The 54,139-nt window shown below is 57.2% G+C and carries 62 protein-coding genes and 1 tRNA gene (1 of these 63 cut by a window edge); 27 read left to right on the plus strand and 36 right to left on the minus strand.

What is annotated here, in order from left to right; translation table 11 throughout:
• Together AC2FI8_RS16675 and AC2FI8_RS16680 are read left to right on the plus strand one after the other, a co-directional pair.
• Nucleotides 1-157: integrase core domain-containing protein (locus tag AC2FI8_RS16675; protein WP_496780323.1), on the plus strand; the 157-nt coding region annotated here is incomplete at its 5' end.
• A 235-nt stretch (nt 158-392) separates the two neighbouring features.
• Nucleotides 393-980 carry a hypothetical protein gene (locus tag AC2FI8_RS16680; protein ID WP_496780224.1) on the plus strand — a complete coding sequence of 196 codons (588 nt, stop codon included), beginning with the start codon at nt 393-395 and terminating at the stop codon, nt 978-980.
• 246 nt (nt 981-1,226) lie between these two features.
• Here AC2FI8_RS16680 and AC2FI8_RS16685 read toward each other — a convergent pair.
• Nucleotides 1,227-1,302, minus strand: a tRNA-Thr gene (locus AC2FI8_RS16685).
• Nucleotides 1,303-1,486: 184 nt separating this feature from the next.
• On the opposite strand from AC2FI8_RS16685, the gene AC2FI8_RS16690 reads away from it, so the two are divergent.
• On the plus strand, nt 1,487-2,362 hold the full coding sequence (locus AC2FI8_RS16690; protein WP_496780226.1) for a hypothetical protein: 876 nt from the start codon (nt 1,487-1,489) through the stop codon (nt 2,360-2,362).
• A gap of 13 nt (nt 2,363-2,375) precedes the next feature.
• Here the strand turns inward: AC2FI8_RS16690 and AC2FI8_RS16695 are convergent, their stop codons facing one another.
• Nucleotides 2,376-2,642 (minus strand): DUF2312 domain-containing protein, encoded by a 267-nt coding sequence (locus tag AC2FI8_RS16695; protein WP_058272185.1) that lies wholly within the window; start codon nt 2,640-2,642, stop codon nt 2,376-2,378.
• Between the two features lie 160 nt (nt 2,643-2,802).
• On the opposite strand from AC2FI8_RS16695, the gene AC2FI8_RS16700 reads away from it, so the two are divergent.
• On the plus strand, nt 2,803-3,021 hold the full coding sequence (locus tag AC2FI8_RS16700; RefSeq protein ID WP_058272186.1) for a hypothetical protein: 219 nt from the start codon (nt 2,803-2,805) through the stop codon (nt 3,019-3,021).
• Nucleotides 3,022-3,030: 9 nt separating this feature from the next.
• On the opposite strand, the gene AC2FI8_RS16705 is transcribed toward AC2FI8_RS16700, so the two are convergent.
• Entirely contained in the window at nt 3,031-3,246 is a 216-nt protein-coding gene (locus AC2FI8_RS16705; protein ID WP_496726068.1) for a hypothetical protein, read from the minus strand.
• 245 nt (nt 3,247-3,491) lie between these two features.
• Between AC2FI8_RS16705 and AC2FI8_RS16710 the strand changes: the two genes are divergently transcribed.
• Genes AC2FI8_RS16710 through AC2FI8_RS16725 form a run of 4 tightly spaced genes read left to right on the plus strand, consistent with a single transcriptional unit; the run spans nt 3,492 to nt 5,682 of the window.
• Nucleotides 3,492-4,355 carry an MBL fold metallo-hydrolase gene (locus tag AC2FI8_RS16710; protein ID WP_496780228.1) on the plus strand — a complete coding sequence of 288 codons (864 nt, stop codon included), beginning with the start codon at nt 3,492-3,494 and terminating at the stop codon, nt 4,353-4,355.
• 32 nt (nt 4,356-4,387) lie between these two features.
• Nucleotides 4,388-4,810, plus strand: a complete 423-nt coding sequence (locus AC2FI8_RS16715; RefSeq protein WP_496768240.1) for a YeeE/YedE family protein — start codon at nt 4,388-4,390, stop codon at nt 4,808-4,810.
• The gene (locus AC2FI8_RS16720; RefSeq protein WP_496768238.1) at nt 4,810-5,241 is read left to right on the plus strand and encodes a DUF6691 family protein; all 432 of its coding nucleotides are present in this window, start codon (nt 4,810-4,812) and stop codon (nt 5,239-5,241) included. Before AC2FI8_RS16715 ends, AC2FI8_RS16720 begins: the two co-directional genes overlap by 1 nt.
• 9 nt (nt 5,242-5,250) lie before the next feature.
• On the plus strand, nt 5,251-5,682 hold the full coding sequence (locus tag AC2FI8_RS16725; RefSeq protein ID WP_108861797.1) for a protein tyrosine phosphatase family protein: 432 nt from the start codon (nt 5,251-5,253) through the stop codon (nt 5,680-5,682).
• A gap of 18 nt (nt 5,683-5,700) precedes the next feature.
• Here the strand turns inward: AC2FI8_RS16725 and AC2FI8_RS16730 are convergent, their stop codons facing one another.
• The 5 genes from AC2FI8_RS16730 to AC2FI8_RS16750 form a co-directional block, all read right to left on the minus strand.
• On the minus strand, nt 5,701-6,807 hold the full coding sequence (locus AC2FI8_RS16730; protein WP_496780230.1) for a FliM/FliN family flagellar motor C-terminal domain-containing protein: 1,107 nt from the start codon (nt 6,805-6,807) through the stop codon (nt 5,701-5,703).
• A 77-nt stretch (nt 6,808-6,884) separates the two neighbouring features.
• Complete coding sequence (locus tag AC2FI8_RS16735) at nt 6,885-9,563, minus strand: ATP-binding protein (RefSeq protein ID WP_496780232.1); 2,679 nt, start codon at nt 9,561-9,563, stop codon at nt 6,885-6,887.
• Nucleotides 9,563-9,865, minus strand: coding sequence for a hypothetical protein (locus AC2FI8_RS16740; RefSeq protein ID WP_496780233.1), 303 nt, complete (start codon nt 9,863-9,865; stop codon nt 9,563-9,565). The genes AC2FI8_RS16735 and AC2FI8_RS16740 overlap by 1 nt, the downstream gene beginning before the upstream one ends.
• Entirely contained in the window at nt 9,862-10,242 is a 381-nt protein-coding gene (locus AC2FI8_RS16745; RefSeq protein ID WP_113788253.1) for a response regulator transcription factor, read from the minus strand. Before AC2FI8_RS16745 ends, AC2FI8_RS16740 begins: the two co-directional genes overlap by 4 nt.
• A 76-nt stretch (nt 10,243-10,318) precedes the next feature.
• Nucleotides 10,319-11,614: a helix-turn-helix domain-containing protein gene (locus AC2FI8_RS16750; protein ID WP_496775045.1), complete on the minus strand. Its 1,296-nt coding sequence runs from the start codon at nt 11,612-11,614 to the stop codon at nt 10,319-10,321.
• 204 nt (nt 11,615-11,818) lie between these two features.
• Here AC2FI8_RS16750 and AC2FI8_RS16755 point away from each other — a divergent pair, with 204 nt between their 5' ends.
• The 4 genes from AC2FI8_RS16755 (at nt 11,819) to aat (ending at nt 15,037) form a co-directional block, all read left to right on the plus strand.
• Nucleotides 11,819-12,355: a LuxR C-terminal-related transcriptional regulator gene (locus AC2FI8_RS16755; RefSeq protein WP_058272193.1), complete on the plus strand. Its 537-nt coding sequence runs from the start codon at nt 11,819-11,821 to the stop codon at nt 12,353-12,355.
• Between the two features lie 150 nt (nt 12,356-12,505).
• Nucleotides 12,506-12,997, plus strand: coding sequence for an acetyl-CoA carboxylase biotin carboxyl carrier protein (accB, locus tag AC2FI8_RS16760; RefSeq protein WP_058272194.1), 492 nt, complete (start codon nt 12,506-12,508; stop codon nt 12,995-12,997).
• A 9-nt stretch (nt 12,998-13,006) separates the two neighbouring features.
• Complete coding sequence (gene accC, locus AC2FI8_RS16765) at nt 13,007-14,356, plus strand: acetyl-CoA carboxylase biotin carboxylase subunit (protein WP_496780235.1); 1,350 nt, start codon at nt 13,007-13,009, stop codon at nt 14,354-14,356.
• 48 nt (nt 14,357-14,404) lie between these two features.
• Nucleotides 14,405-15,037 (plus strand): leucyl/phenylalanyl-tRNA--protein transferase, encoded by a 633-nt coding sequence (gene aat / locus AC2FI8_RS16770; RefSeq protein ID WP_496736835.1) that lies wholly within the window; start codon nt 14,405-14,407, stop codon nt 15,035-15,037.
• On the opposite strand, the gene AC2FI8_RS16775 is transcribed toward aat, so the two are convergent.
• The 6 genes from AC2FI8_RS16775 to AC2FI8_RS16800 form a co-directional block, all read right to left on the minus strand.
• A complete protein-coding gene (locus tag AC2FI8_RS16775) occupies nt 14,992-15,360 on the minus strand; it encodes a DUF2155 domain-containing protein (protein ID WP_496736833.1) in 369 nt (122 codons plus the stop codon). The two genes, aat and AC2FI8_RS16775, sit on opposite strands and share 46 nt — an antisense overlap.
• Nucleotides 15,357-15,809: an outer membrane lipid asymmetry maintenance protein MlaD gene (mlaD, locus tag AC2FI8_RS16780; protein WP_058272198.1), complete on the minus strand. Its 453-nt coding sequence runs from the start codon at nt 15,807-15,809 to the stop codon at nt 15,357-15,359. Before mlaD ends, AC2FI8_RS16775 begins: the two co-directional genes overlap by 4 nt.
• A 13-nt stretch (nt 15,810-15,822) precedes the next feature.
• Nucleotides 15,823-16,206 carry an NADH:ubiquinone oxidoreductase subunit NDUFA12 gene (locus tag AC2FI8_RS16785; protein ID WP_058272199.1) on the minus strand — a complete coding sequence of 128 codons (384 nt, stop codon included), beginning with the start codon at nt 16,204-16,206 and terminating at the stop codon, nt 15,823-15,825.
• A 79-nt stretch (nt 16,207-16,285) separates the two neighbouring features.
• Nucleotides 16,286-16,660: a RidA family protein gene (locus tag AC2FI8_RS16790; protein WP_496736832.1), complete on the minus strand. Its 375-nt coding sequence runs from the start codon at nt 16,658-16,660 to the stop codon at nt 16,286-16,288.
• A gap of 63 nt (nt 16,661-16,723) precedes the next feature.
• A complete protein-coding gene (clpX, locus tag AC2FI8_RS16795; RefSeq protein WP_058272201.1) occupies nt 16,724-17,989 on the minus strand; it encodes an ATP-dependent Clp protease ATP-binding subunit ClpX in 1,266 nt (421 codons plus the stop codon).
• A gap of 134 nt (nt 17,990-18,123) precedes the next feature.
• Nucleotides 18,124-18,756 (minus strand): ATP-dependent Clp protease proteolytic subunit, encoded by a 633-nt coding sequence (locus tag AC2FI8_RS16800; RefSeq protein WP_108861785.1) that lies wholly within the window; start codon nt 18,754-18,756, stop codon nt 18,124-18,126.
• Between the two features lie 328 nt (nt 18,757-19,084).
• On the opposite strand from AC2FI8_RS16800, the gene AC2FI8_RS16805 reads away from it, so the two are divergent.
• Both AC2FI8_RS16805 and AC2FI8_RS16810 read left to right on the plus strand, forming a co-directional pair.
• Nucleotides 19,085-19,426: an ArsR/SmtB family transcription factor gene (locus AC2FI8_RS16805; protein ID WP_108861784.1), complete on the plus strand. Its 342-nt coding sequence runs from the start codon at nt 19,085-19,087 to the stop codon at nt 19,424-19,426.
• 214 nt (nt 19,427-19,640) lie between these two features.
• A complete protein-coding gene (locus AC2FI8_RS16810; protein ID WP_199913560.1) occupies nt 19,641-19,778 on the plus strand; it encodes an entericidin A/B family lipoprotein in 138 nt (45 codons plus the stop codon).
• 1,092 nt (nt 19,779-20,870) lie between these two features.
• On the opposite strand, the gene AC2FI8_RS16815 is transcribed toward AC2FI8_RS16810, so the two are convergent.
• The 5 genes from AC2FI8_RS16815 to AC2FI8_RS16835 all read right to left on the minus strand — a co-directional run bounded on the left by AC2FI8_RS16815 (nt 20,871) and on the right by AC2FI8_RS16835 (nt 25,873).
• Nucleotides 20,871-21,323 (minus strand): hypothetical protein, encoded by a 453-nt coding sequence (locus tag AC2FI8_RS16815; RefSeq protein ID WP_496780237.1) that lies wholly within the window; start codon nt 21,321-21,323, stop codon nt 20,871-20,873.
• Between the two features lie 110 nt (nt 21,324-21,433).
• Nucleotides 21,434-21,754 (minus strand): hypothetical protein, encoded by a 321-nt coding sequence (locus tag AC2FI8_RS16820; RefSeq protein ID WP_496780239.1) that lies wholly within the window; start codon nt 21,752-21,754, stop codon nt 21,434-21,436.
• 467 nt (nt 21,755-22,221) lie between these two features.
• A complete protein-coding gene (locus AC2FI8_RS16825; protein ID WP_496780241.1) occupies nt 22,222-23,157 on the minus strand; it encodes a hypothetical protein in 936 nt (311 codons plus the stop codon).
• Nucleotides 23,158-23,363: 206 nt separating this feature from the next.
• A complete protein-coding gene (gene lepA / locus AC2FI8_RS16830) occupies nt 23,364-25,163 on the minus strand; it encodes a translation elongation factor 4 (RefSeq protein WP_496726051.1) in 1,800 nt (599 codons plus the stop codon).
• A gap of 347 nt (nt 25,164-25,510) precedes the next feature.
• Nucleotides 25,511-25,873, minus strand: a complete 363-nt coding sequence (locus AC2FI8_RS16835) for an RNA ligase family protein (RefSeq protein WP_496768223.1) — start codon at nt 25,871-25,873, stop codon at nt 25,511-25,513.
• Nucleotides 25,874-26,048: 175 nt separating this feature from the next.
• Between AC2FI8_RS16835 and AC2FI8_RS16840 the strand changes: the two genes are divergently transcribed.
• Complete coding sequence (locus tag AC2FI8_RS16840; RefSeq protein ID WP_496780242.1) at nt 26,049-26,357, plus strand: hypothetical protein; 309 nt, start codon at nt 26,049-26,051, stop codon at nt 26,355-26,357.
• A gap of 63 nt (nt 26,358-26,420) precedes the next feature.
• Nucleotides 26,421-27,362 (plus strand): LysR family transcriptional regulator, encoded by a 942-nt coding sequence (locus tag AC2FI8_RS16845; protein ID WP_496780244.1) that lies wholly within the window; start codon nt 26,421-26,423, stop codon nt 27,360-27,362.
• Here the strand turns inward: AC2FI8_RS16845 and AC2FI8_RS16850 are convergent.
• Nucleotides 27,359-27,802: a low molecular weight protein-tyrosine-phosphatase gene (locus tag AC2FI8_RS16850; protein ID WP_496780325.1), complete on the minus strand. Its 444-nt coding sequence runs from the start codon at nt 27,800-27,802 to the stop codon at nt 27,359-27,361. The genes AC2FI8_RS16845 and AC2FI8_RS16850 overlap by 4 nt on opposite strands.
• 28 nt (nt 27,803-27,830) lie before the next feature.
• Here AC2FI8_RS16850 and AC2FI8_RS16855 point away from each other — a divergent pair, with 28 nt between their 5' ends.
• Both AC2FI8_RS16855 and AC2FI8_RS16860 read left to right on the plus strand, forming a co-directional pair.
• The gene (locus AC2FI8_RS16855) at nt 27,831-28,526 is read left to right on the plus strand and encodes an NAD-dependent deacylase (RefSeq protein WP_496736823.1); all 696 of its coding nucleotides are present in this window, start codon (nt 27,831-27,833) and stop codon (nt 28,524-28,526) included.
• Nucleotides 28,527-28,594: 68 nt separating this feature from the next.
• Nucleotides 28,595-29,203, plus strand: coding sequence for an HdeD family acid-resistance protein (locus AC2FI8_RS16860; RefSeq protein WP_496736821.1), 609 nt, complete (start codon nt 28,595-28,597; stop codon nt 29,201-29,203).
• A gap of 87 nt (nt 29,204-29,290) precedes the next feature.
• Here AC2FI8_RS16860 and AC2FI8_RS16865 read toward each other — a convergent pair whose 3' ends face one another.
• The 6 genes from AC2FI8_RS16865 to meaB all read right to left on the minus strand — a co-directional run bounded on the left by AC2FI8_RS16865 (nt 29,291) and on the right by meaB (nt 34,185).
• Nucleotides 29,291-29,764: a copper chaperone PCu(A)C gene (locus AC2FI8_RS16865; RefSeq protein ID WP_472724685.1), complete on the minus strand. Its 474-nt coding sequence runs from the start codon at nt 29,762-29,764 to the stop codon at nt 29,291-29,293.
• 45 nt (nt 29,765-29,809) lie between these two features.
• Entirely contained in the window at nt 29,810-30,160 is a 351-nt protein-coding gene (locus tag AC2FI8_RS16870; RefSeq protein ID WP_496780246.1) for a hypothetical protein, read from the minus strand.
• Between the two features lie 408 nt (nt 30,161-30,568).
• Nucleotides 30,569-30,856: a 50S ribosomal protein L28 gene (gene rpmB / locus AC2FI8_RS16875; protein ID WP_058272217.1), complete on the minus strand. Its 288-nt coding sequence runs from the start codon at nt 30,854-30,856 to the stop codon at nt 30,569-30,571.
• Between the two features lie 139 nt (nt 30,857-30,995).
• Nucleotides 30,996-31,724 (minus strand): alpha/beta hydrolase, encoded by a 729-nt coding sequence (locus tag AC2FI8_RS16880; RefSeq protein ID WP_496780248.1) that lies wholly within the window; start codon nt 31,722-31,724, stop codon nt 30,996-30,998.
• 194 nt (nt 31,725-31,918) lie between these two features.
• On the minus strand, nt 31,919-33,061 hold the full coding sequence (locus tag AC2FI8_RS16885; RefSeq protein WP_496780250.1) for a Hint domain-containing protein: 1,143 nt from the start codon (nt 33,059-33,061) through the stop codon (nt 31,919-31,921).
• Nucleotides 33,062-33,207: 146 nt separating this feature from the next.
• The gene (gene meaB / locus AC2FI8_RS16890) at nt 33,208-34,185 is read right to left on the minus strand and encodes a methylmalonyl Co-A mutase-associated GTPase MeaB (protein ID WP_496768414.1); all 978 of its coding nucleotides are present in this window, start codon (nt 34,183-34,185) and stop codon (nt 33,208-33,210) included.
• A 225-nt stretch (nt 34,186-34,410) separates the two neighbouring features.
• Here meaB and hrpB point away from each other — a divergent pair, with 225 nt between their 5' ends.
• From hrpB to AC2FI8_RS16905, 3 genes are all read left to right on the plus strand, one after another.
• Entirely contained in the window at nt 34,411-36,846 is a 2,436-nt protein-coding gene (gene hrpB, locus AC2FI8_RS16895; protein WP_496780327.1) for an ATP-dependent helicase HrpB, read from the plus strand.
• A gap of 110 nt (nt 36,847-36,956) precedes the next feature.
• Nucleotides 36,957-37,415, plus strand: a complete 459-nt coding sequence (locus AC2FI8_RS16900; protein ID WP_496740516.1) for an NUDIX hydrolase — start codon at nt 36,957-36,959, stop codon at nt 37,413-37,415.
• A gap of 92 nt (nt 37,416-37,507) precedes the next feature.
• Nucleotides 37,508-38,986 carry an inorganic phosphate transporter gene (locus AC2FI8_RS16905; RefSeq protein WP_496780252.1) on the plus strand — a complete coding sequence of 493 codons (1,479 nt, stop codon included), beginning with the start codon at nt 37,508-37,510 and terminating at the stop codon, nt 38,984-38,986.
• 11 nt (nt 38,987-38,997) lie between these two features.
• On the opposite strand, the gene AC2FI8_RS16910 is transcribed toward AC2FI8_RS16905, so the two are convergent.
• From AC2FI8_RS16910 to AC2FI8_RS16920, 3 genes are all read right to left on the minus strand, one after another.
• Nucleotides 38,998-39,972: a 2-dehydropantoate 2-reductase gene (locus tag AC2FI8_RS16910; RefSeq protein WP_496780254.1), complete on the minus strand. Its 975-nt coding sequence runs from the start codon at nt 39,970-39,972 to the stop codon at nt 38,998-39,000.
• Nucleotides 39,973-40,039: 67 nt separating this feature from the next.
• Nucleotides 40,040-40,990, minus strand: a complete 951-nt coding sequence (locus AC2FI8_RS16915; protein ID WP_496780256.1) for a pirin family protein — start codon at nt 40,988-40,990, stop codon at nt 40,040-40,042.
• 111 nt (nt 40,991-41,101) lie between these two features.
• A complete protein-coding gene (locus AC2FI8_RS16920) occupies nt 41,102-41,950 on the minus strand; it encodes a phytanoyl-CoA dioxygenase family protein (protein ID WP_496780258.1) in 849 nt (282 codons plus the stop codon).
• 187 nt (nt 41,951-42,137) lie between these two features.
• Here AC2FI8_RS16920 and AC2FI8_RS16925 point away from each other — a divergent pair, with 187 nt between their 5' ends.
• Nucleotides 42,138-42,626, plus strand: a complete 489-nt coding sequence (locus tag AC2FI8_RS16925) for a twin-arginine translocation pathway signal (RefSeq protein WP_496780260.1) — start codon at nt 42,138-42,140, stop codon at nt 42,624-42,626.
• Nucleotides 42,627-42,673: 47 nt separating this feature from the next.
• Complete coding sequence (locus AC2FI8_RS16930) at nt 42,674-43,231, plus strand: ferric reductase-like transmembrane domain-containing protein (protein ID WP_496780262.1); 558 nt, start codon at nt 42,674-42,676, stop codon at nt 43,229-43,231.
• A gap of 32 nt (nt 43,232-43,263) precedes the next feature.
• On the opposite strand, the gene AC2FI8_RS16935 is transcribed toward AC2FI8_RS16930, so the two are convergent.
• The 3 genes from AC2FI8_RS16935 to AC2FI8_RS16945 are packed head-to-tail and all read right to left on the minus strand — an operon-like array spanning nt 43,264 to nt 45,766.
• Nucleotides 43,264-43,611 (minus strand): 5-carboxymethyl-2-hydroxymuconate Delta-isomerase, encoded by a 348-nt coding sequence (locus AC2FI8_RS16935; protein ID WP_496780264.1) that lies wholly within the window; start codon nt 43,609-43,611, stop codon nt 43,264-43,266.
• 12 nt (nt 43,612-43,623) lie between these two features.
• Nucleotides 43,624-44,550, minus strand: a complete 927-nt coding sequence (gene argF / locus AC2FI8_RS16940) for an ornithine carbamoyltransferase (protein WP_058276981.1) — start codon at nt 44,548-44,550, stop codon at nt 43,624-43,626.
• A gap of 28 nt (nt 44,551-44,578) precedes the next feature.
• A complete protein-coding gene (locus AC2FI8_RS16945; RefSeq protein WP_496780266.1) occupies nt 44,579-45,766 on the minus strand; it encodes an aspartate aminotransferase family protein in 1,188 nt (395 codons plus the stop codon).
• Between the two features lie 292 nt (nt 45,767-46,058).
• Between AC2FI8_RS16945 and AC2FI8_RS16950 the strand changes: the two genes are divergently transcribed.
• Nucleotides 46,059-46,943, plus strand: a complete 885-nt coding sequence (locus AC2FI8_RS16950) for a DMT family transporter (RefSeq protein ID WP_496768198.1) — start codon at nt 46,059-46,061, stop codon at nt 46,941-46,943.
• Between the two features lie 112 nt (nt 46,944-47,055).
• Nucleotides 47,056-48,291: an MFS transporter gene (locus AC2FI8_RS16955; RefSeq protein ID WP_496780268.1), complete on the plus strand. Its 1,236-nt coding sequence runs from the start codon at nt 47,056-47,058 to the stop codon at nt 48,289-48,291.
• Here the strand turns inward: AC2FI8_RS16955 and AC2FI8_RS16960 are convergent.
• Entirely contained in the window at nt 48,288-49,091 is an 804-nt protein-coding gene (locus tag AC2FI8_RS16960) for an ABC transporter permease (protein ID WP_496780270.1), read from the minus strand. The two genes, AC2FI8_RS16955 and AC2FI8_RS16960, sit on opposite strands and share 4 nt — an antisense overlap.
• Before the next feature lie 126 nt (nt 49,092-49,217).
• On the opposite strand from AC2FI8_RS16960, the gene AC2FI8_RS16965 reads away from it, so the two are divergent.
• Together AC2FI8_RS16965 and AC2FI8_RS16970 are read left to right on the plus strand one after the other, a co-directional pair.
• Entirely contained in the window at nt 49,218-49,793 is a 576-nt protein-coding gene (locus tag AC2FI8_RS16965; protein WP_496780329.1) for a GcrA family cell cycle regulator, read from the plus strand.
• A gap of 308 nt (nt 49,794-50,101) precedes the next feature.
• A complete protein-coding gene (locus tag AC2FI8_RS16970; protein ID WP_496780271.1) occupies nt 50,102-50,662 on the plus strand; it encodes a hypothetical protein in 561 nt (186 codons plus the stop codon).
• A gap of 3 nt (nt 50,663-50,665) precedes the next feature.
• On the opposite strand, the gene AC2FI8_RS16975 is transcribed toward AC2FI8_RS16970, so the two are convergent.
• From AC2FI8_RS16975 to AC2FI8_RS16985, 3 genes are all read right to left on the minus strand, one after another.
• Entirely contained in the window at nt 50,666-51,742 is a 1,077-nt protein-coding gene (locus AC2FI8_RS16975) for a T6SS phospholipase effector Tle1-like catalytic domain-containing protein (protein ID WP_496740535.1), read from the minus strand.
• Nucleotides 51,720-54,011 (minus strand): xanthine dehydrogenase family protein molybdopterin-binding subunit, encoded by a 2,292-nt coding sequence (locus tag AC2FI8_RS16980; protein ID WP_496780273.1) that lies wholly within the window; start codon nt 54,009-54,011, stop codon nt 51,720-51,722. The genes AC2FI8_RS16975 and AC2FI8_RS16980 overlap by 23 nt, the downstream gene beginning before the upstream one ends.
• A gap of 99 nt (nt 54,012-54,110) precedes the next feature.
• Nucleotides 54,111-54,139, minus strand: the 3' end of a protein-coding gene (locus tag AC2FI8_RS16985; RefSeq protein ID WP_496780275.1) for a hypothetical protein. It continues 214 nt past the right edge of the window; the window shows 29 of its 243 coding nt (coding positions 215-243); its start codon lies off the right edge, out of view; it ends in the stop codon at nt 54,111-54,113.

The raw sequence follows: 54,139 nt of genomic DNA on the forward strand, positions 1-54,139 counted from the left end.
CAACGGAGAGATCTTCTACAGCCTGCGCGAAGCTCAAATTCTGATCGAAAAATGGAGGAGACACTACAACACAAAACGCCCCCACAGTGCACTGGGCTATCGCCCGCCAGCGCCCGAAACCATCATCCCGATGGATCACAGACCGATCATGCACTAACAATCAACTTGGACCAGTCAGATGAGGCTGCTCAAAGGACTTTAGTCCTGCGAGAGGTAACCAAAACACTTTCCTAGCCCCTAAACCTTGGTCAAAATTCTAAAGCACTTGAATGTTTGGCGAAAGACGCAAGTTTTGGCAGGCATAAACATAGTGTTGGCGACAAATCACTAGCACTGACATGAAGTACGGTCTACTTCGCGGTCGCATTCACATATTAAGTGACGAGACAACGATGAAACGGATAATTGGCGCAGCGGCATTGGCACTGTCTGGTTTGACGACAGCCGTAAATGCTGAAATCGGAACTTTCAATTGCAAGGTGCTGCACAACTCGTGGTCTGGCATGAAGAACGGGGCGGTGAGCTATACCAACATCACATCGGACTCTCCTAAGGTAGGAAGCACTCTGGCACTTACTTATGAGTTTTCTGAGCGCCCGCATATAGGCGTCGGAGTGTCTTTGTCTGATCACTTTGAAGACCAAAGCCACTTTATTGCGTCAGTTAGTGGCAATTTCTCAGTTAACGTAAACGAGCTGATGGAACATTGGAAATGGATAGGTTCGACTGACTTCAGCGACCCTCAAATTGTTTTAACGGATAAATCTATTGCCGTGAGCCGCTTCTTAGGAACCCTGTTTTTAAAGCAATACGACGAAGAACGTTGGGAAGGAATAGTGACTACCATTCAGGGACGCAGCAAAGGGGCTGGCGGTGTGCGAGTCACAATGCTCGACTGTTTCCACAAGGATAATCAACTTCAAGCCCTACACGAACACTTGGAAACTCTTGTCGTTGAAAGCAACCTTACTGACGATTGAAAATCTCTGCAAAGGATGCGACAGCATCTTGATGCTTTTGGCAAGTTGCGGCTTTGGTAAGTCATTTCAATTTCGGCGGCCTGCGTCTGGCCATTTTAGGCGCGACTTCTGGATTATTGCTTGCCGAGCGAATCTTGTGGAATGAATTAAGTCGCGGCGACTGACATCAGACTGACACGCCATATGTCGCGCTGAACAACGCCAGACACTTCTCCAGCATTTTACCCTTATTATTAATAGCTTGAATGGTGCCCCCACACGGACTCGAACCGCGGACCTACTGATTACAAATCAGTTGCTCTACCATCTGAGCTATAGGGGCGCTGGGTGTCGATTACTTTCTCTTTTGACGGACTGCAAGCCTCAATTTTCATCCAAACTTAGGGATTTTGAATTTTCCTTGTGACGTGACCGATCACCTTTAGGTGGGGGGCAATATTTGACTGTCCCCAGCACAGCCTGTAACTCGACAGGCAGGTTCAGGAATGCAAGGACAAGAACCAATCATGCAGGTTGCTATCCACGCAGGCGCAGCTTTTACCGATGAAGGGCGGCTGCTCAGATCGTTGCAAACCAATGGAGCCGCTCTGGCCCAAAATAGAGTTTCTTATTTTGGCCCTCGTCGTTACCGGCAAGTATTCAAACCGGCATTCCAAGCACTAAATACACGACCGCCGTTGCCAGATGAGATTGAACGCATCCGGAGCAATCTGCCGATCCAACCAGAGGTAGCGCGAGCCATTTTTTCCAGTGAGGGTTTCATTGGTGAGAAAGATTCGGTGCTCGCGGACGGGCAATTCTATCCCTTCGCGGGCAAACGAGTGTCTGTTCTGGAAGAGGCCTTTAGCGATTGTCAGTTAGAATTGTTTCTGGCGCTCAGGAACCCCGGCAGTTTTATCCCGAAATACCTGATGTCTTTAGCGGAACAGGCGCGCGAGGACGTGATCCGCAACAATGATCTTAGTCACCTCAGCTGGGTTGAGATGATCGAAGATGTTCGCGACTTTGCCCCCGCAGTGCAGATCACCCTGTGGTGCAATGAGGACATCCCGCTGCTGTGGGGGGACGTTGTGCGCAGCGTCGGCGGGCTTGCTGCGGACGCCACGATCAAAGATGAGTATGACCTGCTGATCTCACTGCTGACCGAAGAAGGTCAGTCACAAGCGCAGGCGATTCTGGACCAGGTTTCGACGCTTTCACAGGCTGAGACCCGTGACGTTCTTGCAGACATTCTGGCAAACCATGCTCAGCCGGACAAAATGGAAGAAGAACTGGACCTGCCCGGCTGGAGCGACGAGATCATCGACGCATTTTCCGAACTGTACGAGCAGGATCTGACCAGGTTGGAAACGATGGCCGGGGTAAAGGTCCTGAAACCCTAACCCCAGGCGCGGCTCACATGCCCAACGCTTCCTTATACATTTCAAGAACCGCCTCTTCTTCGGCGATATCGTCCTTGTCGCGTTTGCGCAGCGCGATGACCTTGCGCATCACCTTTGTGTCGTAACCGCGGGCTTTGGCTTCGGCCATGACCTCTTTCTGCTGCTCCGCCAGATCCTTTTTCTCGGCATCCAGGCGTTCGATCCGTTCCACGAACTGACGCAGCTCGCCCGCTGTCACACGGTAGTTGGCGGCGGCCTGATCTTCGGTCACGTCTTCCATATTTATCTCTCCAAAAGGCTGCGATCTGATGCATTAGCAACGGCAGTTAGCCGGATACATTGCCGCCGCGTGAGCTGCAAGCATCCAATCCTCGATGGGCTTGTGCGCGGTCAGTCGATCCGCTAAGCGCAACCAGGATTTGCGGAAAATGTGGGGAACCATGTTCGAAATCATCACCTGGGGCGGTGCCGCCCTGTCACTTGCAGGCCTGCTGGGTCTGGTTTGGTGTATCCTGCGTGTGATGAAAGCGCGCAAATCCGGCCTGTCGGACGATGAATTGCGCGCCGCCGTTCAAAGCGTCCTGCCGTGGAATCTGGCGTCGCTTTTTCTTTCGGTGATTGGCCTGATGCTGGTGATCTTGGGAATCTCGTTCAGCTGACACTTCGCCTCAGACCGGCATATTGTCGAACTGCGCCTCGATGACATCTTCGCACAAAGCCGCATCCAGGTGTCGCAGGCGCGATGGCACGTGCATGCCTTCCTGACGCATCCGATCAATCACTTTGGTTACACTGGGCTGAAGCGCAAGCCGGGTCTCAAAACAGGCATTCTGCAGCTTTTGCTCCAGGTGTTCGGCTTCGGAATACAAACTTTTTGCAGACATTTTATTCCTCCCAATTTCCTTCACTGTCGCCGATATAGGTAACGGTTTTAAGACCTGGTTATCCTGGCGAACAAACGCGCGGAAAACTGCCTGTCGCCCACCCGGTATCGGCAACCTAAGGCAGAATGATTAAATTCTAATCGGAATTGGATTAACTTGCCTTGACACGCATCAAATCAAAGATTGCCGGTTGCATCATATTCTGAAAAACATATATGATGAGTTGCGCGCTGACGGAGAGCCAAATGACACCAATTGTGAAAGCGTTTTTCGACCCTGACACCAATACGGTCTCGTACCTCGTACAAGAACCCGAGGGGACGGCCTGCGCAATCATCGACAGCGTTCTGGACTTCGATCACGCCTCAGGCCGAACAAAGACCGACTCGGCGGATCAGATTGTCGCTTATGTTCGCGACAATGAGCTAAGGGTCGAGTGGATTCTGGAAAGCCATGTGCATGCCGACCACCTTTCAGCGGCACCCTATTTGCAGCAGGAACTGGGCGGAAAAATCGGCATCGGTGAACAGATCGTGACGATCCAGGAAACTTTCGGGAAAATCTTCAACGAAGGGACCGAGTTTCAGCGCGACGGCAGTCAGTTTGATGCTTTGTTCCGCGATGGCGACAGCTTCCATGTTGGGCAGATGCGTGGCGATGTTTTCCACACGCCCGGCCATACGCCCGCCTGCATGACATATGTGATCGGAGACGCGGCTTTTGTCGGTGACACGCTGTTCATGCCGGATTTCGGCACCGCGCGGTGCGATTTTCCCGGCGGGTCTTCGGAAATGCTGTTCGAGTCGATCCAGAAGATCCTGGCACTACCGGATGAGACACGAATCTTTGTCGGCCATGACTACAAAGCTCCGGGGCGTGATGAATTTGCCTGGGAGACAACAGTCGGAGAGCAAAAAGCCCTGAACGTCCATATCGGCCAAGGCAAATCAATCGAGGAATTTGTCGAGATGCGCGATGCCCGCGACGCAACCCTGCCCATGCCTCGCCTGATCCTGCCGTCTTTGCAGGTTAACATGCGGGCCGGGCAGATGCCGCCTGCGGATGAACAGGGCGACGTGTTCCTGAAGGTGCCGATCAACAAGTTGTGACGCAGACCCATCGGGCGAACTGAGGATAGCGAATGTACATTGAATGGATTTGGGGGCTTGCCGGTGGCTTGCTGATCGGGCTGGGCGCTGCAGTCTACCTTCTGGGCAATGGGCGCATCATGGGCGCCAGTGGGATTCTTGGCGGGCTGGTTGATGGCAGTGACCGCACGTTAGAACGCCTAAGCTTCATCGCAGGCGTCATCGCGACGCCGCTTATTTTGAGCCCCCTGCTCTCTTCTACGCCCATGACCCATCTGACCGACAATTTCACAGTGATCGTCATCGCCGGCCTTTTGGTTGGCGCAGGAACGCGCATTGCCAATGGATGCACCTCGGGGCACGGGGTATGCGGTATCTCTCGATTCTCTGTCAGGGGCATCATCGCGACGTTGATCTATATCGGCGCAGGTGGGGCAACAATTGCCCTGATGCGCCATGTATGGGGGCTGATTTGATGCGGGTTCTCATATCGATGCTGGCCGGATCTCTGTTTGGTGCCGGCCTTTTGATTTCGGGCATGACCGATACCACCAAGGTTCAGGGGTGGCTGGATGTGTTTGGAAACTGGGATCCCACTCTGGCATTTGTGATGGGCGGCGCGATCCTGCCGATGCTCATCGCCTGGAGAATGACTGCCCACCGCAGACCGCTGACCGGTGGTCAGTTTCCTAAGATGAGCCCGCCCGAGCTGGACCGCCGCCTGATTATCGGTTCCGTGATGTTTGGTATGGGCTGGGGCTTGTCCGGGCTGTGTCCCGGACCCGCTATCGCGTCCATCACCTATGGCGGCCTTGGCGGCGCTGTGTTTCTGGCTGCGATGATCACGGGAATGTTTGCGGCGCCCGGACTTGGTGCGCAACTGGACAGATCCGCAAACGCGGCCTAAGCAATTGCCATGGAGATTCGACCAATAACCCCCCGCTATGCCGTCTCGCCCCAAATCACGGTCGAGGACGTCCCAGCCATCGCCGCAGCAGGTTTCGTTAAGGTCATCTGCAACCGTCCGAATACGGAAGTTCCACCAACCATGCAGTCGGATGCAATCGGACAGGCTGTCCGGGCGGCCGGGATGGAATATGAGGTTCTGGAACTGACCCACCAGACCATGACGCCCGGCAATGTTGCCCTGCAACGAGAATTGGCTGAAAGCTGCTCTGGCCCCGTCTTAGCCTATTGCGCGTCGGGCACGCGCTGCTCGGTGGTTTGGGCTTTGGGTCAGTGCGACCACATGAGCGCGGACGAGATCCTCGAGGCCACAACCAAGGCAGGTTACATGCTGGACAACCTGCGCCCCGCGCTGGAGCATATGCGCGGTTCTGACGGCTAAGGACCTTTGGCGCTCAGGTCAGGTTGCATCGGGAACGTCGTCCAATCCCTTCAGACCTGCCAGTTGCGAAATCTCGGCCGCCATCTGATCCGGGCTACCAAAGCCCAGATCGCCCTCCAATTCGTTCAATGCCACTTCATCTATCGGTACGACCTCATGCGCGGGATCGATTGGCATCGGATCTTTCAGAGTGTCCGGAACTGGCGCGCTGCTTCGCGCTTCCAGAAACTCGGGCATTTCAGCTTGCTCCAGCGCCGCAGCCGAAGCACATTCGTTCAACCGTACTGCGCGCATTCCTCCGCATTGTCCCAAACGTCCAATTGCAGCCCGCGTTCGACCAATTGTCAGGATTTCCGCACGATCCAGCCGTGATCCGGTCAACGGAAGGACATCCCCAACTGACAGCCCGGACAGGGTTACCAATGGCACTGACATCCTACCGATCACCGTATTCAATTCGGCCCGGACAACCCCCGACGCTTGCTCAAGCTTCGGGCCGGCAGCAACTTGAATTTCATCATCGGCCCCCTGCTCTGACGGTGTATCGGGCAACAGGACTGTGATCTGCCCCTGTCGTAGCCCGCCGCCAAGTTCTACCGTCAGGTAAAACACGCGATATGCGTCTTCGACCATAGCCAGCGACAATGAACGCAGATCCGCCATCCGCGCCCGGAATTCATAACCGGCAAGACTGGATTGATCGGCGGCTGTATCGACCAGCGCGACGGCCCTGATCAAAGCGTCTTCGACCAGCGGCGCCACCATTGCCGCATCCGTATCTGTGTACTCCCGCGCTGTTGGCGGGCTCGGCATAACTTCACCAATTGTCTGCACTTGCACGATCGCTGACACGACCCCCATATCCGCGCAAATCGCAGCGGACATCCCGTCCGCGTTGCCTAGGCGCAACAGCATCCAGTCCGCATCAACCACCTCGGCCAGCGTGTCCTGAGCTTTGAGAGACTGTCTTGCACCGATCACCGATAACGGCAGCTGAAACCGATCCCCTGCCGTTCGCGCAAAGGCCAGTCGCAGGGCACGAAGAACGGAACGCGGCTTTTCACCTTGTTCCCCTTGTCCTGCCGAAAGTTTGCGCGCCAAAGCTGTGCTGACAGACTGCGTCATGCCCGATACCGATTTGAGTTTTTGAACCTGGTATCCGGTCTAACCTGAGGCGGGTTACCAATGTCTTTATGTTCGCATTATTGCGCAGCTTGCCGGTGCGCCAACGGAAGGCGGACGCGAAAGGCCGCGCCGCCCTGCCCGGGAAGATAACTGATCTCGCCGCCCAAACGCTGCATGATCTCGCGGCAGATCGCCAGCCCCAGACCAGCGCCACCCGCCTTGTCCCCACCGACACGGGCAAACTTTTCGAACACCATCGATTGCGCTTCGGGCGGGATACCACTGCCGTTATCGGTGAAATCAATGACGACCTGCCCCCCGACATCATGGGCCGAGATGGTCAGAACGGGTTCATCCGCGTCGCAGTATTTCTGCGCGTTCGAAATCAGATTGATAAAGACCTGCCCCAACCGATCAAGATCCGTGTTCAACGGAATACGCTCGGACGGTCGCGAGCGGCGAATCCTGAGTTTTGGATGCGACCCCGCCAATGCGCTGGAGACCGCCCGATCCAAGACCGAACTAAGGGTATCCCCACCCATATTCAGGCTCACACGACCGCTTTCCAGAACGCTCAGGTCCAGCAAATCATCCAGCAGGCGTGTCAGACGTAGCGCCTCATCATGGATAATCGCGGCATAGCGCGTTTGCTCTTCGGCACTCAGACCGTCCGTATCGCGCATGATCTCGGAAAAGGCTCGGATTGAGGTCATCGGCGTCCGAAGTTCATGGCTGACCTGACTAAGGAACCCGTCTTTTTGTTCCGAGATCTGTGTCAGCTTGGTATTCGCCTCCCGCAATTGGCGCGCGGTACGGCTGAGCTCGGCGGATTTGGCCTCAAGCTGGCTGGAATACTCCAACAGTTCCGCCGACTCGTCAGCCACCGCAAGCAAGTCCTCAACCGAAACGGACGATCCACCGACAATCTGCCCGATCATCGCATGGGCCGTGGCCGCGCCGACCGAGCCGCTGAGTTCACGTTCCAGTCTTTCCAAAAATCCCGGCGTGGGCTCCGGCAGGCTTGTCCGTCCACCCTGTGCTTCGGCCTCGTGCTGAAAGAACTCCTGCGCCGGGCCAGAGCCCAGAATGCGCTGTGTCATGATCATCAGGTCTTCGCTTTGCGCCACCGACCCGGTCCAGCCAGCAGGTGAGACCGAGTGGTCAAAAACATTGACGAACTGCGCGCCCTGCAGACGCTCCAACGGGCTTGGGAAACTCAGCAAGGACGCAGCGCAGAACGCAGCCGTGTTCAACGCCAATGACCACATGACCGAGTGGACCATGGGGTCCATTCCTTCGATCCCGAACAGGGCCCTCGGCCGCAACCAGCCCCACCCGAAGGGGCCGTTTTGCAGTACCGAGTCGGGCATTATCGCGCCCCCCATCCCCGGCAGTAACAAGGTGTAGATCCACAGCACGAATCCAACCGTCAGCCCAACGAGCGCTCCGGTGCGCGTGGCCCCGCGCCAGAACAACCCACCAACCAGCGCTGGCAGGATCTGGGAAATGCCCGCAAAGGCCACCAGCCCGATCGACGCCAGCGCCGCCCCACCGCCCGACAAGCGGTAATAATAGTAACCTAGCGCCATGATGACCGCGATGGACACGCGCCGCGCCATCAGCACCACGTTGCGCACGTCCCCCGAGACTGAACCCGCGCCCCCTTGCGTGCTTAGCCAGATCGGCATGACCAGATGGTTCGACACCATGGTCGACAGCGCCATTGCCGTCACGATGACCATGGACGTGGCCGAGGAAAACCCGCCGATAAACGACAGCATCGCCAGCCAGTCGTTCCCCTGCGACAAGGGCACCGTCAGCACAAACAGGTCAGGGTTCGAGCCTTCGGGCATCAAATCCAGCCCCACGACGGCGATGGGCACCACAAACAGGCTCATCAACAGCAGATATAACGGGAAAGCCCAGGCAGCGGTTCTGAGGTGCCCCTCATCCGCGTTCTCTACCACCATCACCTGAAACATCCGCGGTAAACAGATGAATGCGGCGGCCGAGAGGAAAATGAAGGTCGTCCAACGTCCGGCATCCACGTTCCATTGCCCGATTTCCGAGGCATCGATGCGATCCATCATCGGGCCAATCCCACCCGCAATGCCCCAAACCACGAAGACACCAACCGCAAGCAAGGCAAACAGTTTGACGACCGATTCCAACGCAATGGCGGTGACCACGCCGTGGTGACGCTCATTCGCATCCAGGTTTCGAGTACCAAACAGGATTGCAAACACCGCCAGGCCCGCAGCTACCCAAAACACACTGGAACCTTCTCGGTAGAGGCCCGAGGGATCGGCCTCGGCAAAGATGGAAAAAGATAGGGTAATGGATTGCAGCTGCAACGCGATGTAAGGCGTTCCACCCAAAACGGCCAGAATGGTCACGCAAATGGCCAGCGTGTTGGATTTTCCGTATCGCGACGAAATCAGGTCCGCGATGGAGGTTACCCGCTGGGTGCGGCCTACCCGCACGAGCTTGCGCAACCCCCACCACCAGCTGAGCATCACCAGCGTCGGCCCAAGGTAAATCGTGACGAACTCTAACCCGGACCGCGCAGCGTTTCCGACCGCGCCATAAAAGGTCCACGCCGTGCAATAGATCGACAGTGACAATGTATAGATCAGCGGAGACCGCAACCACGCCCCTCGGCCGGCGGCCGCCATCCGGTCAGCGACAAAAGCCACCCCGAACAACAGAACGACATAGCCGAGGCAAACCAGGATCAGAACGTTTAGTGTGGCCATCAATCCGACGCTGCCTCGGCATCGTCACTTGCAACCATTCGTCTGGCTGCAAATCCAAAGATCAGACTGATTGCTATCAGCAAAGCCCAGCACGTGAAGATATACAGAATTGCTGAAGACAGCGGCACACCATCTTCAGATGAGCCTTGGCTTGGCCACAGCAAGGGAATGGCAACAAGAGCGGCCCCCAGAATAGGCAATAAGCGCGCGGCATCCATCAACCTGCGGCGGCGATAGCTCTGACGCTCGAGAAATAGCGAAGGCCGGACCCCTTGGGGTTTGCGATCTTCGCCCGAGTTCATGACCGCGTTGCCTGCGCGTGCAGGTCTCGCACCGCTGTCAGCACTTCGGCGTTGGAAAACGGTTTGGTCATAAAGCGGCTGACCCCGGCATTTTCGGCCATTTCCCGGTCGCGCGATTGCCCGCGCGCGGTCAGCATCAAAACGGGCAAATGCTGCATGCCCTCAAGCTCGCGCAGGTTGCGCAAAATCTCCATCCCGCTTTTGCCGGGCAGCATAACGTCCAGTATGACCAGATCAGGATTTGCGCCCTGGATGACTTCTATCGCATCCGACCCTTCTGCGTGCGTTTCAACGTGCCATCCCTCGCGGGTCAGCAAAAATCGAATGGCCTCAGCGATGTTGGGCTCATCCTCAATTAACAGAACCTTGCGGCTCATATGTTCCATCCCTCCCCATGACAGGTTCTGTCCGTGAACCTGTCGGCGTCAGCTTAAGCCTTCTGTCAGGAAACTGTCAAAAACCTTCGCTCAAAATCGACGGCTCGCGGCGCGATGCGCAGGCGTCATTCGGACAGACCCGGCAGCTTGGGCCGACCCGGGTCACGGATTGCGCGCTCGGAGCCCCCTCTTCCACCGCTCGGACAAGCATGACTGAATGATAGGCGGGCGCATCGTCATATCCTGAAACCGCCTGCGGCCACGCGTAGGCATAGCAGTCGAACTCGGCCGCCGTTCGCCCCAATTGCACGACACGTTTGCGGATCGGAACCAATGGTCTGTTCAGCGCCTGAAAGATGGGCCAGAACGGACAGGCTTCGCCAAAGCGTGGCATGGCGAAACCCGGCACGGATTTACTGAACAGGATACTGCCGGACGCGTCACAGACCACCAGCCCGGTGGGCCGCCCTAGATATCCTTCGGGCAATGTAGCCAGCCGCCGCAGGACTGTCGGGATATCTACTGAAAACCGTGCCGCCAGAGCCAGCGGATCAGGCTCGGCCTCGGTCAGAGCCTTCTGCACGTCGTCCAGGGGCATGGCTCTGACATCTGCGGCGTAGGTATCCAGATATCCCTTGGTCACAGTCCGCGCTGCCGCCGATTCAATCGCGCTCAGGTCAATGTCCGCACCGCTTCCGCCTGCTTCGATCTGCGGGAAATGGTGGCTGTTGGCTTGAAAAAAAGCCTCAGCATCCTCCGAGGGCACACCGCGACGGTCGTCGGCCGCGTCAGAATCATCCAAATATGCCACCAGAGACTTGGAACTGTCAGCAAGCCTTTCAGCATCCTGGTGCAGGTTGCGGTGAAACCGATCGCGCCACTCGGGCTCGATTTCCTGCGTGTCGGCCAGAATCCCTGCCGTTGAACGAATGGCAGCGGCCGTTGACAGCACCTCGTGCATCGACGCGGCAAGATGTGGATCATGCGTCAGTCGGTCGGACAGGGTTTCAACCGTGCGCTCAAGTGAGACGACCCGGCGATGCATCTGCGCCAGAACTCCGGCCCACCCGGGAAACCGGCCTGCGAACTCTTCCAGCGCATCCACTTCGGCCTGTTGTCCAACCGCATCTGCAGCAGCCTCGCGCAGCGCCGAAATCAGCGTAGCCTCAATCCCTTGGGTGAGCAGCGAAGGCTCAACAGACAGCGCATTGGCGATATCCACCAGCAGCTTGCCCCCGATCCGGCGGCGATTGTGTTCGATCAAATTCAAGTAAGACGCCGAGATCCCAACTTGACGCGCAAGCTCGGCCTGCCGCAGACCTGAGATTTGGCGTCGCTCGCGAATGCGGCTACCCGTCAGCGTGTCGCGCATGTTCCATCACCCAATTCGATCCATTCTTTTCAAAACTCCCATTAAATTTCTATAGCTTAAAGGCCAATTTTCATAGTCCGTTTACAGCATTCACAACTGTGTTTACGGATAGCCCTTACCTTCCACCCCAGCAATCGGTGCCCAATCTGCCAAATCTGCATCCACCCTCTTCTAATTTTCCCGAATTCCTTGCACGATAGCCGGATGAGCGATCCAGCTTTCGAATATGCCCCTATCGGATTGGTCGAGTTGGAAAACCGCATCATCCGACGCTGCAATTTGCAATTCGCCCGCACCTTTGGCGGCGAAGAGGCAGAGTATCGCAATATGCCTCTGCTGCACCTCTACCCCTCGGTCGCGGATTGGGAGAGGATCGGACAGCGAGGCCTGAAAGCGATGCAGGACACAGGATATTACACAGACGAACGGGTCATGCGCCGACGCGACGGGGACTTGTTCTGGTGCCGTGCACGCGGACGATCCCTGACACCGGACGACCCGTTTCGCCATGGCATCTGGAGCTTTTCCGACATCTCCGAAGACCGCCCGCTGGTCGAACTGACAACCCGCGAACGCGAAGTTGCGATCATGTCCTGCCGAGGTCTGTCCGCCAAGGAAATCGGCGTCGAGCTGGGGCTGAGCTATCGCACAATCGAAGCTTACCGCGCCCGTTTGCTGGAGAAGTTCGGCGCACGCAAACTACCGGAACTTGTGGCAAAACTCTCAGGCATGCCCCTCTAATCCGTTTCCCCCTCGAAATATTGGGCAAAACCCCCATCTGACATGCCGAGACTGCGCTTTTCATGACCGTGCGCATAGCTTATAACGCTGCGTAATCAGACCAAAGCCCGCGAGAACAGACGGGCCAAAGGGGAACCGTCGAGGACACTCATGACAGATACCAAACACGAAGCGGATGTGGCATTCATCAAGGCACTGGCCGAACTGCTGCGCGAAAATGACCTGACCGAACTGGAAGTCATGCGCGAATATGGTGACGACGACAGTTTGAATGTCCGCGTCAGCCGTATGTCGCAGGTCGCGCCCGCCCCTGTTCAGATGGCCGTACCGGCAGCGGCGCCAGCACCCGTGGCAGCAGCCGCTGCACCTGTCGAAGCCCCAGCGGCACAGGAAGATCCGGCCAGCCACCCGGGCGCTGTCACCTCGCCCATGGTAGGAACCGTTTATATGCAGCCCGAACCGGGCGCACCTTCCTTCATCAGCGTCGGTGCATCGGTGTCCGAAGGCGATACTCTGCTGATCGTCGAAGCGATGAAAACCATGAACCACATTCACGCGCCCAAATCCGGAACCATCAAACGCATTCTGGTCGGTGACGGTGATGCGGTGGAATTCGGCACCCCTCTGGTCATCGTTGAGTAAGGCGGTCCCATGTTCGACAAGATCCTGATTGCCAACCGAGGCGAGATCGCCCTGCGGGTCATCCGCGCTGCCCGCGAGATGGGGATTAAGACGGTCGCCGTCCATTCCACCGCCGATAGCGACGCGATGCATGTGCGCATGGCGGACGAATCGGTCTGCATCGGCCCTCCGCCCAGCCCGCAAAGCTACTTGTCGGTGCCCGCGATCATCTCGGCTTGTGAAATCACTGGGGCACAAGCGATCCACCCCGGCTATGGCTTCCTGTCCGAGAATGCCGAATTCGTGCAGATCGTCGAAGATCACGGCATCACCTTTATCGGCCCCACCGCCGAGCACATCCGTGTCATGGGCGACAAGATCACCGCCAAGGACACGATGAAAGCACTGGGTGTGCCTTGCGTTCCAGGTTCCGACGGCGGCGTGCCCGATCTGGAGGCGGCCAAGAAAATCGGCGAGGAATTTGGTTATCCCGTCATCATCAAAGCCACCGCTGGCGGCGGCGGTCGCGGCATGAAAGTCGCGATGAGCGCGGATGAGATGGAAAGCGCATTTATGACCGCGCGCGCCGAGGGCAAAGCCGCCTTTGGCAATGACGAGGTCTATATCGAGAAATACCTGACCACTCCCCGCCATATTGAGATTCAGGTCTTTGGCGACGGCAAGGGCAAGGCTGTACATCTGGGCGAACGCGACTGCTCACTACAGCGCCGCCACCAGAAGGTGTTTGAAGAGGCACCCGGCCCCAGCATCACCCCGGAAGAGCGCGCCAAGATCGGTAAAATCTGCGCGGACGCCGTGGCCAAGATCAACTATATCGGCGCCGGAACCATCGAGTTCTTGTATGAGAACGGCGAGTTCTACTTCATCGAGATGAACACCCGCCTGCAGGTGGAACACCCGGTGACCGAAGGCATCTTTGGCGTCGATCTGGTGCGCGAACAAATTCTCGTCGCAGCTGGAGAAGCGATGTCGTTTGGTCAGGATGATCTTGTGATCAACGGCCACGCCATCGAGGTCCGGATCAATGCAGAAAAGCTGCCCAACTTCTCACCCTGCCCGGGCAGAATCTCGGCCTTTCATGCCCCCGGCGGTCTGGGTGTGCGGATGGATTCGGCGCTGTATGATGGGTATTCGATTCCACCCTATTACGACTCGCTGATTGCCAAGCTGATCGTACATGGCCGCGACCGGGCCGAGGCGCTGGCACGACTAGATCGCGCATTGGGCGAACTGATCGTGGACGGTATCGATACAACCGTGCCGCTGTTCCATGCATTGCTGCAAGAGCCGGAAATCCACAACGGTGATTACAACATTCATTGGCTGGAACACTGGCTTGCGGCGAATATGGCCCAATAATGTCACGGGACCAGAGGGCGCTTGCGCTCTGGTCCCCAAGTATCGCGCATGAGCCTGACCCCGGAACTATTGCTACACGGCTATTCCATCGGAATTTTCCCGATGGCCGAGCACCGCGATGACCCGGAACTGTTTTGGGTCGATCCCAAGTTTCGTGGCGTTTTTCCGCTAGATGGCTTTCATATCTCGCGCAGCCTTGCACGCCGCATTCGAAAGTCCGGTTATGCTATCAGCATCAACCGAGATTTTGCCGGAGTGGTCGACGGCTGCGCCGATCGGGCAGACACCTGGATCAATGCCGAGTTGCGCCGCCTTTATCAACAACTCCACCTCTCGGGTCGGGCCCATTCACTAGAGGTTTGGGAAGAAGATGTACTGGTCGGCGGCGTCTACGGCGTTTCGCTAGGTGCGGCGTTTTTCGGCGAAAGCATGTTTTCCCGCCGAAAGGATGCCTCGAAAATCGCGCTGGCCTATCTTGTGGACCGCCTGCGCCAAACCGGATTTCGGCTGTTTGATACGCAATTTCTGACCGCTCATCTGGCGTCTCTGGGGGCGATCGAAATTCCGCGCACGCAATATCGGAATACGCTTGAAGAGGCGATCAATGCCAGTGCGGATTTCGAGGCAGCAGTGCCTCAGTCACCGGACGCAGTGATACAGCGCATCACCCAGACGTCATAACGCGCATGGTCCAGCGCGTTCAGCGCGGGCGACGTGGCAATCATCCAGCCGTCAAACAGTTGATCTGTCCCGCCTTTTTCCCAGATCGTCAGGTAGGCAAACGCATCACCGGTCGGGTTGTCCGCTGGATAGCGGCAATCGCCCAAGGCCACATCCAACCCAAAAACCGGCAGTGTCTGACCATTCCGCATTTCAACATCGACGGTCTGACCGCTGACCTTGTCCAGACCACGCAGCATTGCGCCAGGACCGGATTGGGCTTTTTGCTGGGCCGTGGCCCCCGTCGCGACCAGCAACGCTACAATCAGGGCAAATCGCTTCATTCGCTTCCGTCCCCGGCCACAAACTTGACCAGCAGGGAAATCAGACTGACGGCACCTTGCGTATCTTCGACTTGATCGCCCGCTTCAAAGTAGAAAGGCGAACCACCCGGCATAACCTCGACAAAGTTGCCGCCCAACAGCCCTTCGGATGAGATGACAATCGCGCTGTCGTCCGGCACCAGAATTCCGTCAGAGATCGAGAAGGTGGTATCGGCGCGATAGGTTTCGGGATTCAGGTCTACACCGGTTACAGTGCCGATCTTGACACCAGCAAGGCGTACGTCAGTGCCGACGCCTACCCCTTCTAAGGAACGGAAAGAGGCGCCCAGTTCATAGCCGCCACTGCTTTGCGACAGGCCGGTGGATTGGCTGGCGTAAACGCCAAATGCGACGGCACAGGCTAAGACGACCCCACCGACCAGAACTTCGGTTGCATTATAACTCGACATTGCTCGCCTCGTGTTATTCCGGGCTCCAGGCCTCGTAGTCCTTACGCTCGACCGGGTCCGGGCGGCGCAAAGAACCTGCTGGTGCATAAGCCAAAGCAGAGCCTGTCAGATTTTCCTGATGCGGTTTTTCCCAGGATTTGTGTTTCAGCGGTTTGTCCGTCGGCGGCTCATCCCAGGTGCGGTGCAGCCAGCCATGCCAATCGGGGTCAACTCGGCTTGCCTCGGCCTCACCATTGAAAATAACCCAGCGTCTGCTGTCGTCGGCATTGTGATAGAACACGTTGCCTTCGTCGTCTTCACCGACCTTGATACCCTTACGCGATGTGTAAATCTGCGTGTTCAATGTGGATCCGTTCCACCAGGTCACGGCCCGCAAAAGACTGTTTAGGATTCCCATCAGCTGCCTCCGGCATTTCTGTACCCGCAGATATGGACCAAAGGCGGGCTAAGGTCCAGTGTCACAAAAACCGCACCCTCTATTGCGGCAGAGCCGCGGTCACTTCGATTTCGATGCGGTCCTCGGGTGTTATGAGATTGCATTCGATCACCGTCGCTGCCGGTGGGTTGTCACCAAAAGCTTCTACCAACAACGGCCAGCAAAGTTCGAACTCATTCATGTCCGGCAAATAGTAATTGACCCGAACTACGTCCGCAAAACCGACTCCAGCCTCGGCCAGCGCTTTTCCAATCGCCTCCAAGGACGACTTGCACTGCCCTACAATGTCCTCCGGCACGTTGTCACCTTGGGCGCAAGTCCCGGCGACAAAGACGAAACCATTTGCAACCACAGCACGACAATAGCCGATTTTGGCCTCGAATTCTCCGCCAGATGAAATGCGCCTGATTTTCATGCTTCCCTCCAAAAGAAAACGGCGCGGTCAATCCCGCGCCGTCTTGGTAATTCTTGTTGTGCCTTACCCTGCCGAAGCTGATTCCGCGGCATCCGCATAGATGATCAGTGGTTGCTTGTCAGACGACACCGCTTCTTCGTTCACCACCACTTCGGTTACGTTCTTCATGCCCGGAAGTTCGAACATGGTGTCCAGAAGGATATCCTCGAGGATCGAGCGCAGCCCGCGCGCGCCGGTTTTGCGTTCGATGGCCTTCTTGGCGATCGACTTCAGCGCATCATCAGTAAAGGCCAGCTCGGCGTCTTCTAATTCGAACAGGCGCTGGTACTGCTTGACCAGAGCGTTCTTGGGTTTGGTCAGGATTGTGACCAGTGCATCTTCGTCCAGATCCTCCAGCGTTGCCAGAACCGGCAGACGACCAACGAATTCCGGAATCAGGCCGAACCGCAGCAAATCCTCGGGCTCGAGATCCTTGAAAATCTCACCCACGCCACGTTCATCATTGTCCCGCACGTCGGCACCAAAGCCCATGGCCGAGCCTTTGCCGCGTTGCGCGATGATCTTATCCAGACCTGCAAAAGCACCACCGCAGATGAAAAGGATGTTCGTGGTATCCACTTGCAGGAATTCCTGCTGCGGATGTTTGCGCCCGCCCTGCGGCGGTACACTGGCCACGGTGCCTTCCATCAGCTTCAGCAGCGCCTGCTGTACACCCTCGCCCGACACGTCACGCGTGATGGACGGGTTTTCGGATTTGCGGGTGATCTTGTCGACCTCGTCGATATAGACGATGCCGCGCTGCGCGCGTTCGACATTGTATTCGCTGGACTGCAGCAGCTTGAGGATGATGTTTTCAACATCCTCACCCACATACCCGGCTTCGGTCAGTGTGGTTGCGTCTGCCATGGTGAACGGCACATCCAGAATGCGCGCCAGCGTCTGCGCCAGCAGCGTCTTACCGCAGCCGGTCGGACCGATCAGCAGAATGTTGGACTTGGCCAGCTCAATATCGCTGCCTGCCTTTTGCGCGTGGTTCAGACGCTTGTAGTGGTTGTGCACCGCCACCGACAGAACCCGTTTAGCGGTGGCCTGACCGATTACGTAATCGTCCAGCACCTCACAAATGTCTTTGGGTGTTGGAACGCCATCGCTGGATTTCAGGCCGCTGGCCTTCGTCTCTTCGCGGATGATGTCCATACACAGCTCGACGCATTCATCACAGATGAAGACGGTGGGGCCGGCAATCAGCTTGCGCACCTCATGCTGGCTCTTGCCGCAGAAGCTGCAGTAGAGCGTGTTTTTGCCGTCACCGCCTGAATTCGTCGCCATGTTCTACCTTTCGGGCTTCGTCCCTGCGGTCTGTGTGGAACCGCGCATGCCACATGTTGGTGCAGCTTAGGCCACCACCGGGGCGGCTACAATCTCAAAAATGGTCCCCACGCCCAAGACGTGGGGAGATATTCTTAGGCCTCGTCACCATCCATTTTGGCGCGATTTTCGACGATTTCGTCGATGTGACCCCAGTCTTTCGCCTCTTCCGGGCTCATGAAGTTGTCACGATCCAGCGCTTTTTCAACCGCCTTTTTGGTCTGGCCGGTATGACGCACGTATATGTCATAAAGGCGATCCTTCAGTTTTTGCGTCTCGGCCGCGTGAATCATGATGTCGCTGGCCTGGCCCTGATAGCCGCCACTGGGCTGGTGCACCATGATCCGGCTGTTGGGCAGCGAGAAACGCATTCCCTTCTCGCCCCCGGCCAGCAAAACCGACCCCATCGAGGCCGCCTGACCGATCACCAATGTGGAACATTTCGGCTTGATATACTGCATTGTATCGTAAATCGACAAACCGCTGGTGACGACGCCACCGGGAGAGTTGATGTAGATCGAGATTTCTTTGTTCGGATTTTCCGCCTCAAGATGCAGCAATTGCGCGACGATCAGGTGGCTCATCCCGTCGTGGATCGGGCCGTTGATGAAAATGATCCGCTCTTTCAGAAGGCGCGAGAAAATATCATACGCGCGTTCACCCCGGCTGGTCTGCTCGACGACCATGGGAACGAGCGTATTCATATAGGTGTCAACGGGATCGAACATGAGAACCTGCCTGTTTTGCTATGGATCGGGACATTACCCGAAGAAACGTTACCCGAGTCTTAGTGTCGCCACGGGGGGGCTGCAAGGGGGGCACAACAGATCGCGCTCCAACCGCCCACAATAGGGGGATAGTCTGATGTCGAACGCACAGAAACAGCAGCGGTCAAGGCCTGGTTTGACGCGCTTGTTTGTAAGTTCCCCTTTTCGCATCACGTCATTTTGATCCATGCATATGGAAATTCATGCGCAGAACGTGTAGCAATGCGAACCGCTTTAGCGAAACACTCACAAAAGTTCCCCGACACCAGGGCTCAAAAGGAAAACACCAATGGCATTGCCTCAGATTTCACAGAATATGACGTCTGACGATTTCGATCGGATGGCGGGAAATGCGACCCGCGCATCGAATTTCCTCAAGGCGATCAGTCACGAAGGCCGATTGATGATCTTGTGCCATCTGGTCTCTGGCGAAAAATCCGTGACCGAGCTTGAGGATCTTCTTTCCGCGCGGCAGGCGGCTGTCTCGCAGCAGCTGTCCCGCCTTCGTCTGGAAGGCCTTGTGATTCCGCGACGCGAAGGCAAGGCTATTTACTACCGACTTGCTGACGACAGACCGCGCCGTATGCTTGAAGTGGTGTACGAGCTGTTCTGCGGCGACCAAAAGGACTGATTTCGTTTATCTTTCCACCGCACCAGACGCGTTGTTCCAGTCTTTCCGACCCGAACATTCTAACGTTGGTGCGGCCACACCCTGCCTTCGCAATCCATGCGGTCAATTTGGTCTGCAGCTTCGTGTTTCTATGCCCCGTGTCAGCGCGGTAAAATACTGGTTCCAGCAAATAAAAACTGCTAGGCCATGCTTAGAACATCAAATGGAGGTACTGATGATCCGAGCAATTCTGGTAGGGTTGGCACTGTTTTCTCTCGCCGCGTGCGAGACTGCCAAAGGTGCTGGCAAAGATATCGAAAAAGCAGGTGATGCCATTCAAGGCGCGGCAACTGACGTTCAGCAAAATATCTGACGCGGTTCAGGATATTGTGAAAGCACAACTTCTACATACAAGATATGGTTGAAGATTACAGCCAACCAAGTTACACTCCTTGGCACAGGTGCATAGACGCGGCATTGCATATCTGACACTTCGGGGTTCTTGTGCATCCACAAGAACCCCGTTCCCGTTTTGCAGGGGCAGAGTGGCAGCCTGGAAAAACCAGAGAAAAAGAAAAGGCGTCAGGTGCGCAGACGCGGTCCATGCATGTACCCTTGCGGATACTCCTGACGCCTTGCCGGGTCGATGCATCCGAGGGACGCCACGATCCAGTTGCCCAGACCCTGTTACAGGCCACGGCCGCTGCTCGGCATCCTAAGATGCTTTGCAGCACGCATCGACCTTCTGAGTGTCTGATCATCTGACCCGGGTCTGACACCCAATTCAACTGACCATCCACCGGTAAGCCTCTGCATATAAAAGCTAATCCTAAGACTTGCCCTTATTGCCTCGACCCCCTTTGGTCTTTGCGTCCCACCCTGGTTCCTAAGAACCGTTGCGGTAATAGAACTGTTACATCCGGGTCATGTTCCGACAAGAAAATAGCACTGCAGCATGAGAATTAGACGGGGATAAAGTGTTGATATCCGCCGGGAGAAAATTGTGGATAACTCCGGAAATCGAAACGCCGTGCGGTCTTGGCAATGGAAAACGCTGAATTCGACGAAATGACTCGATTTTCCTGACTTTCTGCACCCGCAAAGGCCATTTCGTTGCCGATTGCGGGTATTCACAGCCTCAGAGCATCGAATCAGACGGATCCGCGCTTACCATTGCCTGGCCAGAGATGTTCAGAGAAACTGGGGCCGGACAGCTCTCAGACCACAAGCTAAGCCGCGCTGAAGGTTCGCGAGACCCTAAACCACATATGCCGGGGAACGCCGCAATCCGGCACCGTGTGTTCAGGACCCTGTCGCTTGCAGCCAAGATGCCGCCCGACCCGTCCCCCCTGAGGAGACGCTGTATCCGTATTTGAGAAGCATTCCGACCCGACCGAGTTTACCTATTACGCGCGGCACCTCAGTGCTTCCTGTACCCCCTAAAGCCGATCGGGCCGGAAACGCTTCAGTTCACCTGACGTTCGAGCACAACGCTGTACGTTGTCCCGCGACGCAGGCTACGGAAATCCGCGTAAATCTTGCCGTCCTGATAGCGCGCATCCACCAGCGCATTCACACCCACCTGCGGATCGGCCGAGCTTTCGACGATGCCGATGGTGCCCGACCCATCCAGACTAATGGTGCCGGTGGCGTCAAACACACGCCAATCTGTGCCAGCATCCGGTCGCCACATGCTGGGCCCCCAGAACAAGTTGTCCTGCTGCTGCTGGATATCCAACACCCACTCTCCCTGATGAAAGCGCGGTGCATCGCCGGTGGTCACCCGGGATGGCGAAACCTTGGTATAGGTGCCCGTCCAGGCACCGCGCAGATCGGGTGTGGTTTCGGCCATCGCAGCCGTGGCAAAGCTGAGGCTAGTTGCCAGAGCGGCTGCTCCGGCAGTCATATATCTGGTCATGGGCTCTCCTCCAAAGTTCAGGGCCGTTGCTGGCCTGTTGAACAGATTGGAAGGGAGTGCGCAGGTTGCAACTTACCTAAGGGAAACTTCACAAACCGGTAATGTTTGCCTTATGCCCAGGCCAGCGCGGTGCCGAGGATGACCAGACCAATGCCTGCCGCCTCGCGATATGAAAAGTTTTCGCCAAACAGAAAGAACGAGGCGACGGCGATCAGAACAACCTCGGCCCCCAGAATGCCGGTATAAATGATGCCCAGCCGTTCCTCGCGCAGCGCGGCAAGCTCCAGCGTCGCCCCTGCCAGCAGGGTCGCGACGATCAGCAGGCCGAGACCCACACCGGGGAGTTTCCACCAGAACTTCATCGCGATCATGGCCACGGAATAGAGACCAGCCGACCCGAGGGCGATGATGGGGATCATGGATGTGGACATCTGCGCCTCCTGCTGAGGGTTCCGATGGGTTAAGTGTAGCAGGCGGGTGCGGTTGGGGCTGTGAGGTGGGTCACAGTGGGAGTGATTGGTGCGAACGCCCATCCTACGTAGGGTGGGTTTTCAACCCACCAATCCCTGTAGGGCGGGCTTCAGCCCGCCATCAAACCCATCCGATCCATGTACGTTGGGTTTTGGGCAGGTGGGTGGCGGGCTGAAGCCCGCCCTACAATCGGTCAACAAAACCGAGGGCAGCGCCGACTTGGCGGTACCGCTCGAGGCGACGTAATTCTTGTATTTCAAAAACGTTACTGAAGATACTGTATAAGTTCAAAATATTTAAAATCGTAACAAATAGATTAGAAATTAATTATCACATCATAAAAATAGGCGCCAGCAACACTTGCTAAAATGGAAAGAAAGAATGTCCAAAACGTTGCACGCTTCGCCACTTGGTCTTTCCTTTTTCGCTAAACAATTTTTTCCTCATCCGCCTCGTACAGCTTGAACACCAGAAGCGGCCAGTTGTTCGCATTCGCAAACTTAGATAAAGTCACACCGTATAATATTTCAATAACTACGAGCAGCAAAATAAATCCAAGCACAGAAAACACTGTCGATGTGCCGCCGTGCAATTGGCGAAATATTTCACTAATCACAACTCCTAGATCAGTCGTATCTAGTTCGACTGACGAAAAACGCGACTTCACGGCTATTGTGCTAATAAACACCATCGCAATAGCAAAAGCTCCAACAACTTGAAACGTATCTAAGTGGCGAGCAAGAAAGTTCTTTTCTTCTCCGGGAAAAGGAAGATCAAACTTCGGTGAGCCATCCAAAAGCTTAGTTACAAGTTGGGAAATGTCTTCTGCCCATGTCCTTTCGGAATATTTACATACAATTTCCGCGCTTGCTTCCCTCACTAGACCTCCGACTTCGACAGTCACGCCGGCTGATGTCGCCTGGTAGCGTCTCTCCGCAGACATAGAAGCAAAAGTTATTTCGATAGTCTCCCGAGACGCAGTTCCTCGGTCAGGAAAATTTACTAGAAACTCAGCTTCGTATGAGACAAGACTTACTTCATCGTGACCAATGGGAGAAAACTCGTCGAAACCCTTCAAGCTTGAAAAACGGTAATTTTTCCCACTTTCAAAGGCTATACTGATTGTTTCATTTACAAGCTCTGAAGAGTTTTGTGATTTGACCCTGTGAACAACTGCTCCACTCACACTCCTAATTAGGTTTGCCGTAACAACAACTGGCTTCTTGTATCTCGTTTTTAATTCGTCACCTTTCCCAAGCAGTCCTTTAACGAAGCTTGTAAAATCATCCTGAGTTACTGGAAGACGTACGTGAAATTCTTCGTTGTCACTATTGGTGGAGATTTGAAATGAATTATCAGTCATTTTACGGTTTTCTTTCTATTTTTTACGTTTGAAAATGTACGATTCCTACCAACTTCCAAAAGACTTAGGCCCAAAAAAGCGGCTTCTGCTTCCACTCGCCGTTAAAATAGCCAACTTTTACACGTCCACCTGCTCTCAAACTGCGATCGGGTGCCGCACGCGTTTCGCTTTGCCAAACGCTTTCGCGCACTCGCACTCAAAATGGACTAAGAGTCCATTTTAAGGGCGGAAATAAACGCCTCCTGCGGGATATCGACCTTCCCGAACTGACGCATCTTCTTCTTACCCGCTTTCTGCTTGTCCAGCAGTTTGCGTTTCCGCGTGGCGTCGCCTCCGTAGCATTTGGCAGTCACGTCCTTGCGCAGCGCCGAGAGGGTCTCGCGGGCGATGACCTTGCCTCCGATGGCGGCTTGGATCGGGATTTTGAACATGTGGCGCGGGATCAGGTCCTTGAGCTTTTCGCACATCGCCCGGCCCCGCATCTCGGCCCGGTCGCGGTGAACCATGGTTGACAGCGCATCGACCGGTTCGTCATTCACCAGCACCGACATCTTGACCAGATTGTCCTCGGTATAGCCGGTCATCTGGTAGTCGAAGCTGGCATAGCCCTTGGTCACCGATTTCAGGCGGTCGTAGAAGTCAAAGACAACCTCGTTCAACGGCAGGTCATAGACGACCATGGCGCGGCTGCCCGCATAGGTCAGGTCCATCTGGATGCCGCGGCGGTCCTGACACAGTTTCAGCACGTCGCCGAGGAATTCGTCCGGCACAAGGATGGTCGCCTTGATGCGCGGTTCCTCGATATGGTCGACCTTGGAGGGATCGGGCATATCTGCGGGGTTGTGCAGCTCGATCATCTCGCCGTCTTTCATGTAGACGTGATAGATCACCGACGGCGCGGTGGTGATGAGCTCGATATCATATTCGCGTTCGATGCGGTCGCGGATGACCTCAAGGTGCAAAAGGCCAAGGAAGCCGCAGCGGAAGCCAAAGCCAAGTGCGGCCGAGGTTTCCATTTCAAAGCTGAAGCTGGCGTCGTTCAGCGCCAGTTTGTCGATCGCGTCGCGCAGATCTTCGAATTCGGAGCTGTCGACGGGGAAGAGGCCACAGAACACCACCGGCTGCGCGGGTTTGAAACCGTCCAAAGCGATTTCGGTGCCGTTGCGGTCATTGGTGATCGTGTCCCCGACACGGGTGTCGCGGACCTGTTTGATCGAGGCGGTGAGAAAGCCGATCTCACCGGGGCCGAGGCTGTCGACCATCTCCATCTCGGGCCGGAAAACGCCGACGCGGTCCACATGGTGCAGGGTGTTGTTCGACATGAACTTGACCCGCATGCCCTTTTTCAGCGTGCCGTCCATAATGCGGACCAGAACGATGACGCCGAGATAGGCGTCATACCAACTGTCGACCAGCATGGCCTTGAGCGGCGCGTCCAGATTGCCCTGCGGTGCAGGCAAGTGGGTGACGATAGATTCCAGCGTTTCGTGGATGCCCTGTCCGGTTTTGGCCGAAACCTGAATCGCCTCGGACGCGTCGATGCCGATCACATCCTCGATCTGTTCGGCCACGCGGTCACAGTCGGACGCAGGCAGGTCGATCTTGTTGAGTACCGGCACGATCTCATGATCTGCGTCGATGGCTTGGTACACATTCGCCAACGTCTGCGCCTCGACCCCTTGGGTCGAGTCCACAACCAGCAGCGATCCTTCGACCGCGCGCATCGACCGCGAGACCTCATAGGCAAAGTCCACGTGGCCCGGGGTGTCGATCAGGTTCAGCACATACTGCTCGCCGTTGTCAGCGGTATAGTCGATGCGGACTGTGTTGGCCTTGATGGTGATGCCGCGCTCGCGCTCGATATCCATGCTGTCGAGCAGCTGTTCCTTCATGTCGCGATCCTTGACCGTTCCGGTCTCTTGGATGAGCCGGTCAGCAAGGGTGGATTTGCCATGGTCGATATGCGCGACGATGGAGAAATTGCGGATATGAGCGAGGTCTGTCATGGGTTGGGGATATGCGTCGGAATTGGGCTGTGGTCAAGGTGGGTCAACATGCTGCGAAACCCTTTGTTCCCAAGCTCTCGGCCCAGTCAGACCAAACCGTTTTTGACCAGCGCTGCATTCATCCAATGCGTCTCGCTTTGCACATGGCCCTCACGTACGTATTTAGCAAGGTGTATGGGCATGTCTTCTTCCTTGAAGGCCCCAGTGGTGCGAACGACAAACCCCTCTTGTTTTTCGAGATCGAGACCCGCAATTACATCCTTTGCGATCTGTGCCGAAAACCGCCCGCGATAAAGTTCAGGAACCGCTGTGACCCCAAGTTCGACAAAGCGCGAAAGCGTCGCGTCTCAAGGTTGAACTTCCTCAGCCTTGATCCAAGCAAATCCCAGAAAATATGTCGGCAGCTCTGAATAAGTGATGGAATGACGCGCGAACAAATACTCGCCCACAATTCGTTCACCCTCGGCAAGTAGAGGCGCTATACCGGCTGCAAATGCCTTCATCCAATCTCGCGACGGATGATATCTCGCGTCGAGGCTGCGGGGGTGACAGCCTAGGCTATGGATCGTGGTATTCTCACCGTCCATCTTTTCAGTGAACACCACTTCGTCAGCCATCTCTAACACGGCAACGCTAGACATGATTTTGTCATCACTCGTGGCGCCAGGAGATTGCGGCAAGTGAAATGTGCGTCCGTATTTCTTAAGCATAGTGGTCTCATGAGGGGTTTCTAAGCAAAGTCGGGTTAGACAACGCGACATTCGCAAACCGTGCAATCACTTTTTCTCAACGTTTGATTGATCCCTTTCCACGTTTGATTCATACTCCTGCGAAGACCGAGAGGGGCATAAGACCCCTCCGGGCAGGCAAACATGAGGCATGAGCATGAAAAAGTTCCTCTTAATCGCATTCTGTGCCACGTCGCTGACAGCGGTGGCTCCGGTAGTGGACGCAGCACAGATCAAACGCGCCTGTTTGGCGTCGGATCGCTCAGCTGCGACGCGGGATCGGTGCAGTTGCATTCAACGGGTGGCCAACCAGGCGTTGACCCGCAGCGATCAGAAGACCGTTGCCAAGTGGTTCCGCGACCCGCATCAGGCGCAAGAGCTCAAGATGTCGAAGACCCAGCGCGACGATGCGCTGTGGGACCGGTATCGGAACTTCGGTCAGATGGCGCAGGCGATCTGCAACTAGGCTGATCAATCCTTGACCTGACCTGAACTGCGCCCCAGAAAGGCGCAGCGAAAGGGATATCTGATGGTTATGAAAGGGCTGACCCTGCGCGGCCTCGAAGTATTCGAGGCGCTGGCGCGGACGGGATCGGTGGCGCAGGCTGCCGAAATCACGGGGCTCAGCCAGCCGTCGGTGTCCCAGCAATTGCGCAATCTGGAAAAGGCAGTGGGCACCGATCTGGTGGATCACACACGGCGCCCGATGCGCCTGACCCAGGCAGGGCGCAGCTTTCTGGCCCGCGCGCAGGCGGTTCTGGCCGAGTTGCAAATCGCCCAAAGCGAGCTGACCGTGATGGATTTGGGTCACCTTGCAACCCTGTCCATCGGCCTGATTGACGATTTCGACAATGACCTGACCCCGCGACTGGCCACTCTGTTGGCCGAAAGTCTGACGCGGTCAAAGTTCAAACTGATCACACTGCCTAGCCTCGACCTGTTCGAAGAACTTGAGGCGCAGCGCCTGCAGCTTGTGGTGTCAGCCCATAGCGGCGAGGTGCTGGAAGGCGTGGTCGAATACCCATTGGTTCGCGATCCCTTCATTCTGGTGACGCCCAAAGGGGCCGAAAACGCCATGCAGGATCTGCCCTTCCTGCGCTATGCCCGCGAGCAGTTGATCAGCCGCCAGATTGAGGCCCATCTGGCGCGCCAGCAGCTGGAATTTGAAGAACGGTTCGAAATCGGTTCTCATCTGGCGCTGATGGCGATGGTCGCGCGCGGCCTCGGCTGGGCGATTACGACGCCGCTGGGCTATATGCGGGCGGCGAGATTCCATGACGGTCTTGAGGCGCACCCTGCCCCGATCGGAGATGTCTCGCGGACGATTTCCTTGTTCACCCGCACCGACTGGTCGGGTCAGGTTCCGCAAGAGGTCGCAGGCATGATGCGCCGCCTAATGGGAAGCCAGATTGTTGACCCTGCCCTTGCGCAATTGCCATGGCTGAACACTCGCCTAAAGTTGATGAGCTAGCCGCGTAGATGCGCGTCGAGACCTTCGACCGCTGCCTCGATTAGATCCAATGCTCCTTCGAAGTCACGTGTATAGTATGGGTCCGGGACGTGGTCTGTGCCGATATGTGGCACAAAATCCGTCAGCAGACGCACTGGGGTTTCGTTCCCGGCTGGTCGCAGTGCCTCGATATTCGCGATGTTGTCGGCATCCATCCCGATGATCAGATCGAACCTGTCGAAATCCCTGGCCGTGAATTGCCGCGCCCGTAAATCATCCAGTTTAATGCCGCGCGACTGAGCTGCCTTTTGCATCGGCCCATAAGGTGGGTCACCGATGTGCCAACCCGACGTCCCCGCACTATCGGTGGTGTGATGCGGCGCGCGGGTGCGAAAAACACCTTCGGCGGCGGGAGAACGGCAGATATTGCCCAGACAGACGAACAAGATACGGTGGGTCATGAACCACGGTGTAACGCGAAGGGCCAAGATGGAAAAGATCGTCATTCTGACAGGGGCCGGTATTTCCGCCGAAAGCGGGTTGGGCACATTCCGCGACGAGGGCGGTTTGTGGGCCCAGCACCGGATCGAGGACGTTGCCACGCCCGAAGGGTTCGCGCGTGATCCCGCGCTGGTGCACGGGTTTTATAATGCCCGCCGCGCACAGGCCGCCGAGGCGCAACCTAACGCGGCCCACGATGCACTTGCCCGACTACAGCGGGACTGGCCCGGCGAGGTTGTGATCGTCACACAAAACGTCGACAGCCTGCACGAGGCCGGTGGCGCGCAAGGCGTGATCCACATGCACGGAACGCTGGCCGGGGCGCTTTGCGCGGCCTGTGGCCACCGCTGGGCGGCACCGCCCGAAATGGCCGTGGGCGAGCCCTGCCCTGCCTGCGCAGCCCCCACCGCGCGCCCGGATGTGGTGTGGTTTGGTGAGATGCCTTATCACATGGACGCCATCTATGATCATCTGGCAGACGCAAGTATCTTCGCCGCCATTGGCACTTCGGGTCAGGTCTATCCCGCCGCGGCCTTCGTGCACGAGGCCATGATGTCCGGAGCAAAAACTGTCGAACTGAACCTCGAGCCGTCGACCGGCGCATCCAGTTTCGACGAAGTCATACTTGGCCCCGCAACAGAAACCATTCCGCGCTGGGTCGATCAGATCCTAAAATCGCAATAGGGCGAAACCCGCAGACAAGAGGCGAATTTCCTTGCTATACTAGTGCCCTAACAACCCGAGAGGTCCCCATGACAGACCCAAAAAACCAACAAGGTGAAATCCTTGATGATGACAGCCTCGACACGCGTGGCGCCCTTGGTGATCAGCTAACGGACCTGTGGTGGACATTCTTGCTGCGCGGACTCCTGGCCGGTGCGCTCGGGATCGCAGCGCTATTCTGGCCGACGGGCAGCATCTCTTTGCTGATCCGTCTGGTGGGCCTGCTGCTGGTCCTCGATGGTGGCCTGACGCTGCTGGGGTTTGGTCGACGTGGCCTGATTGGCGGTTTCGGCATCGGGGCGCTTCTGATCGGACTGATCCTGCTGATCTGGCCGGAAGGCGTCGCGCGCCTCGCGTTCTTCCTGCTGGGAGCCTGGGCTTTGATTGTCGGGATAGGCTCGCTGATGGCGTGGCGGCAATTGCCCGATGCACATCCGGACGCATCCACCATGCGCAACTCCGGCATTGTCGCGCTGTTGATCGGCCTTGTTTTGTTGTTCTGGCCGGGCAGCGGCATGGTGGCGCTCGGCTGGGCGATTGCTTTCTCGGCGCTGGCCTTTGCCGCAGTAATGCTCTGGCTGGCCATGCGCTTCAAACGCGCCCATGACCGCGTGGCGATGCGGGTGGTCAACCGCTGAGCCTTTTCCACAACGACAACAGGCCGGGAATATCCCGGCCTGACGCATAGATGACGGTCGCAGCGCGGCCCGAATTCAGGCGCAGCTCTAGTTCGAATGCGAACCGTGACCGCCGGTGTCCTTACGCTCCAAATCCACCGGAATTTCGATCTCGACTTCGCCTGCTGTCTCGAAGATCAGCGTAACGGGAACCATTGCATCCTGCTCAAACGGGGCTGTCAGGCCCATGAACATCACGTGGTCGCCACCGCGCTTCAGCATGTGCGTTTCACCCGCCGGGATGGCAATGCCCTCTTCGACATGGGTCATTTTGGCAACGCCATTTTCGTCGACAATATGGGTGTGCAGCTCGACCCGAGCCGCAGCGTCGGATTCCACGCCGATCAAACGGTCATCGGTCGCGCCGGTGTTCTGGATCATCATGAAGGCCGCGCCAGCTTTGGCCGTTTTACCCGATGATCGGGCATAAGCGTCATCGACGGTGATCGTGTCCTGCGCAAAAGCAGCCGTAGCAATAGTTGCGGCGGCAAGGGTGGTCAGCAGTCTGGATGTGAGGGACATAGCGCCTCTCCTGTAGTTTGGTGTTTGATAAGAATTGTTAATGAATCAAACACTTGCAGGAGGTGCCCGGGCTGGCTGAAACGGTATAGGCAGAGCGATCAGATTCTCCGCGATACGCGATGGCATGGGTCGATCGGTGTCCGGGGCAACTGGCAGGGACGGTTCGTCAATGCTCACCGCGCCCAACAGGTTCAACGCATAATCCGGACAGAAGTGCGGGGCCTTTGTCGGCTGCCCTTCGGCATCCATATAGACCACGACCGGACCAGATCCGCTACACAGCACCATATGCCCCACCGCCCGGTCCACACCGCGCGATGCAGCAACGCCCTGCCCGGTCAAAACGACCAGCAGCGACAGCACAAACGGCAGAACTTTGTTCAGAACGGGTTTCATCCTGTCCCCGATATAGGCCAGAGACAAAACGGGCTTCAAGCGCAATCAGACACGCTAGAAGCCCAGGGCCGGGAGGACAATGTCAGCGATCCGGTTCCGGGCGCTTGACGGACCCTTTTGTCAGGCTCGTATGCAGCCGATTCACCCGACGCTGCATCCGCAGACATGCCCCAAACGTTTTGCCGAAAAAGTCGGCCAGTAGGGAGAAAGAAGGTAATGATTTGAACGACATGAGGTTGAACTCCGCCAGATGAATATGCCTAAACATAATACGGGTAGAGCAAACGGTATGTGAACAATTTCACCCAACGCGGAAATTTTATTCCAAATTGAGAACAGCACTCTGCACAAGACGAAAAAACCCTGCACCAAAAGGTACAGGGCCTGAATTCTCGCAGGAAAAAGGTCTTAGGCCGAAGCTTGCGCCTTGGCGATTTCCTTTTTCACTTTCAATGCGTTGTTGGACAGCTCATCGTCCTTGGCTTTCGCCAGGAACGCGTCCAGACCACCACGGTGGTCCACCGAACGCAGGGCAGCCGCCGAGATGCGCAGCTTGACGCCACGGCCCAGCGTTTCCGACTGCAGCGTAACGTCGTTCAGGTTGGGCAGAAAACGACGACGAGTTCTGTTTTTGGCATGGCTGACATTGTTGCCAGTCATCGGGCCTTTTCCGGTCAGTTCGCAACGGCGCGACATGGTTTCTTCCTTTGTTTCTGGAGGCCAGGCATTACACCCTCGGCCAAATCACAAGGGGCACAACCCGAAGTCGCGCCCGAAAACTGGTTGGATGCATGTAGTGGGAATCACAGACGGGGTCAAGCCATATGCCAAGGATTCACAGCACCAAGTTTTCATTTAATTCTCCCAGCCGTTTCAGGGCGTGATTTTCCAATTCAGGACGACCTGTTTTTGCCGCTGCGGCCGCCAGACGCGCCCAGTACCGGGGGCTTTTTAGTCGCGCAGCACGATGCACACGGACCATTCTTTCCGGTGACAACCGCTGACGAAGCAGCATTTTCTGTAGCCTGCCATATCCACCGGTTTGCCTTATAACTTTTGTCGCAGGATGACCAGTGAAGCAAAGCCTTACGATATTCATTGTGGGAAAGGCGTCTTGGACCATGCGGGCATTCAATAAATCGGCACGGTTGAACGGATCAATCAGAATGAGGCCGCGCACAGGATAAGAGCGACACGGCAGCGCCCCAAGATCAGGATCGAAGTCTGTCGCCCACTTTTTGAAACGCGGGTCAAATGGCACGTGATGTTCAGAAATTGAGAACTGCGGTGAAACAGCAAGAAGATATTTCAAGTTTAGCTCTCGCGCCAAGCGGAGACCGGCGTAACCACGCATTAAAAAGCCCATCGCCGCGACGTGTTCCATTCCCTGGGTCAGCCGCGACAGGCAGGCCTCAAGTTCAGGTGTTTCAGAGTTTACATACCAATCATTCAGCCGAGCCTGCACATGCAAATGCGCATATCCCGCCTGTATGAAGGTTGCCGCTGGCCGCGGTTCCGGAAACCGCCCCGGATCAGACACCCGGTGGCGAAAGGTGACATACAAGCGAGGCTGACCTGGATTGAAAAGCGTGGCACGCAGTCGATTTCCATCAAAAATCCGACATTGCTACATTCTTCAACTGCGCTTTTTTTGACCAGTATCGCCTGCCTGATCGGGCTATTTCATTCAATCACGTATTCAGGGCGGGTTCTACATAACTGCTTTTTTGGGGATTTAAACATCCGAGGGGCGTTCCCCTATACGTTATAGCCCTGCAGCAGTGGTTTTTCATTCTTTAGGTGCCGAGCCACGAGGCGCGCTTGTTGGGGGCCTTTAGGGATGTACCGGGCCGGGTTGGGATTGTGGTTCACATCCGCCAATTCCGGAAAGATATCGAATATTTCACGTCGGGCTTCCAGGCTAAGGGTCATGAGCGCCTCAGGCCCGGTAAACAGGCTTTCGCTTGGGGCGTTTTCGGCAAAGATAACCTCGTGACGGTCAAAAAGCAGGTGGTAATATTCGACACTGTCCACCGTAGCCTCAACGAATATCCCTGGCAGCGCGGTCAGTTTTATCGCCGGAATCAGAACTTCGGGCTCGCCAAACATTCGTTCTGCGATTTTCGACTGCACCAGCATTCTGTGCTGCCGTGATACCAACAGATCCCGTTTGGGCAACCCATTGCCCAAGGCGCCTGCCAATATGCGGACGGGGCGACGTTTCGGGTCGCCCGCCAATGCCACCGAGTCAAATTTACGGCGCCCGATCCAGCGGATCGGTTGCATCCCGTTGCCCCGCGTTGGGATCATATCCCCCTGTCGGAGATCCTGAATAAGGACCGGACCACGTTGTGCCTGAATTACTGTATCGCGGGTAAAGCACAAAAACCCTGTGCCGGATTCAAACCCGCTATAGTTGACCACGATCCCTGAGGGCAATTCGAAGCTGCCGCTGGAAAGCGAATAGGATTGCCCGACAACAACGGTGAACGTTCCGAAATTTACGTCGGTTACAACTGTGCCCACCGGAAGGTTCAGCGCGTCCTGCCCGCCGCCGCCCTGAACATCCCCGGTGACTTGGGTTCGGATAAAGTTCAGGGTGTCATTGCCCTGCCCCAAACGGATATTGCCGACGCCTACGTCAAAAACCGTGACGGTATCCGCATCGCGACCCGCATTGATCTGCCCATCGATCTGGGCGTTGAACACGGTGATTTCATCGTTTCCGGCGTTGCCGCGTACACTCCCGGAAATAGTACTGCTTACAATCGTGATCTCATCGTCACCGCCACGGGCGCGAATATCATCAATGGGCGTGCCCTGGGGCGTACCGTTCAGCGTACCTTCGTCGCCGGTGACTTCGATATCGTCGTCACCATTTGTCCCACGGATATTGGGCATGCACGGCTATCTCCGACGCGTTCATTTGTTGACTTGCGCACCATCGAGACTATCGACTTCCCCTCGAAGCAGCACAATCAAAAATTGTATCTTTGCCCATAATACATGATTTTGGCGCACCCTCCACCTCTGACGCTAAAAGGCGTCTAGTGTGTTGCTAGGATACTAAGCATTCGTTCCGCAGCCGCCGTCGGGCTAAGATTGCCTGCGCCAACATCGGATCCAAGGCGATCCATTTCTGCGCGGGCGGTCGGCGTATCCAACCGAGATAGCAGCGCGTATCGCACTTCTTGATCGAACCAGAACCGCGCCTGCGCCGCGCGGTTGCCATCCCAATGGCCGTTTTCACGCCGCCAGCCTGACAGAGTGGTCATTTCGTCCCAGGCTTGGTCAAGCCCATGTTCCTCGACCGCGGAAACAGTCATCGCCTTGGGAAAACCCTCGGGGTCCTGCGGGCGTTTTCGCAGCAGGCGCAAAGCCCCCGCGTAGTCAGCACAGGTGCGGGTGGCTGTGGCTTTCAGATCTCCATCCGCCTTGTTCACAAGGATCATGTCGGCCATTTCCATGATTCCGCGTTTAACCCCCTGCAACTCATCCCCGCCCGCAGGCGCAAGCAACAGAAGGAACAGATCCGACATTTCGGAAACGACGGTCTCGGACTGCCCGACTCCTACAGTTTCAATCAGCACCACGTCGAACCCTGCCGCCTCGCACAGGGCAATCGCCTCGCGGGTGCGGCGGGCCACGCCGCCCAAATGGGATTGGCTGGGGGACGGACGGATAAAGGCGTTCTTCTCACGACTCAACCGCTCCATCCGGGTTTTGTCACCCAGAATAGAACCACCTGAACGGGTCGAACTGGGGTCGACAGCCAGGACCGCAACGCGGAGGCCCTGCTCGATCAGCATCATGCCAAAGCTTTCGATAAAGGTGGATTTGCCCACCCCCGGAGTACCGGACAACCCAACGCGCAGGGATTGCCGCCCGGCTTTGGCCACATGCGCCAGCAATTCAGACGCCTGTGCCCGATGATCCGCGCGACCACTTTCGACCAGAGTGATTGCCCGGGCCAGCGCACGCCGGTCTCCGTTCAAAATCTTATCACCTAGGCTGTCCATATCCATTCCGACCCCGATCTTTTGCGGCACGACTACTTGCCGCCCCAACGGGTGGTTTGTCCAGACCGGACCGCGCAGGAAACCTGCCTAAAACCTGCATTTTGCACCTATGTGTTGCTGTTGATCCTCTTTGACCGGACCGCCGCTGGCTCTATGCCGCAGCGGCGCGATCATCGTCATTGGGAAACAGCGGAACTGGACGTTGCGCCGTGGTTGGCTGATAAAGCGCCAATGACAACACGCCTGCCCATCGATGACGCCATCCCCGAATTGCTTAACGCCCTGAAGGCCAATGGCCGGGCCGTTTTGCAAGCCCCTCCGGGCGCGGGCAAGACAACGCGGGTACCTCTGGCGATGCTTGAGGCCGGGTTGTGCAATGGCAAGATCATTATGCTCGAACCCCGCAGGCTTGCTGCGCGGGCCGCGGCAGAGCGGATGGCGGAAACTTTGGGGCAACGTGCGGGTGAAACCGTCGGTTACCGCGTGCGCGGCGATGCTAAAACCTCAAAGACAACCCGCATCGAAGTGGTGACCGAAGGCATTCTGACCCGAATGCTGCAATCTGAACCGGATCTGCCAGGCGTCGGCGCGGTGATTTTTGACGAGTTCCACGAACGATCTTTGAACGCGGACCTGGGACTTGCCCTGTGCCTTGAGGTTACGGGCGCACTACGCGACGACCTGATCCTGCTGGCGATGTCCGCAACCCTGGACGCCGAACCCGTCGGCCAACTGATGGACGCGCCGGTGGTGACATCCGAAGGACGCAGTTACTCGGTTGAATCCCGTTGGCTGGACCGGCCATTGGGCGCGCAGGCAAGACGGTTGGATGCTCTGATTGATCTGGTCGTCCAGGCCGAGCATGAAACCGAGGGCGGCATGCTCGTGTTTCTGCCCGGCGAGGGCGAAATTCGCAGAGCCGAAGCCGCATTATCCAAACGATTGCCTGGCGATTGCGCAATTAAACCTCTGTTCGGCGCAATGCCCTTTGCCGCCCAACGTGCGGCGATTGCCCCGGCAGAAACTGGGCGAAAGGTGGTTCTTGCGACCTCAATCGCCGAGACCTCGCTGACCATTCCCGACATTCGTGTGGTCGTGGACATGGGCCAGGCGCGCCGGGCGCGGTTCGATCCGGGTTCTGGCATGTCGCGTCTGGTCACGGAACGGGTGACGCGGGCCGAAGCAACCCAACGCGCAGGTCGTGCAGGGCGCGTGGCCGAGGGCGTGTGTTACCGGCTGTGGTCCAAGGGGGAAGAAGGCGCGCTGGCCGCCTACCCCCCTGCCGAAATCGAAGCCGCCGACCTGACGGGCCTTGCGCTGGAACTGGCACTTTGGGGGGCCGAACCGGATGACCTGGCCTTTTTGACACCACCACCCGAAGGAACGATGGCCGAGGCCCGCACATTGCTGAACATGCTGGGTGCGTTGGATGTCAAAGGGCGGATCACCGACCACGGACGGGCCTTGGCTGCCCTGCCCCTGCATCCTCGGCTGGGGCATATGCTGGTGACGGCCGGGACAAGCGCCGCTCCGCTGGCGGCGCTGATGGCAGAACGCGATCCACTGAAAGGTGCCCCGGTAGATCTGCTGCTGCGACTCGAGGCATTGCGCGATACCCGCGCCTTTCAACGCAAGCGGGTGTGGCAGATCAACATGGGCGCGCTGGAACGGATCAGAGCCGAGAGCAAGCGGCTGAAAACACGAAGCAACGAGACAGACCTGAGCCCTGCCGCGATGGCCGCCTTGGCCTATCCCGACCGAATTGGACAACGTCGCAAAGGCGATGTGCCACGTTACGTTCTGTCCGGCGGCAAGGGCGTCGTGCTGGACAGCGGTGACACATTGGCGGCCGCGCCTTATCTTGTGGTGACAGATACGGACGGAAACCCGCGCGAGGCCAAGGTGCGCATGGCCGCACAAATCTCAGAGCGTGAAATCCGGGATCTGTTCGCGGATCAGATCGAATGGGTCGACAACTGCGCGTGGTCGAAACGCGAACGCCGGGTCATTGCGCGCACGCAGGAACGCCTTGGCGCGATCACTCTGGATGACCGTATCTGGAAGGACGCGCCGGACGAGGCCATCGCCCGCGCCATGCTGGATGGTGTGCGTGATCTGGGGATACGACTGGAAGGCGCCTCTGCGCGATTGGCCGCGCGGGTGGAATTGGTGCGCGCCGAAGGGATCGACCTGCCGGACTTTTCAATGGATGGGTTGATGGCCGCTCTGGACGACTGGCTGCTACCCATGCTGTCAGGTCAGCGCAGTGCAGACGACTGGAAAAAGTTTGACCTGCTGCCTGCCCTGCGTGCCCGGCTGGACTGGGCCCAAACGCAGGAATTGGACCGTCGCGCGCCGGGATCGTTTGAAACACCCCTGGGCCGCAAGGTGCCAATTGATTATGGTGGAGCGGTGCCCGAGATTTCGGTCCGCCTGCAGGAACTGTTCGGTGTCACCCGGCATCCGGTTATCGGGGGCGAGGCGCTCAAGATCACTCTGCTGTCCCCTGCGCGGCGACCAATCCAGATCACGCGCGATCTGCCGGGATTTTGGGCCGGATCTTACGCGGATGTGCGCAAGGACATGCGGGCGCAATATCCCAAACACCCCTGGCCCGAGGATCCGACCCAGGCCGATCCAACCTTGCGGGCCAAGCGGCGGACCTGACGTGCGTTCGCTTCAGAAAATGCGTTCGATCAATAGATGCATTGAAGCCCCGGATTATAGTTGTTATGTCACTTTTCCTTGAACCTAAGAAAAGTACTGGCACTTAATCGATGGCATCTTGGCTGAACAATATCTGGGAAGAAGTAGGCAAACCCTTCTTCCAGCGCCCTCACAGGGTTCAGTTTGCAGCCTTGTGCGTACGCGGGACCGGCGACGACAAGCAGGTCCTGTTGATCACCAGCCGCGGCACGGGTCGCTGGGTCATCCCAAAGGGATGGCCGATTGACGGCATGGACGGGGCCGAGACTGCCAAAGAAGAAGCATGGGAAGAAGCCGGGGTGAAAGTGAAACACCTTGGCCGCAAGGCCGTCGGACATTTCACCTATGACAAGATCCTGGATGACGGCACAGCCCAGCCTGTGCGCACCAATGTGTATCGCATAGATGTTAAAGATCTGGCCGAGGAATTCCCAGAAGTCAGCGAGCGTGAACGGTGCTGGTTTTCGCCGCATGAGGCCGCAGAGCTGGTGCAAGAGCCGGAACTGCGCGAAATGCTGCGTCAAATGTAACGCTTTCGCAACAAACTTCTGTGAGGCCGGTTGCAACGTGACCGGGCAACCGTTAACCGCGCCGGTTAAACCGTATCACCCACAGAAAACCGATGTCGAACACGAACGAAAAAAACCGCTGGCAGGCTCTGGACAGCGATCTGCACCGAATTTCGCGCCTTGAGCATGCAAACGTGCACGTGGCACGACCGCTTCTTGCACCAGGTATAGCGCTGGCATTCATTGTCATGGCGGGGCTTATCGCGGCAATTCTGTTCGGTCGGGCCGATGGCGGGCTGATCGTCATCGCGGCCGCCGGTTTTGGGGCCTATATGGCAATCAACATCGGTGCCAACGACGTTGCGAACAACATGGGCCCTGCGGTTGGCGCGAACGCACTGACCATGGGCGGGGCAATCGCCATCGCGGCCGTCGCGGAAAGCGCGGGGGCTCTGCTGGCGGGCGGCGACGTCGTCTCGACCATCTCCAAGGGCATTATCGACCCAGCTTCGGTCCAGAACAGTAATGTCTTTATCTGGGCAATGATGGCGGCGCTGATCTCATCAGCGCTGTGGGTCAATCTGGCCACATGGGTCGGTGCGCCTGTTTCCACCACACACTCGGTCGTGGGCGGTGTGATGGGCGCTGGCATTGCTGCAGCAGGTCTCAGCGCGGTTAGCTGGGGCACAATGAGTGCGATTGCTGCCAGCTGGGTGATATCTCCGGTTCTGGGCGGCGCGGTTGCTGCCGGGTTTCTGGCGCTGATCAAGGCCAAAATTCAATATCAAGACGACAAGATCGCCGCGGCCCGCCGCTGGGTACCCATTCTTGTGGCCGTGATGGCCGGTGCATTTGCCACCTATCTGTCGGTGAAAGGCTTGAAGCGGATCGTGAAAATCGATCTGGAAATTGCGCTTTTGATTGGTCTGACATCAGGCTTTCTTGCCTGGGCCGTGACTGTGCCTTGGGTGCGACGCAAATCCGAAGGACTTGAGAACCGAACCAAATCGCTGAAAACACTTTTTGGATTGCCTCTGGTGATCTCGGCCGGGTTCCTGAGCTTCGCCCATGGCGCCAATGACGTTGCCAATGCAGTTGGCCCACTGGCGGCAATCGTGCATGCCGCCGAGTTCGGTGATTTCGCCTCAAGAGTCACGATCCCGACATGGGTGATGGTGATCGGAGCCTTTGGCATTTCGTTTGGCCTGTTCCTGTTTGGCCCCAAACTGATCCGGATGGTGGGCAGCCAGATCACTAAGCTAAATCCGATGCGCGCATTCTCCGTCGCCTTGTCGGCAGCCATCACGGTGATTGTCGCAAGTTGGCTTGGGCTACCGGTCAGTTCGACCCACATTGCAGTCGGCGCAGTGTTCGGCGTTGGGTTTTACCGGGAATGGAATCAGGATCGCCGGCGCAAGAAAAGCAATGATCGCCGTCCGCCCGAGCAGCGCATTGCTCGCGAAGAGCAGCGGCGGCGCAAACTGGTTCGGCGGTCGCATTTCATGACCATTGTGGCCGCATGGGTAATCACGGTCCCGGCGGCGGCGACAATGTCGGCGGTGATCTTCTGGATCCTGACTGCGTTCACCTGAACGCGGTCGGATCACTGGATAATCTGATCGGGTGACAAGCTCTCGTCCAGCTTCTGTTCAATCAATTCCTGAACCCTTGCGCAGATCGGCGTACGCCGCCCATGTTGCGCACCCAGTCGGACAATCTCGCCTTGCAGGCTGCCGATTTCCGTAACGCGCCCCGCCATGAGATCATAGGCCATCGACGTTCGCGCGCTGGGGTCGATGGTCAGCATCCGCGCGGCGATCCGGGAAAACAATGGCGTTCGAAGACGTAGGATATGTGGTGTAACCCAAGCTGGCAACGGGGTCGTCGACGTGACAGGATGACCAGCGGCCTTTAGCACGCCCAAAGCCTCGGACATCTGATCGGCCATCAAACATCGCCATTTGCGGTCCAGCAGTTGATCCTTCAATGTCAGCCCCGACAACGCATTCAGCGCATTGTTCAGATTGATGACCAGCTTGCCCCATTGCACGGCTTCGATCTCGTCACTTTCGATCACTGGCAGATTGGTTGAACTGAGTGCCTGCCCCAAGTCACCCGGGCCGGATTGGATCACGATTTCGCCGGACGTCGCGCGGTGGAAAGTAGCAGGTTCGGGCGGCACAACATTGAAGGGCACCATTCCTGCGCGAACATCATGATCCGGCAATACTGCCTGCAGAACGCGGGCGTTTTCCATTCCGTTCTGCCACGACAGAACCGGCGCAGACGTTGGCGCGAATTGCGCAATCTGACCTGCCATACCCGCCGTGGCCGCCGTTTTGACAGTAACGATCACCAACTCAGCATCTATCAGGCAATCAGGGTTTTCCGACGTCGTTAGATTTTCGGCCGCCACATAAAGATGCAGGCCGGAAAAATCGGTAACGGTCAGGCCATTCTCGCGGATCGGGTTCAGAATGCGAGGACGGCCCAACAGGGTTACCGAGTGTCCGGCATCAGTCAGGAAAGCCCCGCAATAGCATCCAATGCTGCCGGCACCTGCGATAACGATCTTCATTGCGCCCCTCCCATTGAGACGAGGATTGCCGGTATCGCGGGTTCGGACAAGGCCCCCTGACGCTTGGTCAACGCGCCCGTCTTGGCTTAGTGCGCTCCAAGTCTTCTGAGATCGGAATAAACTCCTGATCGTCGCCGGGCGGTAGATGGAAGGCACCATTGGCCCAATCGGCGGCTTTCCATTCGCGCGTCGCGTTTTCAATCTTTTCCCTCGACGACGACACGAAGTTCCACCAAATGTACCGTTCTTCGTTAAACGTCGCACCGCCCAACAACATCAATCGCGCGCCAAGTGGACCGGCCTTAACCGACAGGTGGTCGCCCGGGCGGAACACCATCATGCGACCTTCCTCGAACATGTCACCAGCAATCTCGACCGAACCCTGAGTGACGTAGACGCCACGATCTTCATGATCGTCGGGCAGTGGAAAGGCGGCGCCGGGTTCAAGCTGCACGTCCAGATAGAAGGTATCCGACAGCATCGTCACCGGGCTGGTTTCGCCATATGCCGAACCAAGGATCAACCGGGCACTGACACCGTTGTCTTGGATATGCGGTAATGCGCCCTGTTTGTGGTGTTCGAAATCGGGAGGCATATCTTCATGCGCCTCGGGCAGCGCGATCCAGGTCTGGATGCCAAACAGGCTGTGCCGCTTGCCGCGCGTTTCTTCGCTGGTGCGTTCCGAATGGGTCACGCCGCGCCCAGCCACCATCCAATTGACCTCACCGGGATAGATCATCTGATGGGTGCCCAAACTGTCGCGATGTTCGAACTCACCCTGATACAGATAGGTCACCGTACCCAAGCCAATATGAGGGTGCGGCCGCACGTCGATGCCACCATCTGTGATGAACTCGGCGGGTCCCATCTGATCGAAAAAGATGAACGGGCCGACCAGTTGCCGTTTGACCGAAGGCAGCGCACGCCGCACTTCGAACCCGCCCAAATCGCGGGCACGGGGAATAATCAGCGTTTCCAGAGGCGAATCCTCAGGGTGTTGGGTGGGGTTCCAACTCATGACTGCTCTCCTGTGATCGGTCCGTTCAGTTCACTGATACAGAGTAGGATTGATAAACCAGCCATTCAATTTGCAGGAATGCACAGAACTGGTGCGAGCCCGGTCCTTAATTCAGACAAGACCCAGCCCGCGCGGCCAAAGCTGCGGGAAAAACGCCCCATCAATTCGATCACCTTCGCGATATCCTTCGGCTTCGAACTGCGCCCGTTCATCCTTGGCCCAATCCCCCCGATACCGGATCCTGCCATCCGGAGCGGTCATCCGCAGCGTAAACCTGCGTACCGTTTCCGTTGGGATGACTGATGACAGCCCACCGTGCAAGGTGCGCATGTCGAAGAAGATGCAGTCGCCCAGATTCATATCCCATTGCAAAAGATCGAATGCACCCGGATCGGCATTGACGTCAGGCGGCGGGTGATAGGTCAACCCTGCAACCTCGGTGGGTTCGTAGCTGGGATGCCCGTCGGCGAACCTGACCCGCATGAACAACTTGTCCCACAGATGCGAGCCTTTGACGAAGGCGATACCGTTTTCTTTGGTAACCGGCTCAAGCGGCAACCACAGGACGCACATCGTTCCTTCAAAGTCGAAATAGGACAGGTCCTGATGAAACGGTGGACGCGAAGTTGATCCAGCCTCACGCAGGAACCAGTTGTCCATGACAAGATTGATCGATGGTGCACCCAGCAACTGTGCGGCAAGCGGAGCACAAGGTGAGTTGTGAACGAATTGCGTGAATTGCGGGATTTTATTCCAAGCCCAGTAGTCCTCGAAATAGGCAGGTGCGCGAGGGTCCTTGGTATGGCGGGTGAAATTATCGGTTGGGCGGGCCAAATCCGCGTCGATGCCGTCTCGCAAAAGTGCCAGCCAATCCTCTGAGAACCTGGAGCGCAGCACAACCGCACCGTCGCGCTTGAACGCCTTGATTTCTTCGTCTGAGACAACGTCTTCGACAATCATAGTGCAGGACTCCCCGAACTGACGGATTTCAGGATGGCACTCGCGCGGGGGCACGGTCAAAGGAATTCACAATTTGTCACCCCCGCCGCGCGACCCCTCGGAAACTGAAACAATCGTGCTATCTTTCCGCTGAAAGGATGCCCGGCATTGTCGAGGCGTGGTGAAACACTTGAAAAGAGAGGTTTGCATGCCTGGTCTTACGTTCTCTCGTCGTTCTTTGGTTTTGGCGTCTGGGGCTGTTCTGGCAACGGGTGCGACAGGTTTTTTGGTGCCGGCGCGCGCAAGTGGCGTGGCCCCCACCGCATCCATGCGCGGAGGGTCCAACAATTACCGTCCCGGCGCGCCCATCGTTGACCGGATTGGCGGCGGCGGGTTCTGGATGACCGGAACAGTGCGACGCGCCGGTGACGGTGCCCCCCTGCCCGGTCAGCGCATCCAGATCTGGGCGCATACGACAGAAGGCCACGAACGCGACCCGCAGAGCCACGGCGCAACTCTGACCGATGCCAATGGTGAGTTCCGACTGGAGATGCCGCAGATCGTACCCGCCTTTGGCCAGCCTCACGGCCATCTGGCCTATGACAGCAGTGAGTTCGAAACGGTTTTCCTGCGCCCAATCATGGGTAGCTCCAAGGACAAAACCTTGGCCGCGCATTTCGTTCTGCAGCCTGCCTAACCACAGTGCGTCGAAGCCTAGTAATCTGGACCTTTGTGATCCTTGCCATGGCCGTACCGATTATCGCGGTCGCAGCCAGCCCTCTGCTGGCATGGCGTGAACCGATCTACATCACGGCCGGATTTGCCGGTGTTATTTCAATGTGTCTGCTGTTGTTGCAGCCGCTACTTGCGGGCCGTTTGTTGCCGGGACTGACCCCGGTTGCCAGCCGCCATTGGCATAGGTGGTGTGGGCTGGCATTAGTTGCAGCCATTCTGATCCATGTCGGTGGTTTGTGGGTCACCAGCCCGCCCGACGTTATTGACGCTCTGTTATTTGTTTCACCGACACCGTTTTCGGCTTGGGGTGTGATTGCGATGTGGGCCGCGTTCGGAGCCGCGTTTCTGGGTCTTTTTCGCAAGCGCCTTGGCTTAAGGTTTCGCGTCTGGAGGTTGGGTCATGCGAGCCTTGCGATTATCACCATTATTGGCAGCGTCGTACATGCCCTGATGATTGAAGGTACCATGGAGGTCATGACCAAGTGGGTATTGTGCAGTCTGGTCGTGTTGGCGAGCGTCGCGACGCTCGCCAAATTGCGGATTTGGGATATCAGGCGACCCACCTGAACAACACAGGATCTATGACAACCGGACACTGGCTATGGCCCGGCCACCCGTTTCGCGTAGGAAGCGCGGTTCATCTGAACGTCTTGCGCTGTGATGCTGCCAACCTCGGGCAAGGCCGCCGACAGAACCTCCAGTATGGCCGCGTTAGGCTCAGAGCGCGTCGCCTCGTCACGACCCTGCATCAGCAGAACCGTGGCGTGGACAAAGCTCTGGGGATCAGTGCCGATACGGTAGTATTCTACCGGAATGGCGCGGACTTTTATCGTTTCAGCGTCGAATTCACGATGTTCAGCCAGCAAGGTAAATAGCTGATCGCAAATTGCCTGAACATCATGGACCTGCTCTATGCCTTTCGAAAACTCCAGTTTGACATGGGGCATGATGGACTCCGTTCAGACGCCCAGACACCAGCGCATCACGGCCTTTTGAGCGTGCAGACGGTTTTCGGCCTCATCGAAGATGACCGAGTTGGGGCCGTCCATCACTTCGGATGTTGCTTCTTCTTCGCGGTGGGCAGGCAGGCAGTGCATGAACAGCGCGTCCGATTTTGCGTGTGACATCAGCTCGGCGTTGACCTGATAGGGGCGCAGCATGTTGTGGCGACGTTCCTTGGCGGACTGGGAATCGTGCATTGAAACCCAGGTATCAGCGACCACCAGATCGGCACCCTCAACCGCTTTATACGGGTCTCGTTCGACCACGATTTTCGAGCCCTTTTGACGGGCAAGCCCCATGAACTCTTCTTCCGGATCAAGCTGGGCCGGGCCGGTAAAAGTGAAATCAAACCCGAACTGACCCGCAGCATGCAGGAACGAGGCGCAAACATTGTTGCCGTCGCCGGTCCAGACTACTTTTTTGCCCGCTATCGGGCCGCGGTGTTCCTCAAACGTCAGCACATCCGCCATGATCTGGCAGGGATGGGTGCGGTCAGTCAGGCCGTTAATGACCGGCACGTCCGAATATTCCGACATCTCGGTCAGAATGGTCTCATCGAAGGTCCGGATCATGATCATATCGACATAGCGCGACAGAACGCGGGCGGTGTCGGCGATGGTTTCGCCGTGGCCCAGTTGCATGTCTTTGCCCGACAGCACCATGGTCTGCCCGCCCATCTGGCGAACACCCACGTCAAAGGACACGCGCGTTCTGGTGGATGGTTTTTCGAAGATCAGCGCGACCATGCGGTCTTTCAGAGGCTGTTCGTCATCAAGTGCTGCCTTTGGGCGGCCCAGGCGCGCCTGTTTCATAGCGCCCGCCTGATCAATCATGGTCCGCAGATCGCCCGCGTCGGTTTTATGGATATCGAGAAAATGGTTCATTTCTGTTCACTTTTCATTCGGGTGTGTCTTAGGCCGAGGCCATTGACTCTTCAACCTGCGCAGCGGCTTTGTCGAGGCGGATCACGGCCTGGGCGATGTCATCCTCGGTCAATGTCAGCGGCGGAAGCAGGCGGATCACGTTATCGGCGGCGGGGACGGTAATGACCTCATTGTCATAGCCGGCGTTGACCATGTCGATATTGGGCGCTTTGCACTTCAGGCCCAGCATCAGTCCTGTTCCGCGCACTTCTTCGAAGACCTCCGGGTGCTCGGCGATTAGTCCTTCGAGCTTCTGGCGCAGCATGCCGGCCTTACGGTTGACGCCATCCAGGAATGCAGGCGTTGCCACCTGATCAATGACAGCGCAGCCCACGGCACAGCCCAGCGGGTTGCCGCCATAGGTAGAGCCATGCGTGCCTGCTGTCATGCCACTGGCAGCGTCTTCCGTGGCCAGAACAGCACCCAGAGGGAAGCCGCCGCCGATGCCTTTGGCGACCATCATGATGTCCGGGGTAATTCCAGCCCATTCATGGGCAAACAGCTTGCCGGTACGACCTACGCCACATTGCACCTCATCGAGGATCAAAAGCAGGCCGTTGTCATCGCAAATCTGGCGCAGGGCCTTGAGTTCGGCGTCTGGAACCGGACGGATGCCGCCCTCGCCCTGCACGGGTTCGATCATGATCGCGGCGGTTTCATCGGTGATCGCATTAGTGACGCCATCGAGGTCGCCAAACGTGACATGAACAAAGCCCGGCAGCAGTGGACCGAAGCCCTTGGTCATCTTCTCAGACCCGGCAGCGGCAATACCAGCCGACGACCGGCCGTGGAACGAGCCATCAAAGGTGATGATCTCGACCCGTTCAGGCTGATCCTTGTCATAGAAGTACTTACGGGCCATTTTCACGGCCAGTTCGCAAGACTCAGTGCCCGAGTTTGTGAAGAACACGGTATCGGCAAAGGTGTGCTCGACCAGTTTGTCGGCCAGCGCCTGCTGCTGCGGGATGTGGTAGAGGTTTGAAACATGCCACAGCGCGTGCGCCTGTTCGGTCAGGGCATTGACCAGTGCGGGGTGGGCATGGCCCAGCGCATTCACCGCGATCCCCGCGCCCAGGTCCAGAAAACGTCGGCCATCCGCCTCGGTCAGCCAGGCGCCTTCACCCTTCACGAAAGTCAGGGGCGCGCGGTTATAGGTCGGCAGAACGGACGGGATCATGGGATCATCCTTTTCAGGTAGTTTGAGCCTTGTGAGTGATACACTCGGCCTGTGTTCGTCAACTGATTTGGTGGAAATTGCGCCGATTTGAACAGCGCAAATAGATCAAAGAGGCCGGTTACGCGGCGAAGCGTCGGCGTCGGAGTCGCAGGATATGTGCGTTTTTGATCATGAAAAGCCGTATAGCTGTGCGACCGTCCCCTGAAAACCCTGAAATTGACAACCAGTGAAAATACTTGGCGCGACGCATTTGCCGCTTGCCATTTGACATGCGCTGACGCACCGCTGACATATGTTTGTCGCCAAAGCCCACAATCCGCCTCTTGCGGCCGTGCTGATCACCGCCGCCAGTGCGTTGCTGGCCGGGACCACCCTGCTGGCCAAAGCCTTGGGAACGGACACGTTGGGTCCCGCGCTGCATCCAATGCAGATCAGCCATGGGCGGTTTCTGTTTGCCTTTATCGTGATCGTCACCGCCGTCGGCGTGATGCGGCCGCGCCTGCAGCGTCCGCATTGGGGCCTGCATATTGGGCGTACAAGTTTCGGCTGGGTCGGCATTACGCTGATGTTCGCCTCGGTCGCATTCATCCCGATCGCGGATGCGACGGCGATTTCATTTCTGAACCCGGTCTTTGCAATGGTGTTGGCAATCCCGCTGCTGAAAGAAGGCGTCGGCCCTTGGCGGTGGCTGGCGGCAGCGGTGGCGCTGGCTGGGGCGTTGATACTGTTGCGCCCGACACCCGATAGCTTTCAACCTGCCGCTCTTCTGGCACTGACCGCAGCCGCAGTCATCGGGATGGAGTTGATATTCATTAAGAAACTCTCGGGTCGTGAAATCCCAATCCAGATCCTGCTAATCAACAACGCAATGGGCCTGACGATTGCCTCTGTCGCGGTGAGCTTTGTTTTTCAGATGCCCACCTCAGAACAATGGGCGGCACTGGCGGGTATCGGCGCATTGATGGCCTGCGCGCAGGCGTGTTTTGTGAACGGCATGGCCCGGGCAGATGCCTCATTCGTTGCCCCAATCAGCTATGCGACGCTGATTTTTGCCGCTTTCTACGATTTCGCGATATTCGGCGTGATTCCGGACGGGATCAGTATGATCGGCTCAGCCATAATTCTGACCGGCGGGCTTATTCTTGTCTGGCGAGAAGCGCGGGCGCGGCAGGCCTGAAACTCCAAAAACTTTTCCTGACATGGCCCGGGGGCGACCTGTATGTCGCAAACTCCGAAGAACGAGGATTGATCCGGCGCAACGTGTTCTCAGTTGATTTGAGAGTTTACCCATGCACGAACGCCGTATCCCCGAATGGGTGCGCCATGCCCCAGCACCGTCAGTCCGCGACTTTGGTATCCTTGCCGGGTTCGAGGCGATTGTCCGCGGCATTCTGATATCGGTCTTTCCACTGGCCATGTATCGCGCGCTGGGTGATGCGTCTTCGGTATCGTTCCTGTATTTTCTGGTCGGCGTTATCTCGTTGATTGCGGGGCTGATGGTGCCGTTCCTGATCCGCTTCATACCGCGCAGATGGGCATATACAGTGGGTTGCCTCATGTTCATCGGCAGCGCCCTACTTGCAATTGAGGGCAGCCCCGTGGCGGTGGTTGGCGCCTTGGCCCTGAACACAGTCGCGACAGTTGTAACATTCATTTGTTTCAACGCCTACGTTCTGGATTACATCAGCAAAATCGAGCTGGGCAAATGCGAGACCAGCCGCATGTTCTACAGCGCGCTGGGCTGGGCAGGCGGACCGATGGCCGGCGTCTTACTGCTGGAGGTCTGGGCCCCTGCCCCCTTTGTCATCAGTGCGGTGGCAGGCGCGGTCATGTTGATTCAGTTCTGGCGCATGCGGTTGGGTAATGGAAAGTTGATCACCAAGGCGCGGGGCGCCGCGAAAAACCCGCTGGCTTTTCTGCCGCGCTTCTTTGCGCAACCCCGTCTGGTCGCGGGATATCTTTTTGCCATGATCCGATCCTGCGGCTGGTGGATCTACGTGGTGTACCTACCCATCTTTGCCATTCAAAACGGGCTGGGTGAACAACTGGGCGGTATCCTTCTGTCCACAACCAATGCCATGCTGTTCGCGGCTCCGCTTATTCTGCGCTGGGTGCAGGGGCGTTCGATTCGCACGGCTGTTCGCGTTGGCTTTGCTGCCTGCGGAACCTGCTTTGTCACCGCTGGGGCAATCGCGGGTTGGCCGGTCGCGGCGGTTGCGGCGTTGGTTCTTGGGTCCATCTGGCTTATCGTTCTGGACATTTGCGCCGGTCTGCCTTTCCTCATGGCAGTGAAACCATCCGAACGCACCGAGATGTCAGCGATCTACTCCAGTTACCGCGACGTTTCCGGCATTCTGACACCCGGAGTTGCATCACTGGTCCTTCTGATCTCACCGGTCGCCGGGGTATTCGCAGTCGGAGGCTTGGCCTTGTTCGGGGCCTGGGCCGTGGCCGCAAATCTGCACCCCCGATTGGGAAAGCCCAGAATGACTTTTCAACCCGGTTCACTGGCCGAGACAAGTTAAGCCTTAAGGCGATACCCCGTTCGCAGCATCTGCCAAGTCAGCGCACCGACCAGCAGAGTGGCACCGGTGCATACTGCTATTCCCAACCAAGGTGAGCTGTCGGACACACCGATCATCCCGTACCGCAGGCCGTCAATAAGATAGAAAACCGGATTCACGTGACTTAGGCGGTTCAAAACCGGAGGCAGCGCCTGGACCGAATAAAACGTACCCGACAGGAAAGCCAATGGTGTCACGATGAAGTTCGTGATGGCCGCCATCTGATCAAACTTGTTGGCAAAAATCCCGGCGAACAGTCCCAATGCCCCCATGAAAGCGCCGCCCAGCACTACGAAGATCAGGGCAAACAACAGATTCTGCGGGTAAATTCCCAAAACCAGCGCAAGTGCAACCGCAACCACACATGCGATCAGAACACCACGCGCGACCCCACCTGCCAGATAGCCCAGCAGTATCTCAAGCGGGGACAAAGGTGGCATCAACGTATCGACGATGTTTCCCTGCACTTTGGCGATCACCATCGAGGATGAGGTGTTGGCGAACGCATTCTGGATCACGGTCATCATCATGATGCCCGGCGCCAGAAAGGTCAGGAACGGCACCCCCATCACATCCGGACGCCCCGGACCGATGGCGATATTGAAGATCAGCAGGAACAGCCCAGCCGTCACAAGCGGCGCCAACAGGGTTTGAGTCCAGACCGCTAGAAACCGCAGAGTTTCACGCTGGGCCAACGTGTAAAGCCCCATCCAGTTAACTGTTCCGAAACGCCGTTCGCTCTGATCTGCGGAAATCTGCATCACCTGCCCTCATCCTGATTCGAGAACCGCTTGTAACTCGGCCCGCAGTGATTAAAATAGGGGGCTGAGACGAATTCCCAAGGCGGCCCGAATCCGGGGCCGCTTTCCGCTTTTGAAAGGCAAATGATGTCCTGGACTGACGAGCGCGTAGAACTGCTGAAGAAAATGTGGGGCGAGGGCCAGTCGGCCAGCCAGATCGCCAAAGAACTGGGTGGCGTAACCCGCAACGCGGTGATCGGCAAGGTACACCGTCTGGGTCTGTCAAATCGCGCAACCGGTGCCTCGCCGGCTAAATCCGAACCCAAGGAAAAACCGGCACCCGCGCCCAAGGCCGAGGCCAAGCCGAGGCCCGCGCCCAAGACCGAACCGGCGCGCCCGGCCCCTGCACCGGCCGCCGATGCTAAACCGGCCGTGCCTGCCCGCCGCCAGATCATCCCGGCCGGTCAGCCACTTCCGCCGCAGCCATCGGCCAACGAAATCAGCCCCGAGGCATTGGCCAAGGTCAACGAGGTCGAGAAAAAGGCCAAGAAGCTGACGCTGATGGAACTGACCGAAAAGACCTGCAAATGGCCCGTAGGCGACCCCGCGACCGAGGATTTCTGGTTCTGCGGCCTGCCGGTTGAAGCGGGTAAACCTTATTGCGAAGCGCATGTTGGCGTGGCGTTCCAGCCAATGAGCTCGCGTCGAGATCGTCGGCGGTAGGTGCTTTGTGGTGAACGCAGGTATTTGCGGCGTGGCACTGACAACTTGATTTCTTAACTGACCACCCATCGCAAGGCGCGTGGTCAGTTATTTTTAACCCGAGAGATTCTGCTATTCAACCAAGGTTGAGATACAAGGCCCTATTCTTCGCCTATGCTGTGCTGATCTTTACTGCCTATATGCAGCCGTGAGATCCGCAATTGTTCGAACCAAACACGGACAGAAATTCCCTGCTATTGTTCATTCAAGGCTTGTTTCTGCTCGTTTGGTTCCTCCCCGCCACACCCATATGCATTGGCGGACTTGCCTTGCTGGGACTGTGTCCAATCCCGCGTCCTCTAGCGGTATTTCTGGCGATCTCGTCAGTTGTGATTGGATTGCTGCTGACACTGGCATCCGGTGTGCTCGCCCTATCTTCGGACACTCAGCTATTACATGGGATCAGCTTAACGATCGCAATTGCATCGAGTTTTCTCATTTGGTCGGGTCGTGATGGGAAGCCAAATCCATCATGGATTGCAAAAATCGGGATATCGATCTCGACTCTGATCGCGTTCTGGTCCCTGCTGACGATTCCGATGCTCTTGTTGCAAGCACGGTTGATCGCGGACGGTTCACCCTATTGCATCGCCGAACATTCAGAGAATTCTCCGATAGAAGCCCTGCACGGGCTACGTGGATTCTCATTCTACACAACAAAAACCGGGTACAAATCGACGTCTGAATGGTACTTTCACGGTTTGATGATCGTAGATCATCCCGACGATCAAAGGGTTTACAATTGGTCTCCAAGACATTGGCGTTTCGATCTTGTAGAACGCCCGGATGCACTGATCGAACCGGTCAGAAACGTCTGCGTTCCAAAGTAAGTTCTACTGCGCCGGATGCGACGGCAGATCCGGCATCGGAACCCAGCCCGGTAATTCATCCGGCGAGACCGAGACGTGGAGTTTCTCTGACCGGTCGCGGCCCACCTTCCGATGCTTCCGCAGCAGAAAAATCTTGCCCCAACCACGCCAAGTTCCAACAGAACGGGCAGAGGTATCCGTCGGGAACTGATCACGCCAGCCTTCGGGTAGCGGCAGACCATGAAGTTCTGCCTTATCCAGCATCCAGACCAACGAGATGTTACTCAGCGGACGCGCCTCTTCGAACCCGTTCAATTGGCCACCGACATCGCCATGTGTGCCGCGGAACCAGACCTGCTCGACATGACCTTTGAATTCCGGGGTACATTTCCACAGGACCGGCTCGAACACCTCGCGGGTCTCGTCCAGCGCCATTGCGTGATAGCCGTGGCGCGTCGCCGGGCCAAGCTGGTGGGTGTGAAAGGCGTGACGCTCTTCGGCCCAGCGCCACAGCAGCGGCAGACGCATACCCAGCGCTTTGACCGTATCCCAGACGCCGACCATCTCAATCGCCACATCTTCGTGACAGAATTGCCGCCGGAATTCGGCCGCGGCCGACCCGCTGGCGTTGCATTCATAGTGGCGGTAGGCCTGCTTGATGTTGCGAACGGTCGCATGTTCAGCCTTGAGCAGACCGATCATATCGATCACGCCAGCAAGGCTGCGCACACCGTAAGCGCCGCGCGAATAGCCGATGAAATAGATACGGTCGCCGGGTTTGTAGCGTGAGGCGAGATAGCCATATGCGCGGCGGATCTGGCGGTTGATCCCGCGCCCCATCATCACGTCCAGCGAGGATTTCCAGCTTTCCCATTGCACACCAGATTCGTAAAAGACGGACACTTTGCTGCCCATTTCGCGGCATAGTCGCAGGGTTTGGCCCGCATGGGTTTCATAGCCCGGCTCCAACGTCGACATGGTGCCGTCCAAGATAATCACGTGGCTGACGGGCTCGCGGTGAAGCGCCTCGGCGGAATGCTCGGACCGTAAGGGCCGCCCGAGCCATCCCAGAACCTTTTTACTCAGCCGCGTCAGAACCATCGTTCAGCAATTCCCATACTTTATGAGGTGTGAAAGGCATATCGGCCTGCCGCACCCCGTAATCCCAGAGCGCATCCTGAACCGCGTTTGCCACCGCGGCCAGCGCGCCGACGGTGCCGGCCTCTCCGCATCCTTTCATCCCCATCGGGTTGGAAGTTGACGGAACCGGCGCCGAGGTAAACTTAATCATGGGTATCTCGGCCGCGCGGGGCAAGGCGTAATCCATCAACGAAGCCGTGAGCAGTTGCCCCTGCGCATCATGCACAACACGTTCCGTCAACGCCTGACCGATGCCCTGCACCACCCCGCCATGCACCTGTCCTTCGGCCAACATCGGATTGATAAGATTACCGAAATCATCAACGATCGTATATTGGTCGACCCAGGTTTCACCGGTGTAAGAATCGATTACGACTTCGGCAACATGTGCGCCATTGGGATAGCTGCGCGCATCCAGATTGGCGCTGGCCTCATGGCTCAGCAGGTCGGCGCGCCCATCGGCGCGGGCCATATCCGCGGCTTCGCTCATCGTGGGCGTCAGGTTTGACCCTGGTGCGCGGAAGGTTTCGTGGTCGAAACGCACATCACTTTCCTCCACCCCCATCTTATCCGCCAGATACGGCGTGAATGCGGCGATCATGACGTCGATGGTCGCCAGCGTGGCGGTACTTTGCACCGTGACTGAACGTGACCCGCCAGTCCCGCCACCATGTGGCAACTGATCGCTGTCACCCTGGACCACATTGATCTGGTCCATCGGAACTCCGGTCTGGTCTGACAGGAATTGCGCGTAAACCGTCTCATGCCCCTGCCCGTTCGATTGGGTGCCGACATAAAGGTTCACCGTGCCATCCTCGCAGAACTCGACTTTCGCGTTTTCCGAAGGGTCACCCAAAATGCTTTCGATATAGTAACACAAGCCGCGCCCCCGGATCAGGCCACGTTCCGCATCTGCAGTTTTTCGCGTCGCGAACCCTTGGGTCTGGGCATATGCACGGGACAGGACCATATCGAAATCACCCACGTCATAGATTTCGCCGGTCGCGGTTTTGTAGGGGAAGTTTTCCGGCGGGATGAAATTCCTGCGGCGCAACTCACAAGGATCGACGCCCAGATGGCGCGCGGCGCGATCCATTGCACGTTCCAGAACATAGATCGCCTCGGGCCGCCCTGCCCCCCGATAGGCGTCGACTTGCGTGGTGTTGGTATAGAACCCCTCAACCCGCAGATACGTCGTTTGAACGTCATAAACACCCATCAACACCTTGCTGAAAAGATTGGTCTGGATCGCTTGCCCGAAATGACTGCTATACGCACCCAGATTTACCTTGCTGTGCACCCGGTAGGCCGTGATTTTCAGGTCCTCGTCAAAGGCGAGCTCAGCCAAAGAGGTTAGGTCGCGACCGTGATGATCCGACAGCATCGCCTCGGATCGGTCAGACATCCAATGAACAGGCTGCCCGAGTTTCATCGCAGCGACTGAGACGCAAAAATACTCAGGGTATGGCATGACTTTCATGCCGAACCCGCCGCCCACATCGGGGGTGGTAACACGGATCGCCTCGGGTTTCAGTTTTAGCTTTTGCGCCAACTGCCCCCGCATCGCCCAGACGCCTTGCCCACCATAGGCAAAGTGCAAACGTCCATCGACCCAATTGGCCTGACATCCCCGTGGCTCGATTGAGGTGATGATCACGCGGTTGTCGGCCACATCCAGCGAAACGGTATGCGCGGCAGCCTGAAAGGCGGCATCGGTTGCTGCTTCATCGCCCAACCCCCAATCAAAAGCACGATTGTCGGCGACCTGATCATGCAGTGGTTCGCCACCGGCTACGACATCCAGTTTTGCCGGCAGATCATCCGTGTCCATCCAGATCATCTCAACCGCATCTCGCGCCTGCAATAGCGTGTCTGCGATCACGACAGCCACAGGTTCGCCGACAAATCGGACGCGGTCTTGGGCCAGCATATGCCTGTCAGGCGCAAGGGTCTGAGAGCCATCGCGGTTCTGCACAGTTGCTGCATTCATCACAGTGTCGATCCCCGCCGCCGTGAGATCATCCAGCGTCATGACAAGGCGCACCCCTTCCGCCTCACGCGCGGCATCCAGATCCAGCGCCGTGATCCGACCATGGGCAACCGGGCTGCGAAAAAAAGCTGCGAACAGAGCATCTTCGGGTACATCATCGTCCATGTATCGTCCTTGCCCGGTCAGAAACCGCTGATCTTCTGTCCGTTTGACGGGCTGGCTTTTGCCGAACTTTTCCATGCGATGATCCTCCTGCGATGGCGACCGTAGCCCAGCCCAAGGCGATGTCCAGTCGAACAGACAGCTTCCCCGCGTCTTGCCAGTCATTTTTTGGTTAACCTACAGGTCATGACATAGGCACATGACAG

The organism is Ruegeria sp. CDSB029 (genome assembly GCF_059611125.1).

Bases quoted from the DNA above. Each gene is read 5' to 3' on its own strand.
- aat (WP_496736835.1), top strand. From the start codon at position 14,405: ATGAGCCTGACCCCGGAACTATTGCTACACGGCTATTCCATCGGAATT.
- AC2FI8_RS16695 (WP_058272185.1), bottom strand. From the start codon at position 2,642: ATGGAAGACGTGACCGAAGATCAGGCCGCCGCCAACTACCGTGTGACA.
- AC2FI8_RS16980 (WP_496780273.1), bottom strand. From the start codon at position 54,011: ATGGAAAAGTTCGGCAAAAGCCAGCCCGTCAAACGGACAGAAGATCAG.
- AC2FI8_RS16920 (WP_496780258.1), bottom strand. From the start codon at position 41,950: ATGATTGTCGAAGACGTTGTCTCAGACGAAGAAATCAAGGCGTTCAAG.
- AC2FI8_RS16865 (WP_472724685.1), bottom strand. From the start codon at position 29,764: ATGTCCCTCACATCCAGACTGCTGACCACCCTTGCCGCCGCAACTATT.
- lepA (WP_496726051.1), bottom strand. From the start codon at position 25,163: ATGACAGACCTCGCTCATATCCGCAATTTCTCCATCGTCGCGCATATC.
- AC2FI8_RS16815 (WP_496780237.1), bottom strand. From the start codon at position 21,323: ATGACCAGATATATGACTGCCGGAGCAGCCGCTCTGGCAACTAGCCTC.
- AC2FI8_RS16680 (WP_496780224.1), top strand. From the start codon at position 393: ATGAAACGGATAATTGGCGCAGCGGCATTGGCACTGTCTGGTTTGACG.
- AC2FI8_RS16775 (WP_496736833.1), bottom strand. From the start codon at position 15,360: ATGAAGCGATTTGCCCTGATTGTAGCGTTGCTGGTCGCGACGGGGGCC.
- AC2FI8_RS16905 (WP_496780252.1), top strand. From the start codon at position 37,508: ATGTCGAACACGAACGAAAAAAACCGCTGGCAGGCTCTGGACAGCGAT.
- AC2FI8_RS16870 (WP_496780246.1), bottom strand. From the start codon at position 30,160: ATGAAACCCGTTCTGAACAAAGTTCTGCCGTTTGTGCTGTCGCTGCTG.
- AC2FI8_RS16810 (WP_199913560.1), top strand. From the start codon at position 19,641: ATGATCCGAGCAATTCTGGTAGGGTTGGCACTGTTTTCTCTCGCCGCG.
- AC2FI8_RS16710 (WP_496780228.1), top strand. From the start codon at position 3,492: ATGACACCAATTGTGAAAGCGTTTTTCGACCCTGACACCAATACGGTC.
- meaB (WP_496768414.1), bottom strand. From the start codon at position 34,185: ATGGATATGGACAGCCTAGGTGATAAGATTTTGAACGGAGACCGGCGT.
- AC2FI8_RS16735 (WP_496780232.1), bottom strand. From the start codon at position 9,563: ATGGCCACACTAAACGTTCTGATCCTGGTTTGCCTCGGCTATGTCGTT.
- AC2FI8_RS16950 (WP_496768198.1), top strand. From the start codon at position 46,059: ATGTTTGTCGCCAAAGCCCACAATCCGCCTCTTGCGGCCGTGCTGATC.
- AC2FI8_RS16730 (WP_496780230.1), bottom strand. From the start codon at position 6,807: ATGACGCAGTCTGTCAGCACAGCTTTGGCGCGCAAACTTTCGGCAGGA.
- AC2FI8_RS16860 (WP_496736821.1), top strand. From the start codon at position 28,595: ATGACAGACCCAAAAAACCAACAAGGTGAAATCCTTGATGATGACAGC.
- accB (WP_058272194.1), top strand. From the start codon at position 12,506: ATGACAGATACCAAACACGAAGCGGATGTGGCATTCATCAAGGCACTG.
- AC2FI8_RS16885 (WP_496780250.1), bottom strand. From the start codon at position 33,061: ATGCCCAATATCCGTGGGACAAATGGTGACGACGATATCGAAGTCACC.
- AC2FI8_RS16910 (WP_496780254.1), bottom strand. From the start codon at position 39,972: ATGAAGATCGTTATCGCAGGTGCCGGCAGCATTGGATGCTATTGCGGG.
- AC2FI8_RS16925 (WP_496780260.1), top strand. From the start codon at position 42,138: ATGCCTGGTCTTACGTTCTCTCGTCGTTCTTTGGTTTTGGCGTCTGGG.
- AC2FI8_RS16960 (WP_496780270.1), bottom strand. From the start codon at position 49,091: ATGCAGATTTCCGCAGATCAGAGCGAACGGCGTTTCGGAACAGTTAAC.
- AC2FI8_RS16835 (WP_496768223.1), bottom strand. From the start codon at position 25,873: ATGCTTAAGAAATACGGACGCACATTTCACTTGCCGCAATCTCCTGGC.
- AC2FI8_RS16930 (WP_496780262.1), top strand. From the start codon at position 42,674: ATGGCCGTACCGATTATCGCGGTCGCAGCCAGCCCTCTGCTGGCATGG.
- AC2FI8_RS16900 (WP_496740516.1), top strand. From the start codon at position 36,957: ATGGCATCTTGGCTGAACAATATCTGGGAAGAAGTAGGCAAACCCTTC.
- AC2FI8_RS16855 (WP_496736823.1), top strand. From the start codon at position 27,831: ATGGAAAAGATCGTCATTCTGACAGGGGCCGGTATTTCCGCCGAAAGC.
- rpmB (WP_058272217.1), bottom strand. From the start codon at position 30,856: ATGTCGCGCCGTTGCGAACTGACCGGAAAAGGCCCGATGACTGGCAAC.
- AC2FI8_RS16805 (WP_108861784.1), top strand. From the start codon at position 19,085: ATGGCATTGCCTCAGATTTCACAGAATATGACGTCTGACGATTTCGAT.
- hrpB (WP_496780327.1), top strand. From the start codon at position 34,411: ATGACAACACGCCTGCCCATCGATGACGCCATCCCCGAATTGCTTAAC.
- AC2FI8_RS16785 (WP_058272199.1), bottom strand. From the start codon at position 16,206: ATGGGAATCCTAAACAGTCTTTTGCGGGCCGTGACCTGGTGGAACGGA.
- AC2FI8_RS16975 (WP_496740535.1), bottom strand. From the start codon at position 51,742: ATGGTTCTGACGCGGCTGAGTAAAAAGGTTCTGGGATGGCTCGGGCGG.
- AC2FI8_RS16955 (WP_496780268.1), top strand. From the start codon at position 47,056: ATGCACGAACGCCGTATCCCCGAATGGGTGCGCCATGCCCCAGCACCG.
- AC2FI8_RS16965 (WP_496780329.1), top strand. From the start codon at position 49,218: ATGTCCTGGACTGACGAGCGCGTAGAACTGCTGAAGAAAATGTGGGGC.
- AC2FI8_RS16715 (WP_496768240.1), top strand. From the start codon at position 4,388: ATGTACATTGAATGGATTTGGGGGCTTGCCGGTGGCTTGCTGATCGGG.
- AC2FI8_RS16745 (WP_113788253.1), bottom strand. From the start codon at position 10,242: ATGAGCCGCAAGGTTCTGTTAATTGAGGATGAGCCCAACATCGCTGAG.
- AC2FI8_RS16935 (WP_496780264.1), bottom strand. From the start codon at position 43,611: ATGCCCCATGTCAAACTGGAGTTTTCGAAAGGCATAGAGCAGGTCCAT.
- AC2FI8_RS16720 (WP_496768238.1), top strand. From the start codon at position 4,810: ATGCGGGTTCTCATATCGATGCTGGCCGGATCTCTGTTTGGTGCCGGC.
- AC2FI8_RS16725 (WP_108861797.1), top strand. From the start codon at position 5,251: ATGGAGATTCGACCAATAACCCCCCGCTATGCCGTCTCGCCCCAAATC.
- accC (WP_496780235.1), top strand. From the start codon at position 13,007: ATGTTCGACAAGATCCTGATTGCCAACCGAGGCGAGATCGCCCTGCGG.
- clpX (WP_058272201.1), bottom strand. From the start codon at position 17,989: ATGGCGACGAATTCAGGCGGTGACGGCAAAAACACGCTCTACTGCAGC.
- AC2FI8_RS16790 (WP_496736832.1), bottom strand. From the start codon at position 16,660: ATGAAAATCAGGCGCATTTCATCTGGCGGAGAATTCGAGGCCAAAATC.
- AC2FI8_RS16840 (WP_496780242.1), top strand. From the start codon at position 26,049: ATGAAAAAGTTCCTCTTAATCGCATTCTGTGCCACGTCGCTGACAGCG.
- AC2FI8_RS16820 (WP_496780239.1), bottom strand. From the start codon at position 21,754: ATGTCCACATCCATGATCCCCATCATCGCCCTCGGGTCGGCTGGTCTC.
- AC2FI8_RS16825 (WP_496780241.1), bottom strand. From the start codon at position 23,157: ATGACTGATAATTCATTTCAAATCTCCACCAATAGTGACAACGAAGAA.
- AC2FI8_RS16750 (WP_496775045.1), bottom strand. From the start codon at position 11,614: ATGCGCGACACGCTGACGGGTAGCCGCATTCGCGAGCGACGCCAAATC.
- AC2FI8_RS16690 (WP_496780226.1), top strand. From the start codon at position 1,487: ATGCAGGTTGCTATCCACGCAGGCGCAGCTTTTACCGATGAAGGGCGG.
- mlaD (WP_058272198.1), bottom strand. From the start codon at position 15,809: ATGTCGAGTTATAATGCAACCGAAGTTCTGGTCGGTGGGGTCGTCTTA.
- AC2FI8_RS16850 (WP_496780325.1), bottom strand. From the start codon at position 27,802: ATGACCCACCGTATCTTGTTCGTCTGTCTGGGCAATATCTGCCGTTCT.
- AC2FI8_RS16845 (WP_496780244.1), top strand. From the start codon at position 26,421: ATGGTTATGAAAGGGCTGACCCTGCGCGGCCTCGAAGTATTCGAGGCG.
- AC2FI8_RS16700 (WP_058272186.1), top strand. From the start codon at position 2,803: ATGTTCGAAATCATCACCTGGGGCGGTGCCGCCCTGTCACTTGCAGGC.
- AC2FI8_RS16740 (WP_496780233.1), bottom strand. From the start codon at position 9,865: ATGAACTCGGGCGAAGATCGCAAACCCCAAGGGGTCCGGCCTTCGCTA.
- argF (WP_058276981.1), bottom strand. From the start codon at position 44,550: ATGAACCATTTTCTCGATATCCATAAAACCGACGCGGGCGATCTGCGG.
- AC2FI8_RS16945 (WP_496780266.1), bottom strand. From the start codon at position 45,766: ATGATCCCGTCCGTTCTGCCGACCTATAACCGCGCGCCCCTGACTTTC.
- AC2FI8_RS16915 (WP_496780256.1), bottom strand. From the start codon at position 40,990: ATGAGTTGGAACCCCACCCAACACCCTGAGGATTCGCCTCTGGAAACG.
- AC2FI8_RS16755 (WP_058272193.1), top strand. From the start codon at position 11,819: ATGAGCGATCCAGCTTTCGAATATGCCCCTATCGGATTGGTCGAGTTG.
- AC2FI8_RS16800 (WP_108861785.1), bottom strand. From the start codon at position 18,756: ATGTTCGATCCCGTTGACACCTATATGAATACGCTCGTTCCCATGGTC.
- AC2FI8_RS16705 (WP_496726068.1), bottom strand. From the start codon at position 3,246: ATGTCTGCAAAAAGTTTGTATTCCGAAGCCGAACACCTGGAGCAAAAG.